Source organism: Corticibacter populi, from assembly GCF_004217315.1.
GTDB lineage: Bacteria > Pseudomonadota > Gammaproteobacteria > Burkholderiales > Burkholderiaceae_C > Lampropedia > Lampropedia populi.
Map to the genome: position 1 here is coordinate 1 of NZ_SGWR01000002.1, position 56,445 is coordinate 56,445.

Here is a 56,445-nt window from a genome sequence, read left to right on the forward strand (position 1 = left end):
GGCCGCCGTCAGCGTCGTCTTGCCATGGTCCACGTGACCGATCGTGCCCACGTTCACGTGCGGCTTCGTGCGCTCAAACTTTCCTTTTGCCATTTCAATTTCCTTCAGGTTAAAGAACAAGCCCGTGATTCCAGGTTTTAGGTCTGCATGCTGCTGCCGTTTTCACGCATCCCAGCCCACGGGCAAAGCTGGGGCGCAACATCGCAGACCGGCCCGAAGGCCAGGAATGCCTTGCGGATTACTTGGTGCGCGCGGCGACGATGGCATCCGCCACGTTCTTCGGCGCTTCCGAGTAATGCTTGAATTCCATCGTGTAGGTGGCACGGCCCTGCGTCATCGAACGCAGTTGCGTGGCGTAGCCGAACATTTCCGACAGCGGCACCTCGGCCTTGATGGCCTGGCCACCGCCGACCATGGCTTCCATGCCCTGCACCATGCCGCGACGCGACGACAGGTCACCCATCACGGTACCGGCGTAGTCATCGGGTGTTTCCACTTCGACGGCCATCATCGGCTCGAGAATCACCGGCTGGGCCTTGCGGGCACCTTCCTTGAAACCAAAGATGGCGGCCATCTTGAAGGCCTGTTCGGACGAGTCCACATCATGGTAGGAACCGAAGGTCAGGCGCACCTTGACGTCGACCACAGGATAACCAGCCAGCACACCGGAGGTCAGGGCCTCGACGACACCCTTCTCAACGGCGGGGATGTATTCGCGCGGCACCACGCCGCCCTTGATTTCGTCGACGAACTCGAAGCCCTTGCCCGGCTCCTGCGGCTCGATCGTGAAGACCACGTGACCGTACTGGCCCTTGCCACCGGACTGGCGCACGAACTTGCCATCGACGTCGGTGACAGTCTTGCGGATGGTTTCGCGGTAGGCCACCTGCGGCTTGCCGACGTTGGCTTCCACACCGAACTCGCGCTTCATGCGGTCGACAATGATGTCCAGGTGCAACTCGCCCATGCCGGCGATGATGGTCTGACCCGATTCCTCGTCGGTGCGCACGCGGAACGAAGGATCCTCGGCAGCCAGGCGCGAGAGGGCCAGGCCCATCTTTTCCTGGTCGGCCTTGGACTTGGGCTCGACGGCCTGGGCGATCACGGGCTCGGGGAACTCCATGCGCTCGAGGGTGATGATGGCGTTCGGATCGCACAGGGTTTCACCGGTGGTCACGTCCTTCAGGCCCACGCAGGCAGCGATGTCGCCCGCACGGATCTCCTCGATTTCCTGGCGGTCGTTGGCATGCATCTGCACGATCCGGCCGATGCGCTCCTTCTTGCCCTTGACCGAGTTGTAGACCGTGTCACCCTTGTTGAGCACACCGGAATACACGCGCACGAAGGTCAGCTGGCCGACATACGGGTCGGTCATCATCTTGAAGGCCAGGGCAGAGAACTTCTCGTCGTCGCTGGCGCGGCGCGAAGCAGGCTGCTCGTCATCGTCGAGGCCCTGCACCGGCGGGATATCCACCGGCGAAGGCAGCAGTTCGATCACGGCGTCGAGCATGCGCTGCACGCCCTTGTTCTTGAAGGCGGAGCCGCACAGCATCGGGTGGATCTCACCGGCCAGCGTACGGGCGCGCAGCCCCTGGATGATCTCGGCTTCGCTCAGCTCGCCTTCTTCCAGGTACTTGTTCATCAGGTCTTCGTTGGCCTCGGCGGCGCTCTCGACCATCTTCTCGCGCCACTCGTTGGCGGCATCGACCAGTTCGGCAGGGATGTCGACGTATTCGAACTTCATGCCCTGCGAGGCGTCATCCCACAGGATGCCCTTCATCTTGAGCAGGTCGACCACGCCCTTGAACTGGTCTTCGGCACCGATCGGGATCACGATCGGCACGGGGTTGGCCTTGAGGCGGTCCACCATCATCTGGCGCACGCGGAAGAAATTGGCGCCGATGCGGTCCATCTTGTTGACGAACGCGATCCGGGGCACCTTGTACTTGTTGGCCTGGCGCCACACGGTTTCGGACTGGGGCTGCACGCCGCCGACCGAGTCGTAGACCATCACGGCGCCATCGAGCACACGCATGGAGCGCTCCACCTCGATCGTGAAGTCCACGTGGCCCGGGGTGTCGATCACGTTGATGCGGTGCTCGGGGAAGGTACCGTCCATGCCCTTCCAGAAGGTTGTCACGGCAGCGGAGGTGATGGTGATGCCGCGTTCCTGCTCCTGCTCCATCCAGTCGGTGGTGGCAGCGCCGTCATGCACTTCACCCAGCTTATGGCTCAGGCCGGTGTAGAACAGGATACGTTCGGTGGTCGTGGTCTTGCCGGCATCGATGTGCGCGGAAATACCGATGTTGCGATAGCGCTCAATGGGGGTCTTGCGAGCCATAAGGTGTTACTCCATGAACAGCCAAGAGCCCGCCTGCATGCAATCGACAGGTCGGGCTCCGAGCCGCATTTTCAAAATTCGATCAGAAACGGAAGTGGCTGAAGGCCTTGTTGGCCTCGGCCATGCGATGCACCTCATCGCGCTTGCGCATCGCGCCGCCGCGGCCTTCGGTGGCCTCGATCAGCTCGTTGGCCAGGCGCTGGGCCATGGACTTCTCGCCGCGCTTGCGGGCGGCTTCCTTGATCCAGCGCATCGACAGGGCCAGGCGGCGCACCGGGCGCACTTCGACGGGCACCTGGTAGTTGGCACCACCGACGCGGCGGGACTTCACTTCCACGATGGGCTTGACGTTGTTGATGGCGGTGGTGAAGACTTCCAGAGGATCCTTGTCCTTCTGTTTCTCACCAATGATGTCCAGGGCACCATAGATGATGCGCTCTGCAACCGCCTTTTTGCCGCCTTCCATGATCACGTTCATGAATTTGGACAGCTCGACATTGCCGAACTTGGGATCCGGCAGGATTTCACGTTTGGGAACTTCGCGACGACGTGGCATTTTGAACCTCTAAAAACTTGCTTCAGTTGGCGCTGGATGCGCCATGCAGATCATCGGATCTGCACTTACTCGACCGATCGGACAGATGCCCTGACTGCGGTCACTACGCCTGAACTGCCTCGTCAAGCAGAAACAGACACCGTAAAACAAAACTGTGACAGAACGACGAAAAACAAACCGAAAAAGCAAAAACCGAAAGAATGGCCTCAGGCCTTCTTCGGACGCTTGGCACCGTACTTGGAGCGCGACTGCTTGCGATCCTTGACGCCTTGCAGGTCGAGCGAACCGCGCACGATGTGGTAACGCACACCCGGCAAGTCCTTGACCCGGCCGCCGCGCACCAGCACCACACTGTGCTCCTGCAGGTTATGGCCTTCACCGCCGATGTAGGAGATGACTTCGAAACCGTTGGTCAGACGCACCTTGGCGACCTTGCGCAAAGCCGAGTTCGGCTTCTTCGGCGTCGTGGTGTAGACACGGGTGCAGACGCCGCGGCGCTGGGGGCATTCCTCCATCGCGGGGCTCTTGGACTTGACAGTCTCAACCGTGCGTCCGCGACGCACTAGCTGGTTAATGGTTGGCATTGAATAGAGTTCCTCAAAACGTGAAATCGGATGGCAAGGACCACCCAGTGCAAAAACACTTTCCCCTTCGGCTTGCACCGAAAAGCCCGTCATTATGGCATGGCCGCTGGTTGCGGGCAAGCGCGTGCCGCGCCAGCAACATCAGTCGTCCGCCTGGTGTTGCTCCGATTGCGACAACGCCAGCGCCTGCTGGTAGAGGACATTGCGGGACAAGCCGGTGAAGTCGGCTACCACCCGCACGGCACTCTTGAGCGAGACGGATTCGGCCAGCAGCGCCTGCAGCAGCCGCTGCGCCGCAGCGCCCTCGCCCGCTTCGCCCGGACCAGCCTGCACGGCCGGGTGCAGCACCACCACGAACTCGCCACGCGTGCGCTGCGCATCGGCTGCCAGCCAGCCAGCCAGTTCCTGCGCCGGCAGGCTGTGGATTTGCTCGAACTGCTTGGTCAGCTCGCGTCCGATGGTGATCTGCCGGCACCCCAGCACGGCCAGTGCCCGCGCCAGTTCGGTGATGCGGTGCGGCGCTTCCAACAGCACCACGGCACGCGGCTCACGCGCCAGCGCAGCCACCGCGGCCTCGCGGGCACGTCCTTTGGCCGGCAGAAAGCCGGCGAACACATAAGCCGAGGCATCGGCCCCATCGAGCGCCGCCACGCTCAGCATGCTGGTGACGCTGCTCGCCCCCGGCAGCGGAATGGTGCGCAGACCAGCCTGCTGCACCACCTGCACCAGCAGCGCGCCGGGGTCGCTGACGCCGGGCGTGCCGGCATCGCTGACATAGGCCACGCGCTTTCCCGCCTGCAGCAATTGCAGCACCTGCTGCGCGGCCTCGCGCTCGTTGTGCTGGTGCAATGCCAGCAATTGCGCCGACTGCTTGTCGATGCCATAGGCCAGCAGCAGCTGGCGGGTGTGGCGCGTGTCCTCGCAGGCCACCACGTCGACCAGATCGAGCACATGCAGCGCGCGCAGGCTGATGTCGGCAAGGTTGCCGATGGGCGTGGCCACCATGTACAGTGCCGAGATCGGATGGTGCTGCGCCGCCGCCGCCTCGTGCGCGACCTGCAGGGCTTTGGAAAAGGATGGGGTCAATGGGCTTCCTTGCCAGATTCAGCAAAACGCCAGCGTCCGCCGCAGCGGCCGCTCCGGTGACGCGCCAGCAGCGCGGCCAGCAGGCCGAACAGCGTGCGCTGCAATGGTTGCGGGCAGCCGGGCTGCGCCTGCAGGAGCGCAATTATCGGACACCGGGCCGCGGTGGTGGCGAAATCGACCTGATCATGCGCGCGCCCGACGGCACGCTGGTGTTCGTCGAGGTGCGCCAGCGCAGCAGTGCCGGCCACGGCGGCGCCGGTGCCAGCATCGATGCGCGCAAGCAGCGGCGCATCATCCTCGCGGCCCGGCACTACCTGGCTGGCCTCTCGCACACACCGCCCTGCCGTTTTGACGTGGTGCTGCTCGACGGCAGCGACGCGCGCGTCACGCCCCAGTGGCTGCCGGCGGCCTTTTCAGCGGACTGAGCATCCGGCAGGGCCGGTCTCCGTCAGGCCAGCCTTGTGGCCGGCACCGGCATTCGGCCCCGGCATTCAATCGAGCCTGGCGCCCGCCTTGAACCAGTCGGCAATGAGCTGGCGCTCCTCGTCGGTCATCTCCGTGGCATTGGCCAGCGGCATGAGTCTTTGCATGACCACCTGCTGGTAGATCGCCAGTGCATGCGTCCTGACCTGGTCGTTCTGATCCAGGCGCACGCTTTTCTGTGCAATCGCCTCGCCGTGGCAGATCACGCAGCGCTGCTGCAGCACGGCATGCACCGCGGCGTAGCTGACTTCCGGCGCGGCCGGCACACCGGCAGTCGATACAGTCGGTGCGACAGGTGCTGGGCGCATCCAGACGATCAGGCCCAGCAACACGGCCACGCCGGCCAGCGCATACTTCCATGGATGCGCGTTGCGGCCCAGCTTGTGGCCATGGCGCAGCACGAAGAACTGGCGGATGGCAGCACCGGCGAGCATCATCAGAACCAGCACCAGCCAGTTCTGCGGATGGTTGTAGGTGAAGCTGTAATGGTTCGACAGCATGGCAAACAGCACCGGTAGCGTGAAGTAGGTGTTGTGCACGCTGCGCTGCTTGCCACGGATGCCGTGGATGGGGTCGACGCGCTGCCCGGTGCGGATGGCTTGCACCACCTTGCGCTGGCCGGGAATGATCCAGAAGAACACGTTGGCGCTCATGGCCGTGGCCAGCATGGCGCCCATCAGCAAGAAGGCGGCGCGGCCGGCGAACCAGTGGCAGGCCAGCCACGCCGCCGCGGCCACCAGCACCGCCACCAGCGCGCCAACGATGGCATCGCCATGCGGGCGCTGCCCGAAGACCCGGCAGATCAGGTCATAAAGCAGCCAGAACACCACCAGAAAGGCCAGCGCCGCGGTGATGGCGGCATGCGGGTGCCAGGCCATCTTGTGCGGATCGATCAGGTAGAAGCTCGCATTCCAGAGGTAGGACACCGTCAGCAGTGCGAAGCCGCTCAGCCATGTGGTGTAGCTCTCCCAGTAGAACCAGTGCAGGTGCGCCGGCAGTTTGGGCGGTGCCACCGCATACTTGACCGGGTGGTAGAAGCCGCCGCCGTGCACGGCCCAGAGCTCGCCGGTCGCCCCTTCCTCGCGCAGGCGTTGATCCTGCGGCGGCGTCAGGCTGCTGTCGAGAAAGACGAAATAGAACGAGGAGCCGACCCAGGCAATGGCGACGATGACGTGCAGCCAGCGCAGCAGCAGGTTGGCCCAGTCGAGCAGGTAAGTTTCCATCATGGCACTCTTTGGCTTGACCAGCCGGGCCGGCGCCGCACCATGGCGATGGTGCACGGCGCCGCGCCGCCCAGCCGGCGGGATACCCTGCTTGCCACTGCGGACGCTCCAAGCAGGTGATCCGGCCGCGCCCTCCGGCTGCTCAAGGCGCCGGGTGCCGCTGCGGCCTCTTCATCGAAACGGCGGCTCAGGAGCCGCGGTAGGTCGAATAGCTCCAGGGACTAGTCAGCAGCGGCACGTGGTAGTGCTGCGCCACCGGGTCGGCCATGCCGAAGTCCAGCGGCACCACATCCAGGAACGGCGGCTCGGGCAGTTCGATGCCGCGCGAACGGAAATAATCCGCCACGCCAAAGCACAGGCGGTAGGTGCCCGGCCGCAGCTCGTCACCTTCGAGCAGCGGGTCGTCGCTGCGGCCGTCGTGGTTCAATACCATTTCGCGCAGCAACTGCGCCTGACCGCCGCTGACGCGGTAGAACCAGACCTTCATGCCCACTGCCGGGCAACCATTCATCGTGTCGAGAACGTGCGTGCTCAGTCCCATGCCGCCTCCTGGTGTTTCATGCCGATGCGTCCAGGCGCCAGCGGCCGTCTTGTTCCAAGGCATGCACCTTCGGAAAGACCACGTTGGCCACCTGAACAGGGTTTGATTGAAAACCAAAAGTGTATACACTATTTGCCATCATGACCACACAAAAATCGAGTGGCGCCACCGCCAACACGCGCACCATCGTGGAGACCGTCACGCGCGCCATCGTGGAGCACCGGCTGCGTCCGGGCACCAAGCTGGCCGAGCAGAAACTGGCAGATCATTTCGGCGTCTCGCGCACGCTGGTGCGCCAGGCCCTCTACCAGATGGCGCAGAACCGGCTGGTGGTGCTCGAGCCCGCGCGCGGCGCCTTCGTGGCCACACCCTCGGTCGACGAGGCCCGGCAGGTGCTGGCCGTGCGCATGACGCTGGAGATCGACATGGTGCGCCAGTTCGCCAGGTCCGGCACCCCGGCGCGCATCGCCGGCCTGCGCCAGCACCTGGCGGCCGAGGCTGCCGCAGTGCGCAACGCCGATGTGCATGGCCGCACCGAGCTGCTGGCCGACTTCCACGTGCGCATGGCCGAGCTGCTGGACAACCAGGTGCTGGCCGACATCCTCGAAGACCTGACCTCGCGCTGGGCGCTGATCATGGCGATGTACCAGTCGGAGCTGGCCGCCAGCCATTCGCACGAGGAACACGTGACCATCGTCGATGCGCTCGAGGCCGGCGATGCGGCTGGGGCCGCGCGGCTGATGAAGGCCCACCTCGAACACGTCATGCACGACCTGAATTTCGATCGGCCGCCGGCCGCCAACGACCTGTCGCAGGCCCTCACCGGCCTGGACTGAACAGCCCGCTCGGCCCGCCCATTCCACCCACCATCCATTCCGACACACAGAAAGCCCTGCCATGCTCTACGACAGCACCGCCTCCTACCCGCGCGATCTGCGCGGCTATGGCCCCAGGCCACCCCATGCGCAATGGCCCGGCCAGGCCCGCATTGCCGTGCAGTTCGTGCTGAACTACGAGGAAGGCGGCGAGAACTGCGTGCTGCATGGCGACCCGGCCAGCGAGCAGTTCCTCTCGGAGATGTTCAACCCGGCCGCCTATCCGGGACGGCACATGAGCATGGAAGGCATTTATGAGTATGGCTCGCGCGTCGGCGTCTGGCGCATTCTGCGCGAGTTCGCCGAGCGCCAGCTGCCGCTCACCGTCTTCGGCGTGGCCAGCGCACTGCAGCGCTATCCGGAGGTCTGCGCGGCTTTCCAGGAAGCCGGCCACGAGATCGCCTGCCACGGCCTCAAGTGGATCCACTACCAGGACGTGCCCGAAGAGCGCGAGCGCACCGACATGCAGCAGGCCATGCAGATCATGCAGCAGCTCATGGGCGAACGTCCGCTGGGCTGGTACACCGGCCGCGACAGCCCCAACACGCACCGGCTGGTGGCCGACCACGGCGGCTTCCTCTACGACAGCGACTACTATGGCGACGACCTGCCGTTCTGGATGCTGGTGCAAAAGACCGACGGCAGCAAGGTGCCTCAGCTGATCGTGCCCTACACGCTGGACTGCAACGACATGCGCTTTGCGCTGCCGCAGGGCTACTCGCACGCCGCCCCCTTCTTCGAGTACATGCGCGACACCTTCGATGCCCTTTACGCCGAAGGCGACGAGGCGCCCAAGATGATGAGCATCGGCATGCACTGCCGGCTGCTCGGGCGGCCCGGGCGCATTGTCGCGCTGCAGCGCTTCCTGGACCACATCGCGCGCTTCGATCGCGTGTGGGTGACGCGTCGGGTCGACATCGCGCGCCACTGGCACCAGCACCACCCCTTCTCACCCGCTGCCGGAGCCCAGGCATGAACACCTCCGCCACCGTGACACTGGCTGCCCTCAACGCCGCCGCTCCCGAAGAAGCCGTCCGCATGCTCGACGGCATCTACGAACACTCGCCGTGGATCGCCCGGCAAGCCTTGGCCGGGAGCCCCTTCGGCAGCCTGGCCGCGCTCAAGCACGCCATGGTGCAGGCCGTGCGGGCAGCGCCCCGCCAGGCCAGGCTCGATCTCATCCTCGCCCACCCGGACCTGGCCGGCAAGGCGATGGAAGACGGCGCGCTGACCACCGAGTCGACCATCGAGCAGACCAAGGCGGGCCTGACGGCCTGCAGTCCCGAGGAACTGGCGCACATCCGCAGCCTCAACCGGGAGTACCGCCAGCGCTTCGGCTTCCCGTTCATCCTGGCGGTGCGCGGCCCGCGCGGCGACGGGCAGAGCAAGCAGGCCATTCTGGCGGCGTTCGAGCGGCGCCTGCACAACCACCCGGACTTCGAGTTCGAGGAAGCACTGCGCAACATCCACCGCATCGCTGAAATCCGCCTGAACGACCGCTTCGGCTACACACCCGAGGATGGCAATGCCGTCTGGGATTGGCAGGAGCGCCTGGCCGAGCACAGCGAGCCCGGTTATGCCGAGCAGGGCCAGCTCACCGTCACCTACCTGACCGATGCGCACCGCGCCGCGGCGCAGCGCATCGCGGACTGGATGCGCGAGAGCGGCTTCGACGATGTCGCCATCGATGCCGTGGGCAACGTGGTGGGCCGCTACCACGGCCAGCAGCCGGATGCCCCGTGGCTGCTCACCGGCTCGCACTACGATACCGTGCGCAACGGCGGCAAGTACGATGGCCGGCTGGGCATCTTCGTGCCGCTGGCGGCCGTGCGGCGCCTGCACCGCGCCGGTCGGCGCCTGCCCTTCGGCATCGAGCTGGTCGCCTTCGCCGAGGAAGAAGGCCAGCGCTACAACGCCACCTTCATCGGCTCCGGCGCACTGACCGGCAGTTTCGACGAGAACTGGCTGGAGCAACCCGATGCCGAAGGCATCACCATGCGCGAAGCCATGCAGCACGCCGGCCTTCCCATCGCCGACATCCCGAAGCTGCGGCGCGATCCGGCCGGCTACCTCGGCTACATCGAGGTCCACATCGAGCAGGGGCCGGTGCTCAGCGCACTGGACCTGCCACTGGGCGTGGTCACATCCATCAACGGCAGCCTGCGCTACCGCGGCGAGGTCATCGGCACCGCCAGCCACGCCGGCACCACGCCGATGGCCAGCCGCCACGATGCCGCCACCGCCGTGGCCGAGTGGATGCTGTTCGCCGAGCAACGGGCCCGCGCCGATGGCGACTCGGTCGCCACCGTCGGCATGCTGCAGGTGCCCAATGGCTCGGTCAACGTGATCCCTGGGCGCTGCCAGTTCAGCCTGGACGTGCGCGCCCCCAGCAATGCCCAGCGCGACGCGCTGGCAGCCGACCTGCTCGCCGAACTGCAGGCCATCGGCGCGCGGCGTGGCGTGCGCGCCGAGATCGCAGAGATCATGCGCGCCTCGGCCGCCCCCAGCGCGCCGCAATGGCAAGGCCGCTGGGAGCAGGCCGTGGCCAGCCTGGGCCTGCCCGTGCACCGCATGCCCAGTGGCGCCGGCCATGACGCCATGAAGCTGCACGAGATCATGCCCCAGGCCATGCTGTTCGTGCGCGGCGAGAACGCCGGCATCAGCCACAACCCGCTGGAGAGCTCCACCAGCGACGACATGCAGCTGGCCGTCGATGCCTTCAGCCATGTGCTGGAGGACCTGGCCGTCCATCCCCTGCCCACCGCCGATCGGCAAGAAAAACCATGACCGCCACCATCCCCACCGACCACAACGACCGCCAGGCCCTCTACCAGCAGCTCGATGCCTGGGTGGACCAGCATTTCGACGAACAAGTCGCCTTTCTGCAAGAACTGGTGCGCGTGCCCACCGACACGCCGCCGGGCAACAACGCTCCGCACGCACGGCGCACCGCCGAGCTGCTGCAGGCCTTCGGCTTCGAGGCCGAGCAGCACACCGTGCCCGAGGATGAGGTCAAGGCCTATGGCATGCAGTCCATCACCAACCTGATCGTGCGCCGCCGCTATGGCGATGGCACCGCGCCGGGCCAGTTGCCAGGCCAGCAACAGAGCCAGTCACAGGGCCCGACCATTGCCCTCAACGCCCACGGCGATGTGGTGCCGCCCGGCGAGGGCTGGAGCCACGACCCTTATGGCGCCGAGATCGAGGACGGCTTTCTGTACGGCCGCGCCGCCGCCGTCAGCAAGAGCGATTTTTCCACCTTCACCTTCGCCACCCGTGCGCTCGAGGCCGTGGCCCGGCCCGCGCACGGCGCGGTGGAGCTGCACTTCACCTACGACGAGGAGTTCGGCGGCGAGCTGGGCCCGGGCTGGTTGCTCAGGCAGGGCCTGACCCGCCCCGACCTGATGGTGGCCGCCGGCTTCTCGTACGAAGTGGTGACGGCCCACAACGGCTGCCTGCAAATGGAGGTGACGGTGCACGGCCGGATGGCCCACGCCGCCATTCCGAGCACCGGCGTCGATGCGCTGCAAGGCGCCGTGCACATCCTGGCCGCACTCTACCAGGAGAACACGCGCTACCAGGCCATCACCTCCGAGGTGCCCGGCATCAGCCACCCCTACCTGAACGTCGGCCGCATCGAGGGCGGCACCAACACCAACGTGGTGCCCGGTAAGGTGGTGTTCAAGCTTGACCGGCGCATGATCCCCGAGGAGAACCCGGCCGAGGTCGAGGCCCACATCCGCGCGCTCATCGCCGCTGCGGCGGCGCAGGTCCCAGGCATCCAGATCGAGATCCGCCGCCTGCTGCTGGCCAACGCCATGCGCCCCCTGCCCGGCAACGCGCCGCTGGTGGAGGCCATCCAGACCCATGGCGGTACCATCTTCGGCCAGGAAATTCCCGCCATGGGCACACCGCTCTACACCGATGTGCGCCTCTATGCCGAGCGCGGCATTCCCGGTGTGATCTACGGCGCCGGCCCGCGCACCGTGCTGGAATCGAACGCCAAGCGCGCCGACGAGCGCCTGCGCCTCGAAGACCTGCGCGGCGCCACCAAGGTCATGGCCCGCAGCCTGCTCGACTGGCTCTCGCCCGCGGCCTGAGAACCTGTTCATAGTCTCGGCATGAGCACCGTTGTGGTTGAAAAGTGGTGGCTGCAAGGCGCAAAACGTAGCCGGGCTGGTGGCCCGGCGAGGCTTTGCAACGCTGCAGACGCGATTTTTCAGCCGCAACCCGCAAGGCATGGCGTTGCCATGCGGTGCCGTGCAAAGACTATGAACGGGTTCTGAGAACCTGTTTGCGATCTTTTCGCAAACCGCCTCCAGGCAGTCGCCAACTCCCCAAGCCCTGTCGCCAGGGATTACCCTGAGATCGTCGCCGCATTTTTTGTATACAGTTTCTGGATGCAAAAAATGCGGAATGACGCTTGAAAGGAAAGGCCATGTCCTCCGAGTCCCCACGCGCCGTGGATGAGAAACTGCCCGCCCTGCGGCTGGGCGCCCTGGGCCTGCAGCACGTGCTGGTGATGTATGCCGGCGCAGTGGCCGTGCCGCTGATCGTCGGCCGAGCGCTGCAACTGGGCGCCGAGGAGATCGCCTTCCTGATCTCGGCCGATCTGTTCTGCTGCGGCCTCATCACCGTCATCCAGGCCCTGGGCGCGACGCGCTGGTTCGGCATCCGGCTGCCGGTCATGATGGGCGTGACCTTCGCCGCCGTCGCGCCGATGGTGACCATCGCGCAGAACCATCCCGGTCAGATCGGCGCGCAACTGCTGTTCGGCTCGGTGATCGGCGCGGGCATCGTCTCCATCCTGATTGCGCCGCTCGTCTCGAGGATGCTGCGCTTTTTCCCGCCGGTGGTCACTGGCACCATCATCGCGGTGATCGGCATCAGCCTGATGCGCGTGGGCATCAACTGGATCTTCGGCACGCCCTCGGGCCCGACCGCCCCGCTGGTGGTGGACCCGGCCCACGCCCAGTGGCTCGCGCAGATGCAGGTAGCCGGCACGCCCATTCCGCCCGGCCTGGCGCTCTCGCCGACCATGCCCAACCCGCGTTACGCGCACCTGGGCGCGGTCGGCATCGCATTTGCCGTGCTGCTGACGATCCTGCTGCTGGCGCGCTTCGGCAAGGGCTTCATCGCCAACATCTCGGTGCTGCTGGGCATCATCGTCGGCGGCATCATCGCCACCGCCACCGGCTACATGCACTTCGACAAGGTCGGTGCGGCGCGCTGGGTGGATATCGTCACGCCGTTCCACTTCGGCATGCCGGTCTTCGATCCGGTGCTGATCCTGACCATGTCGCTGATCATGGTGGTAGTGATGATCGAATCGACCGGCATGTTCCTGGCATTGGGGGAGATGACCGGCACCCGCATCTCCCAGCAGGACCTGGCGCGCGGGCTGCGCACCGACGGGCTGGGCACGCTGATCGGCGGCATCTTCAACACCTTTCCATACACCAGCTTCTCGCAGAATGTCGGTCTGGTGGCGATCACCGGCGTCAAGAGCCGCTTCGTCTGCGTCGCCGGCGGCATCATCCTGATCGTGCTGGGCCTGCTGCCGAAGATGGCGGCGCTGGTCGAGTCGCTGCCGGGCATGGTGCTGGGCGGCGCCGGCATCGTGATGTTCGGCATGGTGGCGGCCACCGGCATCCGCATCCTCGGCGGGGTGGACTTCAAGGGCAACCGCCACAATGCGATGATCGTGGCCGTCTCGATCGGCATCGGCATGGTGCCGCTGATCGCGCCGCGCTACCTGCAGTGGATGCCGCACGCCATCCACCCGCTGATCGAATCGGGCATCCTGCTCTCCTCGATCACCGCGGTCGTGCTCAACCTCTTCTTCAACGGCGCCAGGAACGACCTGGACGCGACCATCGCCGCAGCCAGGAACATGGACGCGGCGCATTGATATTCCTCTGACACCCCGCTGACAGCCGACTGGCACGCCGGCCGGCAGCCCCACCGGCACAAGGGCCGGCGCAACAGGGGCGGCGCGTTGCCGCTATCATCCCCCATCCCCACGCCGACGGCCGTGGGGATTTGTCCTTGCCCCGCACGCCGCGCGCCGCACAGCGCCCGGTCTGCCCTGGCACCCCCATCGTCCGCCAGTCGCCCACCCAGGTGCGTCTGCGCCCTTTTTGCCCGGAGCCCATCTTGCTGCGTTGGTTTGAACGTCTGCTGCCTCCCTTCCCCCCGGCCGAGCCGGCTACACCGCCCAAGGGCATGCTGCGCTTCGTCTGGGCCTGCACACGCGGCTCGCGCCGCTACATCGCGCTGCTGGCGGTGCTCAGCGCCACCGTATCCATCTATGAGGCCTGGCTGTTTGCCTTCCTCGGCCAGGTAGTCGATCTGCTGGCGCAATGGCAGAACGACCCGAATGCGCTGGCCGAGCACCGCACCGCGCTGTGGGGCATCGCCATCGTCATGCTGCTGAGCATCGTCGCGGTGACGCTGCGCACCACGCTGCAGCACCAGACGCTGGCCATCAACCTGCCACTGCGGCTGCGCTGGAACTTCCACCGCATGATGCTGCGCCAGAGCCTGTCGTTCTTCGCCGACGAATTTGCCGGGCGCGTGACCGCCAAGGTCATGCAGACCGCGCTGGCGGTGCGCGAGGTGCTGATGACCTTCAGCGAGATCGTGCTGGGCATCGGCGTGTACTTCATCACCATCGTGCTGCTGGCCGGCAGTTTCGATGTCCGGCTGATGCTGCCCTTCATCAGCTGGATCGTGCTGTTCGGCGCCACCATGGCCTACTTCGTGCCGCGCCTGGGCAAGGTCGGCCAGCAGCAGGCCGACGCGCGCTCCTCGATGACCGGGCGCATCACCGATGCCTATTCCAACATCACCACCGTCAAACTGTTCTCGCACACGCGGCGCGAAGCGCAGTTCGCGCGTGCGGCGATGGAGGATTTCAGGCTGACCGGCTACCGCCAGATGCGGCTGATCAGCGGCTTCGAGATCATCAACCAGGTGCTGGTGGTGGGCCTGACGCTGGGTGCGGGCGGCTATGCGCTGTGGCTGTGGCAAGGCGGCGCGGTCGGCGCCGGCGCGGTGGCCGCGGTGGTCGCCATGAGCCTGCGCGTCAACGGCATGTCGCACTGGATCATGTGGCAGATGGCCACGCTGTTCGAGAACATCGGCACCGTGCAGGACGGCATTGCCACGCTCACCCGCGCCCAGCAGGTCACGGACGCCCCCGGCGCCCGCGCGCTGGAGGTCACGCACGGCGAGGTGGTCTTCGATGGCGTGCATTTCGGCTACGACCCCGAGCACCCGATCATCGACGGCCTGAACCTGACGGTGCGCCCGGGCGAGAAGATCGGCCTGGTTGGCCGCTCGGGCGCGGGCAAGTCGACTCTGGTGAACCTGTTGCTGCGCTTCTACGATGTCGATGGCGGGCAGATCCGCATCGATGGCCAGAACATCGCCCAGGTCACGCAGGACAGCCTGCGCAGCGCCATCGGCATGGTCACGCAGGACACTTCGCTGCTGCACCGCTCGATCCACGACAACATCGCCTACGGCCGCCCCGACGCCAGCGAGGCCGAGGTCCGCGCAGCGGCCCGGCGCGCCCAGGCCGACGGCTTCATCGAGACGCTGCAGGACCCCAAGGGCCGCCACGGCTATGACACCATGGTCGGCGAGCGCGGCGTCAAGCTCTCGGGCGGGCAGCGCCAGCGCATTGCGATTGCCCGCGTGATGCTCAAGAACGCGCCCATCCTGCTGCTCGACGAGGCCACCAGCGCGCTCGATTCGGAGGTGGAGGCGGCCATTCAGGAAAGCCTCAACGCGATGATGGAGGGCAAGACCGTGATCGCCATCGCGCACCGCCTCTCCACCATCGCGGCGATGGATCGGCTCATCGTCATGGAGGCCGGCCGCATCGTCGAGCAGGGCAGCCACGCCGAATTGCTGGCCCGGGGCGGCATCTACGCCAAGCTCTGGCAGCACCAGAGCGGCGGCTTCCTCGGCAGCACGCGCGACGTCTGAGCGTGCTCAAAGTCTGGACGCGCTTGGCCGTTGTGCCTCAAGAATCGTCGCTGCAAGGCGCATCGCCTGGTGGGGCACGCATGATCCTCGAAAAGATCATGAACAGGTTCTGAGGCCGGCCCTCCTTCAGAGGCTCCGATTCAGTGGGCCCCGGCGCCGGCATCCGCGCCAGCCGTCCCGCGGGCTGGCGCATTGGCCAGCCATACCAGCGGCACCAGCAGCAGGAACAGCAGCGCCGAACCCAAAAACACGTCATTGGCGGCCAGCATGTAGGCCTGCTGGTTGACCATGCGCTCCATCTGCATGAGCGCCTGCTGCGCGCCCATGCCAGCGGCCTGCATGCCATGCAGGAACTGCCCCGCCACGCCATCGCCGGAGCCCAGTTGCTCGACCAGGCGTGCATGGTGCAGCGTGGCGCGGCGTTCCCACAACGTCGTGGCCACCGAGGTGCCCACGGCACCCGCGGTGATGCGCAGGAAATTCGACAGGCCGGAGGCCGCCGGCACGCGCTCGGGCGGCAGCTTGCCCATGGTGAGCGTGATCAGCGGAATGAAGAAGAAAGCCATGCCGACACCCTGGATCAGGGTCGGGACCATGATGATGCCGAAATTCACCTGGGTGCTGAAGTGCGAACGCATCCACAGCACCAGAGCGAACACCAGGAATGCGAAGGTGGCGTACCAGCGCGGATCGACGCGCTGGATCGTCTTACCTACCATCGGCGAGAGCACGATGGCCAGCAGCCCCACCGGCGCCATGGCCATGCCGGCCGAGGTGGCGGTGTAGCCCATGTACTGCTGCAGCCACAGCGGCATCAGCACCACATTGCCGAAGAACAGCCCATAGCCGACCGAGATCGCCAGCGTACCCGCCCAGAAGTTGCGCACCTTGAAGAGCGACAGATCCACCACCGGATGCGCCTCGCCAAGCTCCCAGACGAGGAAATAGATGAAACCGACCACCGCCACCGCAGCACAGGCCACCACCACCGGCGAGGCGAACCAGTCGTGCTCCTTGCCGATGTCCAGCATGATCTGCATGGCCGCCACCCAGATCACCAGCAGTGACAGGCCGATGGCATCGATGGGGAGCTTGCGCGTGGCCGTCTCGCGGTTCTTGAAGATGGCCCAGGTCGCCAGCGCCGAGGCGATGCCGATCGGCACGTTGATATAGAAGATCCAGGGCCAGGTCATGTTGTCGGTGATCCAACCGCCCAGCAAGGGCCCGGTCACCGGTGCCACCAGGGTGGTCATGGACCACATTGCCATCGCCAGCCCGGCCAGGGCCCTGGGATAGCTCGAGAGCAGCAGGGCCTGCGACAGCGGAATCATCGGCCCGGCGACGAAGCCCTGCAGCACGCGAAAGGCGATCAGCATGGTCATGTTGGGTGCCAGCCCGCACAGCCAGGAGGCCAGCACGAACAGCGCCACGCTGGCCACGAACAGCCGCACCTGGCCGAAGCGCTGCGACAGCCAGCCGGTCAGCGGCACGGCAATGGCGTTGGCGACGGCAAAGCTGGTGATGACCCAGGTGCCCTGGTTGGTGCTCACGCCCAGGTCTCCGGCGATGGCCGGCAGCGAGACGTTGGCGATCGAGCTGTCGAGCACGTTCATGAACACCGCCGCCGACAGCGCCAGCGTGCCCCAGTTGCGGGCCGCGCCGCTCAACGGCTCCAGCCGGGCCGGCTGCGGCGCGGCCGCCGGCGGTGTTGCGGGCGATGTTGCGGGCGGTGCGACCGGCGTGGCAACCGCGCCGGCAGAAGATGGGGAGGCCATGGTACTCATCCGGCGTGGCGTGGCATCGGCACATCAGGCCGCATTGCCGGCGGCAGCGGATGCGGGTGTGGATGCGGGCGCGGCCTGCCGGCCGAGATTCGCCGCGATCACGCGGGCGACGGCGGCCTCGGCGCCTTCGTCCTGCGCGGCATAGACCGAAGTCTGCAGGGTCGGCTGCGAACGTGGCGCATCCGCCAGCAGCTTGCCATCCTGCTGACGGATGTCGACCCGGACATCCATCGACAGCCCCACGCGCAGCGGGTGCTCGTCCAGTTCGGCGGCGTCGAGTGCGATGCGCACCGGCACGCGCTGCACCACCTTGATCCAGTTGCCGGAGGCATTCTGGGCCGGCAGCAGCGCAAACGCCGCACCGGTGCCGATGCCAAGGCCCTGCACCACGCCCTGGAAGCGCACATCCTTGCCGTAGAGATCGGCCACCAGCTCGACCGGCTGGCCCATGCGCAGGTTGCGCAACTGGTTTTCCTTGAAGTTCGCATCAACCCAGAGCTGGTGCAGCGGCACCACCGTCAGCAGCGCGGCGCCGGCGGCCACGCGCTGGCCAATCTGGACCGAACGCTTGGCCACATAGCCATCGACCGGCGCCAGCAAGGCGGTGCGCTGGCGCGCGAGGTAGGCCTCGCGCAGCCGGGCCGCGGCCACCTGCACCACCGGGTGCTGCTCCACTGCCACGCCGTCGGTCAGCGCACGGTTGCTGGTCAATTGCTCGCGCGCGGCCCTGACCCCAGCCTGTGCCGCGGACAGGGCCGCCTGCGCGGCGTCAAGCTGGCTCTGGGCATGGCTGAGTTCCTCGCCGGAGACGGCGCCATGGCCGGTGAGCGACTGGCGGCGCCGCAGGTCGGCACCAGCCCGCGCCACGTCGTTGCGCGCCCGCACCACCTCGGCCTCGCGCAGGCTGACCTGCGCGGCCAGCGAGTCGTTGTTGGCGTACAGCGTACGCACATCACGCACGGCCTTGGCCAGGCTGGCTTCGGCCTGGACGTAGGCCAGTTCGGCATCCGCCGGGTCGAACTGCACCAGCACCTGGCCGGCCCGCACGAAATCGGTCTCGTCCGCCAGGATGCTTTGCACCGTGCCGGCCATCTGCGGCGAGATCTGCACCAGATTGCCCTGCACGTAGGCGTTGTCGGTGCTCTCGTAACGGCCGGCCGCCAGCCATTCATAGACGGCCCAGGCGACGACGGCCAGCACCAGCAGGACCGTCAGGCGCACCAGCAGCCGACGCCGGCGCGCCGCCGGATGGGTGGCCTGCAGGGCTTCGGGGGAAATATCGGATGTACTCATGGCGAAATGGGGTGGAGATGGGGCTGGTGGCTTGCGACAGGCAATGACGGAGAAAGCGGGGCAGGAAATGGGGCGGGGAATGGCGTATCGGAAGGCTCATAGCCGCCGCCCAGCGCATGCGCCAATGCCACGCGCGCCTGCAGCGCGCGTGCCGCCAGGTCGACATGTTGCCGACGTTCGGCGAGCACTGCGGCCTCGGTCGTCAGAACGCTCAGGTAAGGGGTGAGGCCGGCTGCGTAGCGTGCACGGGCGATCTCGTAGGCGCTCTGCGCCACCTCGAGTGCCTGCTGCTGCTCGCGCTGCTGGCGGGCAATGGCCTCGATGGAGGCGAGCTGGTCGGCCGCCTCGTGCACCGCGGCAATGATGGCCTGGTTGTAGCCTTCGACGGCAGCGTCATGGTCGGCCGCGCGCGCGCCCAGGTTGGCGCGCAGCCGGCCACCTTCGAAGATCGGCAGGCTGATGGCAGGCCCGACGCCCCATTGCCGGCTGCCACCCTCGATCCAGCGGCCCAGGTCCAGGCTGGATAGCCCGAGAAAGGCCGTCAGGCTGACGTTCGGATAGAACGCGGCACGCGCCTCTTCGATGCCCTGCTGCGCCGCCTCGACACGCCAGCGCGCCGCCACCACGTCGGCGCGGCGGCCAAGCAGATCAGCCGGCAGGCTGCCCGGCAGTGCCGCCATGCGCAACGCAGGCAGGTCGGTGGCCACCAGTTCGGGGGCGCTCTGGGGCGTGCCGATCAGGGCCGCCAGGGCATTACGTGTCAGGGCAATCTGTTCGTGTATCTGCTCGATCTGCGCACGCGCCTGCGGCAGTCCGCCTTCGCTCTGGCGCAGTTCCAGCACCGCGTCCAGACCGGCATCGAAACGCTGCCGGACGATGTCCAGCGTTTCGCTGCGCTGCGCCAGCGTGCGCTCGGCCACGTCCAGCTGGGCCTGCCAGCGTGCCAGCTCCACGTAGGTCTGCACCACCTGGCTGGCCAGCAGCACCCGGGCGGCCTGGGCATCGGCGGCGGCGGCGCGGGCGCTGCCGATGGCCGCCTCCAGCGCCGCGCGGTTCTGCCCGAACCAATCCAGCTCCCAGCTCGCACCCAGCTGCGCCAACGCGTTGTTGGCGACCGAACCGGCCAACGGCGCGGGCACCATGCCATGCGCGGTGAAATGCTGGCGCGTCACGCTGGCCTCGCCAGCGAGCTGCGGCCAATCGTTGGCGCGCACGGCACCGGCCTGGGCCAGCGCCTTCTCCAGCCGGCTTTGGGCCAGACCAATGGCGGGATTGCCGGCCAGCGCCTGTTCCACCAGTGCGTCGAGCCGGGCATCCCCCAGCTGGCGCCACCAGTGCGCGTTGATGGCATCCACGGCATCCACCGTATCCGGAGCTGCCGTGTCTGATTCGGCGCGGGACCCGGAAGTGGCCTGCGGCACAGGCAGGCCCAGCGACGCCGCGCTGCGCAGCTCGGCTTGAGGGTCGATCCCAGAGAAATCGGCGCAGGCGGCCAGTGCGCTGGCCAGTACCGGCAGCCACAGCCATGCCAGCGGGTGCCGGTGCCCGCTCGCACTCGCAGAGGCGGGGACCGGCGCAGCGGTGCAACCACCGGCGCCATACCGTGAGGGGGTTTTCGTCATGATGGTGTCAGACTGTTTTTTCGTCCGCGCAAGCACTGCTTGCGCATGCCGGCTGCGGCCACCCGGCGTTCTCGATGGTGCTGAGAATGCGCTGCAGATAGCCCTTGAACTGCGCCACTTCCTGCTCGGAGAAACCCTGCATGGCCAACTGGTTGACCTCCCGCAGCAGCGCCGGCACGACCTCGACGGCCTGCCGCCCGTCCTCTGTCAGTTCGATGTGGATGACGCGCCGATCGTCGCGGGATCGCCTGCGCACAATGAGACCCTTGGCCTCCAGACGATCGAGCAGGCGCGTCATGCCCGCCGCGTTCTGCATGCAGCAGCGCGCCAGCTCGGCGGCGGTGCAGGCATCGCCGGTGTGGAGAAACAGCATGGGAGCCCATTGCGCGTCCGTCAGGCCCACGCCAACCATGCGGCGGTCGATCTCGGAGCGCATGCCTGTGAGGATGGCGCGCATCAGCCAGCCGACACTGTCACGGTGGCGGGCCGGTCTGGAACGACCAGGGCCGGCCTGGGCTTCCTTCGAAGTGGTGGGTGATGACATAGGGGCGCGATATTACTTGATCAGGCAATTATCTGCATGTCATCAATGCGACTGGGGGCATGCGATGCCATGTCCCTGAAAACAGGCCCAGCGCCCTCTGCCCCATGGAACCATGGAAAAAGGGCATGCCGGTCAGCGGCATGCCCTTGGAAAGATTGGCGGTATCGCGGCCCGGTCATGGACCGCGCCGTTGCACGACGGCGTCGAACCACGGCGCCGAACCACGGCGCCGAAGAGCTGCGCTCAGAGCGTGTTCAAAGTCTCGGCGCGCTTGCCGTTGTGCCTGGAAAATCGGGGCAGCGGCGTTGCAAATCCTCGCCGGGGCAACGTGGCCCGCGAAAAGATCGTGAACAGGCTCTCAGATCGGCAATGCCACCAGATCGTGACCGCGCGCCTCGACGATCTGCGCCCGCGTGAATTCACCCACTTTCAGCGTCTTGCTGGCCTTCTGCGGTGGCAAGAGGTGGACGATGCCATCGATCTCCGGCGCATCCGCGAAGCTGCGTCCGCGCCCGCCCTTGCGGCCCAGCGCGGGTGCATGGTCGATGAGCACCTGCATGGTCTGGCCCACGCGCCGCTGCAGTTTCTGCGTGGAGACACGCTCGGCCACGGCCATGAAGCGCGCCTGGCGTTCCTGGCGCAGTTCGATCGGCAGCATGCCGGGCAACGCGTTGGCAGCGGCACCATCGACGTCACTGTAGGCAAAGCAGCCGGCGCGGTCGATCTGGGCTTCCTCGACGAAGTCCAGCAGGTGCTGGAATTCCTCCTCCGTCTCGCCGGGGAAGCCGGCGATGAAGGTGCTGCGCACCACCAGTTCCGGGCAGGCCTGGCGCCAGCGCTGGATGCGCTCGAGGTTCTTCTCGCCACTGGCCGGCCGCTTCATGCGCTTGAGGACATCCGGGTGGCTGTGCTGGAAAGGCACATCCAGATAGGGCAGCACCTTGCCTTCGGCCATCAGCTCCACCACCGCATCGACGCTGGGATAGGGGTAGACGTAATGCAGCCGCACCCAGGCACCATGCTGCGCGGCCAGTTCGCCCAGCGCCTGCACCAGCTCGTGCAGGCGCGTCTTCACCGGCTTGCCGTCCCAGAAGCCGGTGCGGTATTTCACATCCACGCCATAGGCCGAGGTGTCCTGGCTGATCACCAGCAGTTCCTTGACGCCACCTTCGAACAGTGCGCGCGCTTCCTTGAGCACATCGCCGATCGGGCGGGAGACCAGATCGCCACGCATCGACGGAATGATGCAGAAGGTGCAGCGGTGGTTGCAGCCCTCGCTGATCTTCAGGTACGCGTAATGCTTGGGCGTGAGCTTGAGGCCGGCCTCGCCGAAGCCGCCGGGCACCAGATCGAGGAACGGATCGTGCGGCTTGGGCAGGTGCGTGTGCACCGCATCCATCACCTCCTGCGTGGCGTGCGGGCCGGTCACCGCCAGCACGCTCGGGTGCATCTGCTGCACCAGGTTGCCACCGCCCGCGCCAGCACGGGCCCCCAGGCAGCCGGTGACGATCACCTTGCCATTGCCGGCCAGCGCCTCGCCGATGGTGTCCAGGCTTTCCTTGACGGCATCATCGATGAAGCCGCAGGTGTTGACGATCACCAGATCGGCGCCCTCGAAGGTCTTGGCGGTCTGGTAGCCCTCGGCACTGAGCTGGGTGAGGATCAGTTCCGAATCGGTCAGGGCCTTGGGGCAGCCAAGGCTGACGAAGCCGACCTTGGGCGTGGCGGCTGGGGCATTCGCGGAGGCATTGTGGTTCATGGGGAGCGTGGGCAATGTCGTTGTTTCGTGCGGGAGCGGCCGGGCAGTACTCCCGGGCCGCCCCAGAACAGGAGGCGGCGGTCGGGTCGAATGGGCTCGGCATTTCCGCGAACCCGCTATTGTCGCTGTTTCGCCATATCCGGGTCTTTATCTTTGCCACAGGGCCCTACCGCCGCCGGCGGGCGACTCCGCACAAAACCATGGGACGATCGCGGTGACGGCCACAGCCATCACCGGCAGGCGTGCACTTTGCAGTTATGCTGCAACTCCCGGATCCAGCGGCCACGCCCGGGACCATATCCCTGACCGCCATTGCCAAGCAGATGCCCCAGCCTTCCATTCACGTCATCGTCATCGGCGCCGGTTTCGGTGGCCTGCAGGCCACCCGCGCGCTGCAGAAGATGCCGGGCGTGCAGATCACGCTGATCGACAAGACCAATCACCACCTGTTCCAGCCGCTGCTCTACCAGGTTGCCACGGCCGGCCTGGCCGCACCGTCAATCGCGGCGCCCGTGCGCTCGCTGATGCGCCGGCACCCGCAGGTGCGCACGCTGCAGGCCGAGGTCACGCGCATCGATGCCGCAGCGCGCCAGGTCACGCTCGCCGATGGACAGAGGCTGGACTACGACTGGCTGATCGTCGCAGCCGGTGCAACGCACAGCTATTTCGGCCATGACGAATGGAGCCCGCATGCGCCGGGCCTCAAGACACTGCGCGATGCCTTCGACATCCGCCGCCGCGTGGTGGAAGCCTTCGAGCGTGCCGAGCTCGAGCCCGATCCAACCCAGCGCGCCGCGCTCTTGAACTTCGCCGTCATCGGCGCCGGCCCCACGGGTGTCGAGATGGCCGGCACGCTGGCCGAGATCGCGCGCCATACGCTGCGCGGCGAGTTCCGCAGCATCGATCCGGCCCAGGCACGCATCTACCTGATCGAAGGTGGCCCTCGGGTGCTGCAGACCATGCCCGAGCACCTGAGCCAGCGCGCGCTCGAACAGTTGAACAAGCTGGGCGTGCAGGTGCTGCTGGGCGCGCGCGTGAGCCACATCGACGCGCACGGCCTCGAATACCTGACGGCCCCCGATGCACCGGCCACGCGCATCGAAAGCCGCTGCATCGTCTGGGCCGCGGGCGTGGCCGCATCGCCGCTGGGCCAGGCGGTGGCTTCGGCCACCGGCGCTGCGCTGGACCGCGCCGGCCGGGTGATCGTCCAGCCCGATCTGACGGTGGGTGCCGATGGGCGCATCTTCGTCATCGGCGACCTGGCCGCCGCGCAAAGCCATGTCCCGGGCCGCGCACCCGAGCCGGTGCCCGGCGTCTCGCCAGCGGCCAAGCAAATGGGCCAGTTGGCCGCGGCCAACATCGCCCGGCAGCGCCAGGGTCAGGCCACGCAGGCCTTTCGCTACACCAACTACGGCAACCTCGCCACCATCGGGCGCCACGCCGGGGTGGTGGACCTGCCCACGCCATGGGGCCGCAATCTGCGCTTCTCAGGCATGCTGGCCTGGCAGTTCTGGCTGTTTGCGCACGTCTACTTCCTGATCGGTTTTCGCAACCGGCTGGTGGTGCTGATGGACTGGGCCAGCGCCTACTGGACCTTCCGCCGTCATGCCCGCGTGGTGGCCAACCTGCCGCCCACGCGGCCGCCCGGGGATGCTGCGCCGCCGCCGGCGACCGATGCCTCCTGACTGCGCCGCCGCTCAGGCCACCTCGTGGAGACGCTGCCAGACCTCGGGAACGTAACCGACGGTCCACTGCGGCGCCTGCCCGGCGCGCGCCCAGCGCACCACCGGACGCTTGATCAGGCTCAGGTGTTCCAGCATCACCGCCTCGGCACTGGCGGCATCGACCACCGATGCCTGGGTGGCGGCATCGAGCTTGCGCCAGGTGGTGCCACGGCGGTTGAGCAGCGCTTCCCAGCCGAGCGCCCCTACCCATTGGCGCAGCGTGGCGGCATCGAGCCCCTGCTTCTTGAAATCATGGAACACAGGCTCCACGCCCTGCTCCACAAGCCATTGGCGGCTTTTCTTGACGGTGTCGCAGTTCGGGATGCCATAGACATGGACGGCGGCGGTGGAGGACGGTGCGGTGGACATGGATTCAGGTTCAGGTGCTTGCATGGAAGAAGTGATGGGCGACGGTGGCGCTGTGGGGCGTCAATCGTGCACGGCAATGTGGATGGCCACGCCATCGGGGCCAGTGTAGGCCTCGAAGTCGACGGTGAAGGCGCGTGCATAGGGCACATCGCCCTGGAAGTAGCCCCAGACCTGCGCCCAGGTCTGCACCAGTGTCTGCGGCATCGGTCCCTGGCCACGAAACACCAGGTAGCGTCCGGCCGGCACCGTCACCGCGTGCAGGCCGGCCGGGGCCTGCCACACGCGCACGCCGGCGGTGCAGGTGTAATGGCCCTGCGCATCGGATTCATAGTCGCTGTAGACGCCATATACGGTGGGATCACCGGTGCGGTGCAGTGTCTGCAGGCCCATGCCCTGGGCAAAGAAACCGGCCCACAGACCCGGCAAGCGCGCCGTCGCCGGATTGATCTCATCCTGGTACAGGGTGCGCGCCGACGGGCCCGCCACGGTGAAAGGGGCATCCAGTGTCGTCAATTCAGGGTTCATGGTGGTCCTCGGTAACGGATCAGGGGATCAGGGGATCAGGGGGTCGGGGCTTGCTCGAAGGCATGGCCGTCGGCTCAGACCACCACGGGTTCGGGCTCCAGCCGGATGCCATAGCGCTCGTAAACACTGGTCTGGATGGCCTTGGCCAGCGTCATCACCTCGCCGCCGGTGGCGCCCTGCTCGCCCTGGCCCAGGTTGACCAGCACCAGCGCCTGCTTTTCGTAGACACCGGCGTGGCCGACCATCTTGCCCTTCCAGCCACAGGCATCGATCAGCCAGCCAGCGGCCAGCTTGAAGCTGCCATCGGCCATCGGATAGTGCACGATGCGCGGCTCGCGCGCGATGATGTCCTGGCATTGCTCGGGCGTGACGGTCGGGTTCTTGAAGAAGCTGCCGGCATTGCCCAGCACGGCCGGGTCGGGCAGTTTGTGGCGGCGGATGTCCACCACCCAGTCGAACACCTGCCGTGGGCTCGGCCGCTGGATGCCGGTCTGCTCCATGCGCCGCTGCAGATCCAGGTAATCCAGCACCGGCTGCCAGGGCTTGGGCAACCACAGGCGCACGCGGGTGATGACCGCCCGGCCCGACAGACCCAGCCCGGCCGTGGCAGGGTCGATATCGCCCTCCTGCGGGCCCGGGCCTCCCGCCGGCCGGTGCTTGAACACCGAGTCCCGGTAGCCAAAGGCACATTGCGCCGCCGTCAGCGAAAACGGCCGCCCCGTCCAAAGATCCACCGCGTCGAGGCTGTGCAGGCGATCCTGCAGTTCCACGCCATAGGCGCCGATGTTCTGCACCGGCGCCGCACCCACCGTGCCGGGAATCAGCGCCATGTTCTCCAGGCCCGGCATGTCCTGCTCGATGGTCCAGCGCACCAGGTCGTGCCAGCGCTCGCCGGCACCGGCCTCGACCAGCCAGCCCGCCTCGTTTTCCTCCATCAGCCGCAGGCCCGGAATTTCCATCTTCAGCACCAGGCGCGGCACGTCACCGGTGAGCACGATGTTGCTGCCGCCGCCGAGCACCAGCGGCTCCAGATCGGGCGCCAGCCGCTTGCCCGGCGCCAGGCCCGCCTGCTGCTTCTGCTCCTGGATGATGCCTGCCAGCGAGAGCAGGTCCTGCGCCTGGCGGATGCGCACCAGCGCTCGCGCCTTGGCCACGATGCCAAAGGTGTTGTAGGACTGAAGGGGGACGTTTTTTTCAACTAACATCGCCCGTATTGTCCCATCGCTGCGGTCATGCGCTGTATAGTAACAATATGTTGACACTTTTTCACCCGAAAGTGACAACATGGGTTGGATCGCATCGGTGCTGATTCGCAGTGAACGCCAATATTCCTGTTCAAACCAAGATTCATCTGCAAAACCATGCCCTCATTCGATACCGTTCTCGAGGCCGACTTCGTCGAAGTCCGCAATGCCGTTGACAACGCCGCCAAGGAAATTGGCACGCGTTTCGACTTCAAGGGAACCTCGGCCGCCGTCGAGCTGAAAGACAAGGAGATCACGCTGTTTGGCGACTCCGACTTCCAGCTCAGTCAGGTCGAGGATATCCTGCGCAACAAGCTCACCAAGCGCAACGTGGATGTGCGCTTCCTCGACGTCGAGAAGGCCCAGAAGATCGGCGGCGACAAGCTCAAGCAGACCGTCAAGGTGCGCAACGGCATCGATGCCACGCTGGCCAAGCAGATCCAGAAGCACCTCAAGGACAGCAAGCTCAAGGTGCAGGCAGCCATCCAGGGCGACGCGGTGCGCGTCAGCGGCGCCAAGCGCGATGACCTGCAGGCCGCGATGGCGCTGATTCGCAAGGAGGTCGCCGACGTGCCTCTTTCATTCAACAACTTCCGGGACTGACCGCCGTCCCGGCCCTTTCTTCTACATGCCCTCAGCCCCAGCATCTGCCACCACACCGTCCTCCTGCCTGCCAGGCAGCAGGGTTCTTGCGCTGTGCGTGGCCTGCATGGCCTGCTTGCTGACCTGCTGGGGCAGTGCACTGGCACAGGACGTGCGGCTGGTCGGCACCGTCGGCGGACAGCGCGCCATCGTCGTCGTGGACCAAAGCGCGCCCAAGACATTGGCCGTCGGTGCCAGCCACCTCGGCGTCACGCTTCTGGAAGTGCGCCAGAACAGCGCCATCTTCGACGTGCAGGGCGAGCGGTTGCCGCTGACGGTGGGGCAGGCCCCCACGCGGGTGACCCCGCGGGGCACGGCCATGGCCATGACGCTGCAGGCCGGCCAGGGCGGACACTTCACCGCTGACGGCACCATCAACGGTGCCGCCGTGCAGTTTCTGGTGGACACCGGCGCATCGGTTGTCACCATGGATACCGGTACCGCCAGCCGTCTGGGCATACCCTTGGGGCAGGATCGCATCGGGGTGCGCACCGCCAACGGCCAGACCTCGGGCTGGAAGGTGCAACTGCGGCAAGTGCGCATTGGACAGATCGAGCGAGGCGGCGTGGAAGCCGTCGTCATTCCGGAACCCATGGGTTTCGTGCTGCTGGGCAACTCGTTTCTCCAGCATGTGCGCCTGACCCGCGAGGCCGGCACGATGGTGATCCAGCCCCGCTGAGGCCTGTTCGCACGTTCCTACCTGCCGAGACGCCTATGTCATATGCCTTGATCGACCTCGAAAACATCAATGAGCAAAGCTATGAGAACCTGCTGGCTCTCTGGGCAGACCTGGAAGCCGCGCTCAACAGCGCGCTGCAGCACCCCGACCGGGTTGGCGACTTTCCCACCAAGCTCGCCGAGCTGCGCCGCTGGCTGGAGGACATGATCCAGCAGGACAGCGACACCGCGCTCTACCTGATGTTCCAGCTGGCCTCGACCTCCATGGCCGGCTACAGCGCCTCGCACGCACTGGTGTGCGCCAGTCTCTGCCACATGGTGGCCCCGCCGCTGGGCCTGGGCCCGCATGAGCGCGTCACCCTGCTGCATGCGGCCATGAGCATGAATATCGGCATGACCGGCCTGCAGGACGAACTGGCCCTGCAGACCGAGCGGCCGACACTGTTGCAGGAGCAGGCCATCCAAGACCATCCGCAGGCCGGCGTGCAGCTGCTGCGCTCGCTGGGGGTCATCGACCCATTGTGGCTGGAAGTCATCGCCCACCACCACACACCGCCCGCCGAGCGCCTGCCGCTGCAATCGCTGAACACCACCCAGCGCCTGACCCGCGTGCTGGCCTCGATCGACCGCTATGCGGCGATGATCAGCCCACGCAAATCGCGGCCCGATCGCAGCGTCGGCGACTCGCTGCGCGCCATCATGGGGCAGCGCTTCGACCCGCGCGACGAGGTCGGCAAGGCGCTGGCCGCCACCGCCGGCCTCTACCCTCCCGGCACGCTGGTCAAGCTCGACACCCAGGAAATCGCCGTAGTGCTGCGCCGCACCCAGGAGCCCAAGTACCCGATGGTGGCCGGCATCATCGACAGCAAGGGCCGCCCCTATGAGCGCCCGCCGCTCTACCTCACGGCGAGCGGCAAGCCGCGCATCATCAACAGCCTGCCACTCTCGGCCATCAGCTTCTCGCTCGACCACCGCACCATGGTCAGCCTGGGGCTGTTCACCGCCCGCCAGGCCGCCGGCACACAGGGCTGACGCGGGGCCGGATCCTGTGCCGCGGCCAGCGCGTCAATGCCGCCGCTTGCGTTTGGCTCCCGCCGGGCGCGCACCTGGCGCGGCGGCAGTCTTCGACTGGCCGATGCGCGGCTCCTGGCCGGCGAGCAGCCGTGCCATGTTGGCACGATGCCGGTACAGCAGCAGCACCGCCATCACGCCAATGGCCAGCAAAACCATCCGGTCATAAGGCCAGGCCGCGCCGCCGCCGAGCAGGTAGTACACCGGCGCCAGCACCGCCGCAACCATCGAGGACAGCGACGACATGCGCGAGAGCGCCAACGCGATGACCCAGGTCAGCGCGACTGCCAGGCCCAGCCACGGGCTCAGGCCCAGCAGCACGCCCAACGCCGTTGCCACGCCCTTGCCACCCTTGAAGCGGATGAAGATCGGCCAGAGGTGCCCGGCAAATGCCGCCAGGCCCACCGCCGCCTGCGCGCCGTCCCACAGGCCCCAGCGACCGCCAAACCAGCCCACCAGCGCCACCGGCAGCCAGCCCTTGGCAGCATCGAGCAGCAAGGTCAGCGCCGCCGCCAACTTGCTGCCCGAGCGCAGCACATTGGTGGCGCCCGGATTGCCACTGCCAAAGCTGCGCGGATCACGCAGGCCCAGCAGCCGGCTCACCACCACGGCAAACGGCACCGAACCCAGCAAATAGGCCAGCAGCACCGCCACCAGCAGATACACGGTTTCCATCCACAACTCCAATGACACTTCGTCGAGCATTGCGGAGACGCTGATTGATTCAGCGTCTCCTTGACACGAACAGACAAACAAACGGCCGCCATTATGGCGCGCCAGCCGCCTCGCCAGCACGCAGGCCGGCCGCATACCGGTCAATAATAAAGGCTTGGAATCGTGCCCGCACCGCCCGCGCCACGACGCATATCGGTGGCGCCTCCAGGCACCATGGGCATCCTTTCTCTTCTTTCTGATTTCTGATCACCCCTCGCATGTCGATCCCGCCCCAGTCCACTCCGCACCCGCTCTCCATCGTCGTCCTGGCCGCCGGCAAGGGCACCCGCATGCAAAGCCAGACCCCGAAGGTGCTGCAGCCGCTGGGGGGACGGCCACTGCTCGCGCATGTGCTGGAGACCGCCGCGGCGCTGCAGCCGCAGCGGCTGATCACGGTCACCGGCCATGGTGCCGAGCAGGTCGATGCCTTTGTGCGCGGTCCCGCCGCCGAACTCACCGGCGCCGCGCAGATCGGCATTGCCGCGCAGGTGCCGCAGCATGGCACCGGTCATGCCGTGCAGCAGGCCGTGCCGCAACTGCCCGATGAACACATGGTGCTGGTGCTGCTGGGAGATGTGCCGCTGGTCACCGCCGACAGCCTGCGTACCGTGCTGGCGCTGTGCGACAACCGCCAGCTCGCACTGCTGACCGTGCAGATGGATGACCCCAGCGGCTACGGACGCATCGTGCGCGATGGCGACGGTCAGGTGCGCGCCATCGTCGAACACAAGGATGCCAGCGCAGCCCAGCGCGCCATCGGCGAGGTCAACAGCGGCATCATGGCCTTCCCCTCCCGCCTGCTCAAGCCCTGGTTGCAGCGGCTCGGCAACGACAACGCGCAGGGCGAGTATTACCTCACGGACCTGATCGCGATGGCCTGCGCCGACGGCGTGGCCGTGCAGGCGCACTGCCTGCCGGCCATGCAAGGCTGGCAGGTCGCGGGCGTCAACAGCCCGGCGCAGCTGGCCGCGCTGGAGCGCCGCTACCAGTGGCAGCAGGCCGAGCAGTTGATGGCCGCCGGCGTGCGGCTGGCCGATCCGTCCCGTTTCGAGCTGCGCGCCGCCACCGGCAGCGTGCACGCCGGCAGGCTCGAATGCGGTCAGGACGTGGAGATCGACATCGGCTGCATCTTCGGCGGGCAGGTGGTGCTGGGCCAGGGCTGCCGCATCGGCGCCTACAACCACATCGCCAATGCCCATATCGGCGCCGGCAGCATCGTCGCGCCCTACTCGCACATTGACGGCGAGCAAAGCGGCGTGCGCGTGGGTGCCGACGCGCGCATCGGCCCGTTCGCGCGGCTGCGGCCCGGCGCGACACTGGGCGACGAAGTGCACATCGGCAATTTCGTCGAAGTCAAGAACAGCACGCTGGCGCAGGGCGCCAAGGCCAACCACCTGGCCTACCTGGGCGACGCCAGCGTGGGCGCGCGCGTCAACTATGGCGCCGGCGCCATCACTGCCAATTACGACGGTGCCAACAAGCACCGCACCGTCATCGGTGCGGACGTGCACATCGGCAGCAACTCGGTGCTGGTGGCGCCGGTGACGATTGGCGCGGGCGGCACCGTGGGCGCCGGCTCCACAATCACCCGCGACACGCCCGCGAACAGCCTCACCGTCGCGCGGGCCAGGGCCGTCAGCGTCAGCGGCTGGCAGCGGCCGGGCAAGAAGAAAAGCTGAAGCGGAAAAGAGCCGAAGCGGTTGTTCAGAACCTGTTCTCAGGCAGCCAGGCTGGACACCGATGGAGCGACGGCGCCGGGTTCGATCCAGCCCGAGCCGCCCTCCTGGCTGGCCACCAGCAGTTCGACCGGCGCCTGCTGCACGGCATGGCGCATCCAGTGCAGCGCATGCTCGGGACGGTTGTTCTGCTGGCTCAGGTGGGCTGCCACCACATACTGCAGGTCATCGTGCAGCACCTGCTGCAACAGTTCGGCCGCCACCTCATTGGCCAGGTGCCCGAGCCGCCCGCTGATGCGGCGCTTGAGAAAGGCCGGATAGCGCGATTGCAAGAGCATCTCGCGGTCGTGGTTGAACTCCAGCAGCAGGGCATGGCAATGCGCCGCATGCTCGGCCACATGCCCGGTCACATGGCCCAGATCGGTGACGATGGCGATGTGCACATCCTGCTGGCTGATGCGCAGCTGCAGCGGTTCGCGCGCATCGTGCGGCACCGTGAAGGGCAGCGCCTCCATCTGTCCCCAGCGCAGAGGCTGGCCATCGCGGGCCAGCTGCCACATGCCGGCGGTGTCGGGCGCACCTGCGGCCAGCCAGGTGCCATGACTGGACCAGACCGGAATCTGCCACTGGCGCGCCACGTCGAAGGCCGCGCCAACATGGTCGGAATGCTCGTGGGTGACGAAGATGGCGTCGAGATCCGCCATCTGCAGGCCTTCGCCCTGCAGCCGCTGGCGCAGCTGCTTGGCATTCATGCCGCAATCGACCAGCACGCGAAACGGCGCGGGCGCAGCATCCGCGCCCGGCGCCTGCAGCCCCTCGATCAGCGTGGCGTTGCCGGCACTGCCGCTGGCCAGGCTGCGAAAGCGCAATCGGCTCACAGTGTGTCCACGCGCCCGATCAACGCAGGTCTTCGTGCAGCAGCCCGATGATGCTGTCGGCCTGCTCGGCGCTGACGGGCTGGCCCGTCTCGCTGAGCACTGTCACGTGCGAGAGCGCACCTTCGCTGCGCACCACGACGCGGTACTTGACCGGCGCCGGCACGGCCGCGCCACGGCCGAGCACACGGCCGAAGAAGCCCGGTTGCTCGCGGTCGGACTGCGGCACGTAGCGCACGAAGTAGATGCCTTGCGAGCGGTCGCGGTCCTCGACGGTGAAGCCGGTGCGGTCCAGCGCCGTGCCAACGCGGCGCCAGGCGCGGTCGAAGCCGTCCTGCAGTTCCAACGCGGGCGCACCCTGCACTTGCACGCGCGTGGCGCCGACGAAAGGCGCACCACCTTGCGCGCTTTCGGCGCCCGAGGCAACGATGGCGCGCGACTGTTCCTCGCTGGTGCCCAGTTGCACCAGCAGGCGGCGCAGGAATTCGGTCTCCAGCTCCGGGTCGGCCGGGCGCGGCACCCAGGTGGTGGTGTCCTTGGCCTGGTTGCTGAACTCCTCGATCATGCCGCGGTGCGTGATGTAGATGTCGGTGCCGCCATCGGCGCGACGCTCCAGGCGCGTGCGGAACTTGTCCCGCTCGCCGGTCGAATACAGCGAATCGAGCAGCCTGCCCAGCGTGTTGCGGATGAAGTCCTGCGGCAGCTTGGCGCGGTTCTCGGCCCAATCGGTCTCCATGATGCCCAGGTTGGGCTGGTCCATCGCCAGGGCGAAGCCATTGTCCATCCAGAACTGGCGCACCGGATCCCACAGCACGTCAGCCGAACGCGGCACGCTCAGCCAGCGCAGGCTGCCGTCGCGGAGCAGTTGCACGTCGGCCAACTGGTCGCGCGCCACGCCTTCGCCCTGGCCGCGCTGGATCTGGCTGGCCAGCATGGCGTTGGCCGAGACGGCGCCACCCGGCACGTTGTAGCGGCTCTCCTGCGGCAGCTGCGTCAGGTCCGGCGGCACTTCCAGCGAGGTGCCCTTGGAGGCGCTGCGGTAGTCGATCTTGTCTTCCTGCAGGGCGGAGCAGGCACTCAGGGCCACGGTCACGGTCAGCAGGCCGGCCTTGGAGGCAGCAGAGGAAAAATGCATGGCGAAGGTGCTTTTCATAGGGTTCGGTCGCACAAAATTCGGGTTTCTGGCTGCGGCGGCTCAGGCCAGTATGCCGACGGCACGCATGGCGTCTTCGAGCGGCTGGCGATACGGCTGGGCCAGTGGCGTCATCGGCAGGCGCAGGGTCGCGCCGCAGCGGCCAAGGCGGTGCAGGGCCCACTTGACGGGGATCGGGTTGGCCTCGGTGAACAAGGCCTTGTGCAGTGGCAGCAGACGCTGCTGGATGGCATTGGCCTCCTTGACATCGCCGGCCAGCGCGGCACGGCAGAGCTGGCTCATCAGGGCAGGCGCGACGTTGGCTGTGACGCTGACGTTGCCGTGGCCCCCGCAGAACATCAGCGCGATGGCGGTAGGGTCGTCCCCCGAATAAACCGCAAAGCCTTCGGGCACGTCGCGGATCAGCCATTGCGCACGGGCGATGTCGCCGGTGGCCTCCTTGATGCCGATAATGCTGGGAATCTCGGCGAGCCGCAGCACCGTGTCGTGGTGCAGATCGGCCACCGAGCGGCCCGGCACGTTGTAGAGGTACATCGGCAGGTCGGGCGTGGCCTCGGCGATGGCGCGGAAGTGCTGGTACTGGCCTTCCTGGGTCGGCTTGTTGTAGTAAGGCACCACCTGCAGCTGGCTGTCGGCGCCCACCTGCTTGGCAAACCTGGCCAGCGAGATCGCCTCGGCCGTGGAGTTGGCACCGCAGCCTGCCATGATGGGAATGCGGCCGCCCGCATGCTCGACGGCCACGCGAATGACCTCGTGGTGCTCTTCGAAGGTGATGGTGGGCGACTCCCCGGTCGTTCCCACCACGCTGACGCAGTCGGTGCCCTGCTCGATGTGCCAGTCGATCAGCCGCCGCAGACAATCGTAGTCGATGCTGCCGTCCTCGTTCAGGGGGGTCACCAGGGCAACGATGCTGCCCGTCAATGGAACCGGAGATGTCATAAGAAAAATCTGTTTTCCAAACCCAAAGCCGCCATTCTAGTGCGGGATGCATGCCCATCCTCGGACACGCATCCGCCGCCGCAGTTCCCGCCCCCCGGCCCCGTCGCCACAATCGGGGCGCATCACATGCAGGCCCAGAGCTGGTCGGCCAGGCGCACCACCAGTTCCGGGTTCCGGTAGAGCCCGAACACCACGGCCAGCAATGCCAGTGCCCCGACTGCCGCCAGGGCCAGCAGCACCGCCCTGCGGGATGGTTTGCGAAGAGTGGGCATGGAGTCCTTTCAAGCCGGTTGTGCCGCCCGTGTGCGCACCAGCGGACGCTCGTCGATGGGCAGGTTGACGAGCCCCGCAAAGACCCCCAGCGCGATGGCAATATACCAAGTCACATCGTAGCTGCCGGTGCGGTCGTAAAGCAGGCCGCCCAGCCATACACCCAGGAAACTGCCGATCTGGTGGCTGAAGAACACCACGCCGCCGAGCATCGAGAGGTGGCGCACGCCGAAGATCTGCGCCACGGTGGCATTGGTGGGCGGCACGGTCGACAGCCACAGCGCACCCATCACCGCCGAGAACACATAGACGCTCAGCGGCGACAATGGCACCAGCAGGAAGATGGAAATCACCACGGCGCGAGCGAAATAGATGAAGGCGAGGATCTTGCGGCGCGCGTACTTCTGCCCCAGCACGCCGGCCGCATAGGTGCCAAAGACGTTGAAGAGCCCGATCAGCGCCAGCGCATAGGTGGCCACGTGCGCGGGCAACTGGTGGTCCTTCAGGTAGCTGGGCATGTGCACGCCGATGAAGACGACCTGGAAGCCGCAGACGAAGTAGCCCGCCGTCAGCAGCAGAAAGCTGCGCTGCGCCAGCGCCTCGCGCAGCGCTTCGCGTATGCCCTGCCCGGCTGCCGCGCTGCGATTGGCCAGGCCCGCCGCCTGGCCGCGCGCGAATTGCGGCTCGCGCAGGCCCAGCGCCAATGGCACGATCAGTACCGCCAATGCCGCCAGCGCCACCAGTGCCGCCTGCCAGCCGAACGCGCCGATCAGCGAGCCCTCGACCGGCAGCATCAGGAACTGCCCGAAGGAGCCGGCCGCAGCCGTCACACCCATGGCCCAGGAACGCTTTTCCATCGGGATCTGCCGTCCGATCACGCCATAGACCACAGCGTAGGTGGTGCCGGCCTGCGCCAGCCCGACCAGCACGCCCGCCATCAGCGTGAACTGCATCGGGCTGGCCGCGTGCGCCATGCCCAGCAGACCCAGCGCGTAGCACAGGCCGCCGGCCATCAGCACGCGGGTGGCGCCGAAACGGTCGGCCACCATGCCGATGAAGATGCCGAAAAAGCCCCAGGCGATGTTCTGCACCGCAATCGCAAAGGAGAAGTCCTGGCGGCTCCAGCCCATCTCCTGCGTGATCGGCTGCAGCCACAGGCCGAAGCCGTGCCGAATGCCCATCGACAGCGTGACGACGGCCGCGCCACAGGCAAGCAACTGCGCCATGGACAAGGGCGCCGGGGCGCTTGCGCTGGTCGGGGATGGGGATGGCATGTGCGGCTCCACAGGAAAGGGATCGAAAGAGAAGCGTGATCTTACGGAGAATCCCCCCGGCGTGCTCGGCACCGTGCGACAGCGCTGCTCGGGGATTACCCCGCCTGTGCACTGGCCGGCGCCTTTGCTACATTGGTCAGCGCCATGTCCTGCGGCCCCACCCGGCCGCAGTCGCCTGGCAGCCTTCCATGATGCGCGGGCCACCCCCGTGCATTCTGGAACCTGTTGACGCTCTTTCCGTGGGTCACGCAGGCGGTCAAAAAATGCAGTGGGCAAGACGCCCGTCGCCGCCCGGTGCGTTTTTGACCTCTTGCCCTTCGGGTTGCCCCCGGAAAGAGCGTCAACAGGTTCTTATTCAAAGTGGACACAATCCACACAGGAGACAAGACCATGCACACGCCCTCCACCGCCGGAGGCCGCTCGTGCCTGTGGGTGCCCGAGCCATCGGCGCGCCCCGGCGAGCGAACCGACTTTTCCTACCTCAAGCTCTCGCCCGCCGGCGCCGTGCCGCGCCTGGCCCCCGATTGCCGCTATGAGGACACTGTCGCCCACAAGAACAGCCTGATCCGCGTGCTCGATGACGACGGCATCGCGCAGGGCGAATGGAACCCCGAGGCCGAGCCCGGACTGCTGCGGCGCGGCCTGCGCACCATGATGCTCACGCGCGCCTTCGACAACCGCATGGTGATCGCGCAGCGGCAGAAGAAGACCTCGTTCTACATCCAGAGCCTGGGCGAGGAGGCCATCGGCACCGCGCAGGCCATGGCGCTGAACCAGGACGACATGTGCTTCACCTCGTACCGCCAGCAAAGCATTCTGCTCGCGCGCGACTACCCGCTGGTGGCGATGATGAACCAGATCTACTCCAACACGGCCGACCCGCTCAAGGGCCGCCAGTTGCCGATCATGTATTCATCGCGCGAGTACGGCTTCTTCTCGATCTCCGGCAACCTGGGCACGCAGTATGTGCAGGCGGTGGGCTGGGCCATGGCCTCGGCGATCCGCTGCGACTCGCGCATCGCCACCGCCTGGATCGGCGACGGCGCCACGGCTGAAGCCGATTTCTACACCGCGCTGGTGTTCGCACAGGTCTACCACGCGCCGGTGATCCTCAATGTGGTCAACAACCAGTGGGCCATTTCCACCTTCCAGGCAATCGCCGGCGGCACCAGCGCCACCTTCGCGGCCCGCGGCACGGGCATGGGCATCGCATCGCTGCGGGTTGATGGCAACGACTTCCTGGCCGTGCTGGCGGCCTCGCAATGGGCGGCCGAGCGCACCCGCGGCGGCCATGGCCCGGCCTTCATCGAGTGGGTCACCTACCGCGCCGGCCCACACTCCACCTCGGACGACCCGAGCAAGTACCGCCCCGCCGATGACTGGCAGCGCTTTCCGCTGGGCGACCCGATCGAGCGCCTCAAGCGCCACCTGATCCAGCTCGGCGAATGGAGCACCGAGCAGCACGAGGCCGCCTGGCAGGAGGTCGAGGCCGAGGTGCTGGCCGCGCAGAAGGAGGGCGAGCAGAACGGCACGCTGCAAAGCCCCCACCCGCACAGCGCCGCCAACATGTTCGACGACGTCTACGAACACCAGCCCGCGCACCTGCGCGCGCAGCGCCAGCAACTGGGCATCTGAAAGGGACGGATCATGGCAAACATGACGATGATCCAGGCCCTGCGCTCGGCCATGGACGTAATGCTGGAGCGCGACGACAGCGTGGTGGTCTACGGCCAGGACGTGGGCTACTTCGGCGGTGTGTTCCGCTGCACCGAGGGCCTGCAGGCCAGGTATGGCAGGACGCGCGTGTTCGACGCGCCAATCAGCGAGAGCGGCATCGTCGGCACCGCCGTGGGCATGGCCGCCTACGGGCTGCGGCCGGTGGTGGAAGTGCAATTCGCCGACTATGTCTACCCGGCGCTCGACCAGATCATGTCCGAGGTGGCGCGGCTGCGCTACCGGTCGGCGGGCGACTTCAGCGCCGCGCTCACCATCCGCATGCCCTGCGGCGGCGGCATCTACGGCGGCCAGACGCACAGCCAGAGCCCCGAGGCGCTGTTCGTCCACACCTGCGGCCTGCGCACCGTGATGCCCAGCAACCCCTACGACGCCAAGGGCCTGCTGATCGCCAGCATCGAAAGCAACGACCCGGTGATCTTCCTCGAACCCAAGCGGCTCTACAACGGCCCGTTCGACGGCCACCACGACCGGCCGCTGGTGCCCTGGTCCAGGCATGCGCTCGGCGAAGTGCCCGAAGGCCATTACCGCGTGCCGCTGGAGAGCGCCAGCATCGTGCGCGCGGGCGGCGCCGTCACGGTGCTGGCCTACGGCACCATGGTCTTCGTGGCCGAGGCGGCCGTGCAGGAAACGGGGATCGACGCCGAAATCATCGACCTGCGCAGCCTCTGGCCGCTGGACCTGGAGACCATCGTGGCCTCGGTGGAGAAGACCGGCCGCTGCCTCATCGTGCACGAGGCCACGCGCACCAGCGGCTTCGGCGCCGAGCTGGCGGCGCTGGTGCAGGAGCACTGCTTCTGGCACCTCGAAGCCCCCATCGAGCGCGTCGCCGGCTGGGACACCCCCTACCCGCACGCGCAGGAGTGGTCGTACTTCCCCGGCCCGCAACGGGTTGGCGAAGCGCTCAAGAAAGTCATGGAGGGCTGAAGGCATGGGAATCCACATCATCAAGATGCCCGACATCGGCGAGGGCATTGCCGAGGTCGAACTGGTGGCCTGGCACGTGCAGGTCGGCGATACCGTCAAGGAAGACCAGGGCCTGGCCGACGTGATGACCGACAAGGCTGCCGTCGAGATTCCCTCGCCGGTGGCCGGCAAGGTGCTCGCGCTGGGCGGCGCACTCGGCGAAATGATGGCCGTCGGTTCGGAGCTGATTCGCCTGGAGGTCGAAGGCGCGGGCAATGCCGACAACGCCACCGCCACCGCAGGCGGGCACGACGACGATGCGGCTGCCAACCCGCGCGATCATGCCGCCAGCGCCACCGATGGCAAGCCCACAGCGCCAGCCCCATCAGTGGCACCACGGGCTCCACCGGCCGCGCCCCGCGCATCGACACCACCAGCATCTGGCGGCGCGCCAGTCGTCCACACCACGCCGCTTGCGCGCCAGCCTGGCGAAGCCCCGCTGGCCTCGCCCGCCGTGCGCCGCCGCGCCTGGGACCTGGGCATCGAGCTGCGCCACGTGCCTAGCAGCGGCCCGCATGGGCACATCCGCCATGAGGACCTGGACGCCTGGCTGCAGCAGGCCAGAAGCCAGGCGCACCGGCAGACGGCGGGCCAGGCCAGCGCGCCCCGCACCGGCACGCAGCAGCTGCCGGTGATCGGTCTGCGCCGCCGCATTGCCGAGAAGATGCAGGAGGCCAAGCGCCGCATTCCCCACTTCACCTATGTGGAAGAGCTCGACGTCACCGAACTGGAGGCGCTGCGCGGCCGGCTCAACGCCCTGCATGGCGCATCGCGGGGCAAGCTGACGCTGATTCCCTTCATTGCCCGTGCCATGGTGCTGGCGCTGCGCGCCTTTCCGCAGATCAACGCCCGCTACGACGACGAGGCCGGTGTGGTCACCCGCTACGAGGGTGTCCACCTGGGCATCGCCGCGCAGACCGACGCGGGCCTGGTCGTGCCGGTGCTGCGTCATGCCGAATCGCTGGACCTCTGGGGTTGCGCCGCCGAAGTTGCGCGCCTGGCCGAGGCTGCGCGCGGCGGCCAGGCCACGCGCGAGGAGCTCTCGGGCTCGACCATCACGCTCACCAGCCTGGGCGCGCTCGGCGGCATCGTCAGCACCCCGGTCATCAACCACCCGGAAGTGGCCATCGTCGGCGTCAACCGGCTGGTCGAGAAACCTGTTGCGCGGAGCGGGCAGATCCTCGTCCGCCAGACCATGAACCTCTCCTCCTCGTTCGACCACCGCGTGGTCGATGGCATGGACGCGGCGCGCTTCATCCAGCAGGTCAAGGGCCTGCTGGAGACGCCGGCGACGCTCTTCATCGACTGAGACAAGGAGCCAGCGACATGTCCACCCCACACATCCAGACCCGGCTGCTCATCATCGGTGCCGGCCCCGGCGGCTACGTCGCCGCCATCCGCGCCGCGCAACTGGGCATTGCCACCACGCTGGTCGAGGCCCGGGCGCCGGGCGGCACCTGCCTGAACATCGGCTGCATTCCCTCCAAGGCGCTGATCCATGCCGCCGGCGAATTCGCCAAGGCCCAGGCCTGTGCCGCAGGCGCCTCGCCGCTGGGCATCCACGCATCCGGGATCACGCTCGACATCGCGCAGACCATCGCCTGGAAGGACGGCATCGTGCAACGCCTGACGGGCGGCGTGGCGGCGCTGCTGAAGAAACACAAGGTGCAGCTCGTGCATGGATGGGCACACATCGTCGATGGCAAGACCGTCGAAGTGCGCGATGCCAGCGGCACGGCCACGCAACGCATCGGCTGCGAACACCTGCTGCTGGCCACCGGCTCGCAACCGATGGCGCTGCCCGCGCTGCCCTTCGATGGGCAGACCGTCATCTCCTCGACGGAGGCGCTCTCGCCCCGCCAGGTGCCCGATCGGCTGATCGTCGTCGGCGCCGGCTACATCGGCCTGGAGCTGGGCATCGCCTACCGCCAGCTCGGCGCCCAGGTCACCGTGGTGGAGGCGGCCGAACGCATCCTGCCCGCCTATGACGCCGAACTCACCCAGCCGGTGCAGCGGCGGCTGGAGCAACGGGGCATCCGGCTGTACCTGCAGCACCAGGTCATCGGCGCGGCGCCAGCCTCTTCGGCGGGCGGGGCCGCAGGGGTGGTCATCCGTCCGGCCGGCAACGCAACCGCCGAGGCCCTGACGCTGCAAGCCGACCAGGTGCTGGTGGCCGTGGGCCGCCAGCCACGCACCGCGGGCTACGGCCTCGAAGACCTGCCGATCGAACGCCATGGCCGCGCCGTGCGCGTGGACGACCAGTGCCGCACCAGCATGCGCCAGGTCTGGGCCATTGGCGACCTCACCGGCGAGCCCATGCTGGCGCACCGCGCCATGGCGCAGGGCGAGATGGTGGCCGAGATCATCGCCGGCCACCGGCGCCACTTCCAGCCGGCTGCCATGGCCGCCATCTGCTTTACCGAGCCGGAGTTGGTCAGCGCCGGCCTCTCGCCGGACCAGGCGCAGGCGGCCGGCCACGACGTGCTCAGCGCGCAGTTTCCCCTTGCCGCCAATGGCCGCGCCATGACGCTGGAAGGCACCGAAGGCTTCGTGCGCGTCGTCGCCCGCCGCAGCGACCACCGCATCCTCGGCTGGCAGGCGGTGGGCGGGCATGTCGCCGAACTGGCGGCGGCATTCGCGCAATCGCTGGAGATGGGCGCGCACCTCGAGGATGTGGCCCACACCATCCACGCCCATCCCACGCTGGGCGAGGCCATCCAGGAGGCGGCCCTGCGGGCGCTGGGACAGGCGCTGCATGTATAGGCTGCATGTAGAGAGCAGCGCAAATGGCGCAACGCCGACCCCGCAGGCAGCCTCGTCAGGCCCGCCAGCGCAGGTGGCGCATCATCCAATGCCCCCATCGCAGCCATCCGGCACGGTCAGGCGCGCCGGACGGACTGCCACTACCGGCCGCACTCGCCGTACCTGACGCACCTGACGCTCCGGATGCTCCCGATGCGGAGGTCTGCTGCACCTGGCTCGCAACCTCCGCGGCCAACTGCACCCACATGCTGGCCGGCGCCCGCCAGGCTTGCCGGACACCCAGCGACACGGTGTGGCCGAAGGCCGCCTCGCCGGCGGCATCAGAGGGCGAAATCACGCGCACGCAGCCCACGATGCAGCGCAGTTCATCGCCCGCGCGCAGAGGCAGCAACAAGTGGTCATCGCGAGCAATCCGCAAGGTCCGGGTGGTATGGATCACAGAGGGCATGGCAGGTCTTCCGGTTCGGTTCGGTGGTGTTTCCGTTGGCAGTGCGATGGACACACTGTAGAAAGCCACGCGCCTTGCAGGCAGTACAGGTCGATACGGCACAGTGCGGCTGGCCAGGCGCTGTATCTGCCCGCCAGCGCGCCGCTGTATCGCACCGGTATGGCGTTTTGCGCCATAGTGGCAATCTCTTGAGGCCAACCATCCACTCCCGCCATGCCAGCCAGGGATGACTATCTGTACCGGCGCATCGCCGGCCACTACCACTCCGCCATCCGCACCCGGCAATTGCTGCCGGGTCAGGCCCTGCCCTCGATTCGCGCCATCATGCAGGCACAGAACGTGAGCATGGCCACCGCCGTCAAATCGGTGCACCTGCTCGAAGCCCAGGGCCTGGTCGAGTGCCGCCCGCGCCACGGCTACTTCGTGCGCAAGCCGGTGGCCGCGCCAACGCTGGAGCCGGCCGCCATCGCCGGCCCGCTGTCCGTGCGCGGCGACTGCTATACGGGCATTGGCGAGCGCATCTCGACCCTGGTGGAAAAGGCCCGCCGGAGTCCCATCCGGGTCGATCTGGCCATCGCCACACCCCCGGCAGAGCTGTTCGATGCCCAGGGGATCCGGCGCCTGGCGATCCAGATACTCAAGGAACAGCCCGAACTGCTCGTCACGGGTCGCTCGGTGCAGCGCGACGAATCGGCGTTTCAGCATGCCGTGGCCGGCCATGCCGCGCGGCACGGCATGCACATCCCGCCCGAGCGGATCCTCTCGACCACCGGCAACTCCGAAGCCATCACGCTGGCACTGTCGGCAATCTGCACGCCCGGCGACTGGGTGGCGGTCGAATCGCCCACGTTCTATGGCCACCTGCAGATCATCGAGTCACTGCACCTGCGGGCACTCGAAATCCCCTGCGAGCCCGGCACCGGCATGTCCCTGCCGGCTCTGCAACTGGCGCTGGACACGCACCCGCAGATCAAGGCCGTGGTCGTCACGCCCAACATGCAGATGCCCACCGGCGCGACCATGCCCGCCGACAGGCGCCGCCAGCTGGCGCAGCTGGCGGCCACCCGCGGTCTGGCCATCGTCGAGGACGACTCCTATGGCCTGCTGGCCATGCCGGAACGCTATGTCGCCCCCATCCAGTCCTGGGACGAGCGCGGCCACGTGATCTACTGCGAGTCGTTCAACAAGCCGCTGCTGCCCGGCCTGCGCCAGGGCTGGCTGCACGGCGGCCAATGGCACAACCGCATTGCCATGTTCAAGACCGCGCAAAGCCGCTTCACCCAGCCTTTCGGCCAGGTGATGAGTTCGCGCTACCTGCTGGAGCAGCCCCGCCAGCGGCGCCATCTGGCGCGCCTGCGCGAAACCCTGCGCCAGCGCAGCGAAGCCATGGCCCGCCTGATCCGCCGCAGTTTCCCGGCCGGCACCGACTTCGTGCTCGGTGATGCCAGCCTGAGCCTGTGGCTGCGCCTGCCCGCTGCCGATCCGCAGGGGCGCCTGTTCGACCTGGCCCTCGCCAAAGGCATCCGCATCGCGCCGGGCAGCATGTTCTCGCACACCCAGCACTATGACCAGTACCTGCGCCTGAGCTGCGTGCAGCGCATCACACCCGAGATCGAATGGGCCTGCAGGGAGCTAGGCCGGCTGGTGGCCGCGCTGTGAGCGCCTGTTCAAAGACCCGATTCCTGCGCCCCGAAGCTTGCTCACTCCGCCATCGACGCCACGGCTTGCACCGCGTTGCGCAGCCGATGCGCTCCCTGTCCGCCAATGCGCACAAGCGTGTCCGCGATGATCGCTCCGCGCAGCTGCCGCTCCAGCAAGGCGAGCACCGGCTCGCGCACCTGCGGACCGTCGCGCTGCAGGCCGTCGGCCTGCCAGGGCAGGTCGTTCTCCAGCAACAGCGTCAGCGCATAGCGCCGGTGGCGATGGCGCGCGGCGGCGTAGAGGCTGGTGTCGCCAAACACCAGTTCGCTGTAGACGGCTGTCATCAGCGGCGGAGCGTCGCAGAACACCCAATGCAGGCCCTGCGCCTGAGCGCGCTGCCGGGCCGCGTCCTCCCGGGCAGCCTGGCTCTGCAGGATGTGCGCCTGCTCGTTTCGCGCCGGGGTGCGGCCGTGTGCGTCGCAGAACTCGCGCAGGTATTCGGGCACCCAGAGACCGCCGAAGTGCTCCGCCAGCTGCCACGCCAGCGTGGTCTTGCCGGTGCTCTCGGCCCCCACCAGCGCGACCAAGGCCGCCATCGGCGGCATTCCCGGCACGGAAGTGGCCATGCTCATGCCCCGGCCGGCCCTGCCGGCAGGGGCAGCTTGCGGCGCCATTGCCACCAGCCGACACAGGCCAGCGCCAGCAGAATGGCATAGAGCAGCGTGGTCAGCGGCAGGGCCTTGTGCCAGAACAGGCCGATGCTGGCGATGTTGACCACCACCCAGACCGGCCAGTTCTCGATGTACTTACGCGCCAGCAGCACGGCGCCGACGATGCTGCCGGCGGTGACGAAGCCATCCCACCAGGGCACGTCGCTGCCGGTGAGGCGCCCGAGCAGCAGCCCGCACAGCCCCCACAGCAGCAGCCAGGCCAGCGGCAGCGCCACGAGGCCGGCGCGCGGCACCGCCGCCACGCGCAGCGGTGCGGCGGCACCCGCCACCGCCACGACATCGGCCACTTCGGAGACGGCCCGGCGACGCCCGCGCAGCCATTGCCACCAGCCCCACAGCGCCAGCGCGGCAAAGAAGAGGTTGACGCCCGCCTCGCCATAGATGCCGCTGTGCACGAAGAACCAGGCATACAGGCCGCTGGCGGCGATGGAGAGCGGCCAGCCCCAGTGCACCTCGCACACATTGCAGCCGATGTTGGCCAGCGCCAGCGTGAAGGCGATCAGCTCCAGCCAGAGGACCGGCATGCCCAAGGCCACGAAAGCCGGCTCAAGCAAGCATTCCATGGCGCTCACCACTCGACGCGCAGCGACGCGCGCACGGTGCGCGGCGCCGACGGGAACAGGTAGGTGCCACCCCAGGCGGTGGTGGGCACCTCGCGCCAGTAGACGCGATCGGTCAGGTTCTCGGCCTGCAGCGACCATTGCCAGAGCTGCCGGCCCATCACATGCTCGTAGCGCAGCCCGGCATCGAGCTGCCAGGCGCGCGGCAGCACGGCGCGGCCATCGGCGGTGGCGCGCTTGCCATCCTGCAGCCAAGCCAGCGCATTGAGGGAAAGCCCCGGCGCGGCCGCCACCTTGTAGTCGGCAAACACCGAGGCGGCAAAGCGCGGCACGTTGGTGACGCGCTGGCCCTGCAGGTCGGGTTCATCGGCCGCGCGGGTATAGCGCGCATCCAGCCAGGCGGCGCTGGCCTGCAGCGACCACTGCGTGCCGAGCTGACCCGCGGCATTGAGTTCCAATCCCCGATGACGGGCCTTGCGGGCCCCTGCCACATAGCTGGGCTGGTTGTCGCCCGGCAGCGTCCGCTCGCCGGCCGTGGGCCGCTCGATCTGGAACACGGCGGCCGATAGCAGCAGGCGTGGCCGCGCCTGCCATTTGAGGCCCAGCTCGGTCTGCCGGCTCCGCAGCGCCGGCAGCACCTGACCGGCGTTGCGGTAGAGCAAGCGGCCCCCCGCCTGCAAGGTGCGCGGCGCGGCATCGAGCTCGACGCCCTGCCCCCAACTGGCATAGACCGTCCACCCGGCTGCGGGCTGGGCGCTCAGGCCCAGCCACGGCGTGGTAACGGTCTGCCGGTAATCGACGGCATCGCTGCCATCGCTTTGAGCGCTGCTGCGCGAAAGCCTTGTGACACGCAGGCCGGCATAGCTGGTCCAGACGGCATTCCATCGGCTTTGCACACTGGCGAAGGCCTCGGTGGCGTGCTGGTCGCTGTTGGTGTTGCGCACCGTCAGCGTGCCATCGGCGGGCAGCTCGACGGGCGCGTGGATGTTGCTGGTGCCCACCCAGTTGTAGGCCTGAAAATCCGCGTGGCGCTCGCGCGACTGGTAGCCCGAAACGCCCAGGCGCAGCCGGTGCGCGGCGCCGGCCCAGTGCGTCTCTCCCTCGAACTCGGCCTGCCAGCCGCTGAGCGCGCGGCGCACGCCATCGTCGCGGAAGTCATAGATGTCCACGCCACCATCGGCGCACAGGCCTGGATAGACATAGGTGGCCGCCCCCGAGCAGCCGTCCGGGAAAGCCACGCGGTCATTGAAGCGGGTGCGGCTGTGGTTGAGGCCCAGGCGCGCCTGCCAGCCACCGGCGAGGCGCTGCTCGAGCCGGACCTCGGCCTGCTGGCTCCAGGTCTGGTAGGGCAACGACCAGGGCTGGCTGTTGAGGTTCAGCCGTACGGGAATGACGCTCGGCAGCGATTCGCCCCGGCCATCCCCATCGAGATCGAGCAGGCCCAGCGCCGGCACCGAGGGCTGCGACTTGCGGTGGTATTCGAAGTCGGCGCTCAGGCGCGTGTCCGGCGTCAGGGGCGCATCGACGGCCAGGCTGATGAAGCGGCGCTGCCCATCGGCATCTTTGAAATGGCTGTGCAACTGCTCGGCCGCGGCATTGACTCGCAGCCCCACCGTGCCCCAGTGCCGGCTGGCGTCCCAATGGAGCTTGCTGCCGCCGCGCTGGTCGGCCTGCAGCGCCAGCGCGTTGAAGTCGTGCGCCGCGGGCCGCTTGGTGACGTAGTTGACCAGCCCGCCCGGCGCCGCCACGCCGGCCTGCAGCCCGGCCACTCCCTTGAGTACCTCGATGTCCTGCTTGTTCTCCAGCGCCTGCGGCGCAAAGCCCTGGATGCCCATGCCGTTGCGCTGGTAATTGCCCAGCGCCTGCAGCGTGAAGCCGCGCACGCTGATGCTGTCTGGGTAGCCAGTGGTGTTGTAGCTGTCGCTGAGCGCGGCATCGAGGCGCAGCGCCTGCGAGACGCTTTGCGTGGCGGTCGCCGAGAGCAGATCGGCGCCCAGCACGCTGATGCTTTGCGGCACCTCGGCCAGCGGCGCGGCAAAGCCGCCCACGGCGGCGCTGTCGGCATCGAGTACCGGTGCCGCCTTGTCGGTGACATTGACCTCCTCGAACTGCGCCACAGCAGCAGCCTGTGCCCAAGCAGGCCCGGCGCCCAGGCAGGCCAGCAAGGCGGCGGCCGGATAGCACAACGGCAGCGGTGGTCGCCCCGGCGAAACAGGTGGCGCGGCCTGGCCTGCGCCGGCGAAATCCGCAACAGCGGCGGATGGGATGGAATGGAATGCCATCGAAAACTCCTTGGTTCGACGGCAGGGTCTGGCAGTGAGGCCGCGCGGGCACGTTCGGGCCGCGCACATGCAGAGTGGCTGGCACTCGCGCATGCACGCACGGCAAGACGCGGTGATGAAGGACAACACGCCGTGCAGCCTCACAACGCTTCCCTGCGCAAGTATTACCTTGATCAAGTTCCAGGGTGTCATCTCAGCCGGCCGCGCGCGTCCTGCGACGCGCACAACCAGCACCCCTAGCGTTGCGGCGTTCCGCCGGCATCGGCCACCGGATCAATCGGTGCATCTGCCTGCAGAACAGGCGCGATTGTATGCGGCCTCTGGCAGCACTTCATGCTCGCTTCACCTTCTCTTCTCGGCCAGTGGCCAGACTCGCGGCCACGGCAAGCCCGTTCAAAGTCAACCAGCCAAATCGAGAGGAGAGCATGGCATGCAAGTCAAACTGGGGTTGAAGATGGCCATCATCGCCATGCTGGTGGTGATGCTGCAGATCGGCCTGTGGAGCATTCACGACCAGGTGCGCCAGCGCCAACGCCTGCAGCAGGAGGTGATCGCGGAGATTGCCGACTCGGCCGCGGCCGAGCAGACCCTGATCGGGCCGCTGCTGCTGCTCGAATACCCCGAGCGGGTGCAGGAGGCAAGCCAGGATGGGCAGCCACCGCGCGAACACACGGTGCTGCGCCGCCAGGTGTTCAGCCTGGATGCGCTCACCATCGACGGCAGCGTCAGCGTGGAGACGCGCCAGCGCAGCATCTACCGCACCAACCTGTTTCGCGCCACGCTGGCGCTGCAGGGCACGATGGCACTGCCGGCGCGACTCGGGCTGGATGACGCACAGGCCAGGCAGGCCCAGCTCGACAAGGCCCGCGCCTTCGTGCTGCTGGGCGTGAGCGATCTGCGCGGCATCGGCAACAGCCCGACGCTGCAGGTCAATGGCCGCAGCCTCGCCTTCCAGACCGGCCATCGCGGTGCGCTGGAGTCGCCCGCCATCCATGCCGAGCTGGGGCCGGTGGACCTGAACCGCGCGCAGGAATTCACGCTGCAGTTGCCGCTGGAGCTGCTGGGCTCGCAACGTCTGGCCATCGCCCCCACCGCCGACCTCACGCAGGTGGCGCTGCAATCGGCCTGGCCGCACCCTAGCTTCCAGGGGCGCTTTCTGCCCGCCCGGCGCGACATCGGCGCAGACGGCTTCTCGGCGCAATGGCAGGTCTCGCACCTGGCGCGCGACTTCGGGCAGACACTGCGGGCCGGCCTGAGCCGCTCGCACAACGAAACCCTGGAGGTGCAGTTCGCCAATCCGGTCAACATCTATTCGCTCTCGGAGCGGGCCATGAAGTACGGCATTCTCTTCATCGTGCTGAGCTTCGCGGCCTTCTTCCTGATCGAGACACTGCAAAGGCGCGCCATCCACCCCATGCAGTACCTGCTGGTGGGTCTGGCGCTGGCAATCTTCTTTCTGCTCCTGCTGGCGCTGTCCGAGCGCATCGCCTTCGGCGCGGCCTATGCCATCTCGGCGGCGGCCTGCGTGCTGCTGATCGGCAGCTACCTCGGCGCCATGCTTGGCAACCGCGGGCAAGGCTTCGGATTGGCCGGCGGCATCGCCAGCCTTTACGGGATCCTCTACGGCATTCTGCTCTCGGAAGACAACGCCCTGCTGATGGGCTCGCTGCTGCTGTTCGGCGCGCTGACGGCGCTGATGCTGGGCACTCGCCACATCGACTGGTATGCGCTGGGCGCTGCCCGGCCCGCCGCCAAGGAGAGCCGCCATGAGCAATGACCGTTTCCGGCCACCTACCCGGCTGCGCCAAGGCCTGTCGATGCTGTTGCGTGCGCTGGCGCTCATCGTCCTGCTCGCACTGGCCTGCCAGATCCACACGCCCAATCTTCTGCGCCTGCGGCATGTGGGCGTGCCCGCCCTGCTGCTGGTGGCGGCCACCGGCCTGGTGTGGCTGGGCTGGCGTGCCCGCCGCCAGCATGTGGCGGTAACGCCAGGCGCTCCCATGCGCCTGCGCCAGGCGGAAGCCTTGATGCTGGCTCTCGGCCTCGCCGCCATCATGGTCATCACGGGCCAGCAGGCCTGGCAGTGGCGGCAGGCCCGCACCCTGGTGCTGCAGGCCAGCGGCAACGAGATGGCGCTGGCCATGCTGGGGCGGCATTTCATCGTGGGCTACCGCGACTTCGAGGAGGCCGCGCAACTGGCCACGCGCGGCGCCATCGCCGGCATCTACCTGAGCCAGGCCAACGTCACCGGGCGCGACCCGCTGCACGTGCGCGCCGAGATCATGGCGCTGCAGTTGCTGCGCGAGCGCCACGGCCTGCCGCCGCTGATCGTGGCGGCCGATCAGGAGGGCGGCCATGTGCAGCACATGAGCCCGCCGCTACCCTCGCGTCCGGCCCTCTCGACCTTGCTGACCGCCGATGGCTTGCTGGCCGCCGAGGACGCTCCACCGCGCCTGGCCGCCGAGACCCTGCTGGCCGCCTACCAGCAAGGCCAGCAACAGGGTGCGGACCTGCAGGCGCTGGGCATCAACCTGAATCTCGGTCCGGTCGCCGACCTGCGCCCCGAGGCGGGCCGCACCGCCACCCGCGACCGCCATACCCGGCTGGACCTGCGCGCCATCTCGCACGACCCGCAGACCGTGGCAGAACTTAGCGGCGCCTATATGCGCGGCCTCGCCAGCCGCCAGGTGGGCGCCACGCTCAAGCACTTTCCCGGCCTGGCCGGCGTGGCCGGCGACACCCATTTGCACAGTGCCCGGCTGGACACGCCCAGCGCCGTGCTGGCCGAGCGCGACTGGCTGCCGTTTCGCCAGGGCATGACCGCCAGCGGCGCCATCATGCTCGCCCATGTGGTGCTGGGCGACGTCGATGCGCAGCAGCCGGCCTCGCTCTCGCCAGCGGTGGTGCGGCTGCTGCGCCAGGACTGGGGCTACCAGGGCCTGTTGATGACCGACGACCTGAACATGGGCGCCGTCTACCGGCCGTATGGCATCTGCGCGGCCGCGCTGCGGGCGCTCGGCGCCGGGGTGGACCTGCTGCTCGTCAGTTACGACCCCGAGCAGTTCTACCCGGCCATGGCCTGCGCACTGCAGGCGCTGCAGCGCGGCGAACTGCAGTTGCCGCACACGGCGCAAACCCACCAGAGGCTGGTGCGACTGCTCAATCCGGCTCCGGTGCGCGCCATGGCGCAACGTGTAGCCGCACACCAGGGCGATGCGCCCTGAGAACCCGAAGGGCGAGTGGACAAAACCGGCCGGCCCGGCGTTGCATGCCTTGCGCGTATCGACATACGCGCTGCGCTGTGCGCCTGGATTGGACCGATTTTGTCCGCTCGCGCGCCCCCTTGGTGATTCACGACACTAGCCCGGCCTGGACTGCCCGCGCCGCTGGGCAAACAGGCCGGCGCCGCGCGCGCCCTGCCGGGCAAACCGTTCGCGGCGCGCCACCTTCGGGTCGACCTTGAGGGGCCGGTAGCCCTCCAGCCGGTCCTGTGGCTGCAGCACATGACCGGGTGGCAGCACCCGCCCCCACACTCCCCAGCGCAGTTGATCCAGCGGCAGCGGCGATCTCGCCGCACCGGCTTCGTCAGCCCACTGCGCCGCCACCAGTGGCACCGCCTGCGCCAGCGTGGTGCCGGGCAGGCATGCCAGCACGCACTCCCACACTCCGCCACCAGCCAGGCTCACGGCCACCTCGATGCGCAGCATGGCGGCCTCGGCGCCAGCAGCGGCATCGGCCTTGGCCTCACTGCACGGGCTGGTACAGGTTTTCGGCACGCTGGACAAAGGCTTCCACCATCGAATTGGCGATCTTGTCGAACACCGGCCCCACCAGCATGCGCAGCGCCGCCGAATCGAAGTCGTAGCGCAGCACCAGGCTGACGCGGCAGGCCTGCGCGGTCTCGGCCGAACCGCCGGCCAGCGGCACGAAGCTCCACTCCCCTTCCAGCGTCGAGAACGGGCCGCGCACCAGCCGCATCAGCACCCGGTCCTGGCCGATGTGGGTATTGCGGGTGACGAAGGATTGGCGGATGCGCGCAAAGGCAATGCCCACCTCGGCCGTCATGCCCTCCGCATCCTGCTCCAGCACCCGGGCATGGTCGCACCAGGGCAGGAACTCTGGATAGCGGGCAACATCGGTGACCAGCGCAAACATCTGCGCCGGGCTGAACCATACGAGGGCGGATTTTTCGACTTGTTTCATACCGGGGACAAAACCTGACGGCTCACGTGCACGGAGCCGACGCCCCACTCATCACAGATCAGATGCGCACATGCGGGGGCCAAATGCATACAATGGTCGGCTTTCGCTGCAACCGATCACGCACGGGCGGGACGGAAGAATGCGAGCACCGACCATCGGCGGGAAACCGATTTTAACGCCCCGCCCAAACCGCACGCCCTCCGTGTGATTCCAAACCCATGGCCACCAAAGACAAGAAGCAACCCAGCCGCATCGCCGAGAACAAACGCGCCTTCTTCAACTACTTCATCGAAGAGCGTCACGAGGCGGGCATGGTGCTGTATGGCTGGGAGGTCAAGGCCTTGCGCAGCGGCAAGGCCCAGCTCACCGACGCCTATGTGGTGATCCGCGAGGGCGAGATCTTCCTCATCGGCGGCCAGATCAACCCGCTCAAGTCCGCGTCGACCCACGTCAGCCCCGAGCCCGACCGCACCAAGAAGCTGCTGCTGCACAAGGACGAGATCAAGCGGCTGATCGGCAAGGTCGAACAAAAAGGCTACACGTTGGTGCCGCTGGCGCTGTACTGGAAAAATGGCCGCGTCAAGTGCGAGATCGCGCTGGCCAAGGGCAAGGCCGAATACGACAAGCGCCACACCATCAAGGAGCGCGAGGGCAAGCGCGAGGTCGAGCGGGCGATGAAATCGCGCCTGAAGTAAGCACCTGTTCCTGGCCTGCGGGGCGCGTCAAGCCCCGGCGGTCGGGGGCTGGCGTCTGGCGGCGTCCACCGCGGCCGCAATGGCTGCCCGGGCCTGGGGACTGTTCTTCCAGCAACTCGAACCCGTGAGCGCGGCCCCCCGCCGCAGGATGTCCTGTACATCGGCGCGGCCCAGATGTGCCAGGGACTCGATGCCCATCTGCTCCAGGCGCGCCACCACGGCGGGGCCGACGCCCTTGACGGCGAGCAGCAACTGTCTTTCATGGGTCGGAAATGGCATCGGCAGGACTTCGCAACGGCGGCACAGGCCGCAACGGCAGGTAACGCGCATCATAGCAAGCCCTTGGCCGACAGCGCGCGGCCCATCGCCCATGCACAATGGCGACAGTTTGCCCGAATCGCCGCAGTCGCCGCCCCGCGCCATCCGTCCTGTCGCCAGGAGAGCCCCGCCATGCCACCGACCTCCATCCAGCCGCCACGCCTGACCCATCTGCTGTACCTGCACGGCTTTCGCTCCTCGCCCCAATCGGCCAAGGCGCAGTTGACACGCCGCTGGTTCGGCATCCGCCATCCGGAGGTGGTGCTGGAGTGCCCGCAGTTGCCGCCATCGCCACACGCGGCGGCCCAATGCATGCAGGCCATCGTCAACAACTGGCCGCAGCAGACCATGGCGGTGATGGGTTCGTCACTGGGCGGCTACTACGCCAGTTGGGTGGCGGCCCAATGCCGCTGCCCCTCCGTGCTGCTCAACCCGGCCGTCGACCCGGCCCGCGACCTGGCCGCACACATCGGCGAGAACACGGTCTGGCACGACCCCGCCGAGGCGTTCTACTTCAAGCCGGAGTACATGGACGAGCTGCGCGCGCTCGACAGCCGGGAGACGCCCGCCGCAGCCCCGCAACTGGCCATCATCGCCAAGGGGGACGAGGTGCTGGACTGGCGCGAGATGAGCCAGCGTTACCGCGACGCGCAGCAGATCGTGCTCGAAGGCGGCGACCACGCGCTCAGCGCCGACTACGAGCGGCTGCTGCCGCAGATCGGCGCCTTCCTGGTGTCGCTGGGTACGGTGGCGGCATAAGAACCTGTTCAAAGTCTTGGCATGAGAGCCGTTGTGGTTGAAAGGTTGTGGCTGCAAGGCGCAAAACGCAGCCGGGCTGGTGGCCCGGCGAGGCTTTGCAACGCCGCAGACGCAGCATTTCAGCCGCAACCCACAGGGCATGGCGTTGCCATGCGGATCCATGCAGAGACTTTGAACAGGTTCTAAGGAGCCTGCCCGCCTGACCGGCCGTCCGCGATGCCGAGCGCGGCAGCCCCCGACACACACCGAAACGGCCCGCCGCCGGGTTCTCCCCTAAAATGCCGAGTTGGGCCGGAGGCCGCCTGGCTCCCGCACCGCGCGGCAACCACTCCCCCATCGACCATTTCATTTCAGACGAACTTCAGACAAGGGACCGACATGACGATCAAGGTAGGCATCAACGGGTTTGGACGCATTGGGCGCAACGTACTGCGCGCAGCCGTGCAGAATTTCGAGGACATCGAGATCGTCGGCATCAACGACCTGCTGGCGCCCGACTACCTGGCCTACATGCTGCAATACGACAGCGTGCATGGCCGCTTCAAGGGCGAAGTCGCCGTCGAGGGCAACACCCTGATCGTCAATGGCAAGAAGATCCGCCTGACACAGGAGAAGGACCCCGCCAACCTGAAGTGGAACGAGGTCGGTGCCGAGGTGGTGATCGAATCCACCGGCCTCTTCCTGACCAAGGAAACCGCGCAGAAGCACATTGATGCCGGCGCCAGGAAAGTCATCATGTCGGCGCCTTCCAAGGACGACACGCCGATGTTCGTGCGCGGCGTCAACTGCGCCAGCTATGCCGGCGAGCCGATCGTCTCCAACGCCTCCTGCACCACCAACTGCCTGGCACCGCTGGCCAAGGTGCTGCACGACAAGTGGGGCATCAAGCGCGGCCTGATGACCACCGTGCACGCTGCCACCGCCACGCAAAAGACCGTCGATGGTCCCTCCGCCAAGGACTGGCGCGGCGGCCGAGGCATCCTGGAGAACATCATCCCGTCGTCGACCGGCGCCGCCAAGGCCGTGGGCGTGGTGATCCCCTCGCTGAACAAGAAGCTCACCGGCATGTCCTTCCGCGTGCCAACCTCGGACGTCTCGGTGGTCGACCTGACCGCCGAGCTGGAAAAGCCCGCCAGCTACGAAGAGATCAAGGCCGAGATGAAGGCCCAGAGCGAAGGCGCGCTCAAGGGCATCCTGGGCTACACGGAAGATGCCGTGGTGGCCACCGATTTCCGCGGCGACGCCCGCACCTCGATCTTCGACGCCGCGGCCGGCATCCAGCTCGATTCGACCTTCGTCAAGCTGGTGTCCTGGTACGACAACGAATGGGGCTACTCCAACAAGTGCCTGGAGATGGTGCGCGTGGTCGCCGGCAAGTGATTCGTCCGCATGCTGGATGAAGGGGCGGGTGTGATCACCCGCCCTTTTTCATGCTCCGGCCGGCTCCCCGGGAGAGTCCCCCGCTACGCCTCGCTGTGCGGCCGGGATCGATGGCCGCGCAGTTGCTGCCACAGCAGCGCCAGCACGAAGCCGGCGGTGAACAGCAGCACGATGGTCGGACCCGGCGCACTGTCGAGGAAGAAGCTCAGATACACCCCGGCGAGCGCCGCCACCACCGCGATGAGCACGGCCAGCAGCAGCATCCAGCCAAAGCTGCGCGTCAGCAAAAAGGCGATGGCCCCCGGCGCGATCAGCAGCGCAATGGCCAGCACCAGGCCGACAGCCTTGAGCGCCCCCACCACCGCCAGCGAAACCGCGGCCAGCAAGCCGTAGTGCAGCACGGCAACAGGCAGGCCCGTGGTGCGCGCCTGCATCGGATCGAAGGTGTAGAGCAGCAGATCACGCCACTTGAGCGCGATCCACAACCCGATGGCCACGGCAATGGCGCCGCTCTCGGCCAGGTCGCGGACATCCACGCCCAACATGTCGCCGAACAGGATATGGTCCAGGTGCACATCGCTGCGGATCCACACATACAGCAGCAGGCCGAGCGCGAACATGCCGGAGAACACGATGCCCATGATGGTGTCCTCCTTGACGCGGCTGTTGACCTGCAGGTAGCCGATGGCCAGCGCGCAGGCCATGCCGGCGGCGAAGGCGCCGAGCAGGTACGGCAGTCCCAGCAGGTAGGCCAGCACCACGCCGGGGAAGATCGCATGCGAGATCGCGTCCCCCAGCAGCGCCCAGCCCTTGAGCACTAGGTAGCATGAAAGCAGCGCCGTGGGCACGGCCACGATGGCCGCGATCAGGAACGCCGAGTGCATGAAGTCGAACTGCAATGGCAGCAGCAGCGTGTCAAGGAGCGCATCGAGGTTCATGCGGCATCCTCCACCGCCGTGTGCGTGGTGGCCGGCTGCCGCAGGGCCCGCCGGCTGCGCCGCCGCGCCGCCAGCAGGCCATGCCTGGGCGCGAGGAAGAAAGCCGCCAGGAACAGCAGCGTCTGCAGCAGCACGATGACGGCACCGGTGGCCCCGTCGATGAAATAGCTGGCATAGGCCCCAACGAAGCTGGTGACGGTGCCGATCAGCACGGCAATGCCGATGAGGTGCGAGAAGCGATCGCTCAGCAGGTAGGCGGTGGCGCCGGGCGTGACGATCAGCGCGATCACCAGGAAGGCGCCGACGGTCTGCATAGCTGCCACGGCGCTGGCCGAGAGCATGGCGAAGAACAGCACCTTGAGCCGGTTCACCGGCAGGCCGCAGGCACGCGCCTGCGTCTCGTCAAAGAACACCAGCAGCAGATCCTTCCACTTGAGCAGCAGCACCGCCAGCGTCGCGCCGCCGATGAGCAGCAACTGGCGCGTGTCGCCCGGCGTGATGGCCAGGATGTTGCCCAGCACGATGGTCTGGATGTTCACGCTGGTCGGCGAGAGCGAGATCATGAAGAGGCCCAGCCCGAAGAAGGAAGTGAAGATCAGGCCGATGATGGCGTCCTCCTTGAGCCGCGTTCGCTGGTTGAGGAACACCATCGCGGCCGCGGCCAGTCCGCCAGCGAAGAAGGCACCGGCCGAGAACGGCAAGCCCAGCATGTAGGCGCCGGCCACCCCCGGCACGATGGAGTGCGAGAGTGCATCGCCGATCAGCGACCAGCCCTTGAGCATCAGAAAGCAGGAGAGAAACGCGCAGACGCCGCCGATCAGCGCCGCCACCCACATGGCGTTGACCATGTAGGCGTAGCCGAACGGTTCGACCAGGGCCTGCCACCAGGCATCGCCGCTCATGGTGCCCCCTCCCCGCCGGCAGCGGGCGCCTGGCCGGCCGCCGGCGCATCGCGCTCGCCGCGCACCGACGAGCGGCCATCGAGCAGCACGAGCGGGCGCTCGTCGTCGCTCATGATGCCGACCACGGCACTGCCTGCGCCATGATGCTGCGGCAGGTCGAAGTGGCGCAGCACGCCGCCGAAGGCCCGCTCAAGATTGGCATGGGTGAAGATTTCCGCCGTGGGCCCATAGGCCAGCACGGTGTTCCTGACCAGCACGGTGCGGTCGCAGAACTCGGGGACGCTG

At 67.4% G+C, this 56,445-nt stretch carries 53 protein-coding genes and 1 riboswitch (1 of these 54 only partly in view); of the genes, 22 read left to right on the plus strand and 31 right to left on the minus strand.

Annotation, left to right across the window (positions count from 1 at the left end; genetic code table 11):
* From EV687_RS06215 to rsmI, 5 genes are all read right to left on the minus strand, one after another.
* A partial coding sequence (locus tag EV687_RS06215; RefSeq protein WP_005434227.1) for a GTP-binding protein occupies positions 1-93 on the minus strand: 93 nt, incomplete at its 3' end.
* 145 nt (positions 94-238) lie between these two features.
* Positions 239-2,341 carry an elongation factor G gene (gene fusA / locus EV687_RS06220; RefSeq protein ID WP_122231959.1) on the minus strand — a complete coding sequence of 701 codons (2,103 nt, stop codon included), beginning with the start codon at positions 2,339-2,341 and terminating at the stop codon, positions 239-241.
* Positions 2,342-2,423: 82 nt separating this feature from the next.
* On the minus strand, positions 2,424-2,897 hold the full coding sequence (gene rpsG, locus EV687_RS06225) for a 30S ribosomal protein S7 (protein ID WP_122231958.1): 474 nt from the start codon (positions 2,895-2,897) through the stop codon (positions 2,424-2,426).
* Between the two features lie 206 nt (positions 2,898-3,103).
* Positions 3,104-3,481 (minus strand): 30S ribosomal protein S12, encoded by a 378-nt coding sequence (gene rpsL, locus EV687_RS06230; RefSeq protein WP_122231957.1) that lies wholly within the window; start codon positions 3,479-3,481, stop codon positions 3,104-3,106.
* Positions 3,482-3,622: 141 nt separating this feature from the next.
* A complete protein-coding gene (gene rsmI / locus EV687_RS06235; RefSeq protein WP_122231956.1) occupies positions 3,623-4,567 on the minus strand; it encodes a 16S rRNA (cytidine(1402)-2'-O)-methyltransferase in 945 nt (314 codons plus the stop codon).
* On the opposite strand from rsmI, the gene EV687_RS06240 reads away from it, so the two are divergent.
* Complete coding sequence (locus EV687_RS06240; protein WP_122231955.1) at positions 4,567-4,992, plus strand: YraN family protein; 426 nt, start codon at positions 4,567-4,569, stop codon at positions 4,990-4,992. The two genes, rsmI and EV687_RS06240, sit on opposite strands and share 1 nt — an antisense overlap.
* A 66-nt stretch (positions 4,993-5,058) precedes the next feature.
* Here EV687_RS06240 and EV687_RS06245 read toward each other — a convergent pair whose 3' ends face one another.
* Complete coding sequence (locus EV687_RS06245) at positions 5,059-6,273, minus strand: urate hydroxylase PuuD (protein WP_122231977.1); 1,215 nt, start codon at positions 6,271-6,273, stop codon at positions 5,059-5,061.
* A gap of 187 nt (positions 6,274-6,460) precedes the next feature.
* On the minus strand, positions 6,461-6,814 hold the full coding sequence (gene uraH / locus EV687_RS06250; protein WP_122231954.1) for a hydroxyisourate hydrolase: 354 nt from the start codon (positions 6,812-6,814) through the stop codon (positions 6,461-6,463).
* A gap of 140 nt (positions 6,815-6,954) precedes the next feature.
* On the opposite strand from uraH, the gene EV687_RS06255 reads away from it, so the two are divergent.
* From EV687_RS06255 to EV687_RS06280, 6 genes are all read left to right on the plus strand, one after another.
* Positions 6,955-7,650 carry a GntR family transcriptional regulator gene (locus tag EV687_RS06255; RefSeq protein WP_122231953.1) on the plus strand — a complete coding sequence of 232 codons (696 nt, stop codon included), beginning with the start codon at positions 6,955-6,957 and terminating at the stop codon, positions 7,648-7,650.
* A gap of 61 nt (positions 7,651-7,711) precedes the next feature.
* On the plus strand, positions 7,712-8,665 hold the full coding sequence (gene puuE, locus EV687_RS06260; protein ID WP_122231952.1) for an allantoinase PuuE: 954 nt from the start codon (positions 7,712-7,714) through the stop codon (positions 8,663-8,665).
* Positions 8,662-10,476, plus strand: a complete 1,815-nt coding sequence (gene uraD / locus EV687_RS06265; RefSeq protein WP_122231951.1) for a 2-oxo-4-hydroxy-4-carboxy-5-ureidoimidazoline decarboxylase — start codon at positions 8,662-8,664, stop codon at positions 10,474-10,476. Before puuE ends, uraD begins: the two co-directional genes overlap by 4 nt.
* On the plus strand, positions 10,473-11,789 hold the full coding sequence (locus EV687_RS06270) for a M20 family metallopeptidase (RefSeq protein WP_122231950.1): 1,317 nt from the start codon (positions 10,473-10,475) through the stop codon (positions 11,787-11,789). The genes uraD and EV687_RS06270 overlap by 4 nt, the downstream gene beginning before the upstream one ends.
* Positions 11,790-12,127: 338 nt before the next feature.
* Complete coding sequence (locus EV687_RS06275; RefSeq protein ID WP_122231949.1) at positions 12,128-13,600, plus strand: nucleobase:cation symporter-2 family protein; 1,473 nt, start codon at positions 12,128-12,130, stop codon at positions 13,598-13,600.
* 245 nt (positions 13,601-13,845) lie between these two features.
* Positions 13,846-15,684, plus strand: coding sequence for an ABC transporter ATP-binding protein (locus tag EV687_RS06280; RefSeq protein ID WP_122231976.1), 1,839 nt, complete (start codon positions 13,846-13,848; stop codon positions 15,682-15,684).
* 140 nt (positions 15,685-15,824) lie between these two features.
* Here the strand turns inward: EV687_RS06280 and EV687_RS06285 are convergent, their stop codons facing one another.
* From EV687_RS06285 to rimO, 5 genes are all read right to left on the minus strand, one after another.
* The gene (locus EV687_RS06285) at positions 15,825-17,468 is read right to left on the minus strand and encodes a DHA2 family efflux MFS transporter permease subunit (RefSeq protein ID WP_122231948.1); all 1,644 of its coding nucleotides are present in this window, start codon (positions 17,466-17,468) and stop codon (positions 15,825-15,827) included.
* Positions 17,469-17,492: 24 nt separating this feature from the next.
* Positions 17,493-18,761: an HlyD/EmrA/EmrK family protein gene (locus EV687_RS06290; RefSeq protein WP_122231947.1), complete on the minus strand. Its 1,269-nt coding sequence runs from the start codon at positions 18,759-18,761 to the stop codon at positions 17,493-17,495.
* Positions 18,758-20,383 (minus strand): efflux transporter outer membrane subunit, encoded by a 1,626-nt coding sequence (locus EV687_RS06295; protein WP_122231946.1) that lies wholly within the window; start codon positions 20,381-20,383, stop codon positions 18,758-18,760. The genes EV687_RS06290 and EV687_RS06295 overlap by 4 nt, the downstream gene beginning before the upstream one ends.
* Before the next feature lie 7 nt (positions 20,384-20,390).
* Entirely contained in the window at positions 20,391-20,927 is a 537-nt protein-coding gene (locus tag EV687_RS06300; RefSeq protein WP_122231945.1) for a MarR family winged helix-turn-helix transcriptional regulator, read from the minus strand.
* Between the two features lie 358 nt (positions 20,928-21,285).
* Positions 21,286-22,686, minus strand: a complete 1,401-nt coding sequence (gene rimO / locus EV687_RS06305; protein ID WP_122231944.1) for a 30S ribosomal protein S12 methylthiotransferase RimO — start codon at positions 22,684-22,686, stop codon at positions 21,286-21,288.
* 323 nt (positions 22,687-23,009) lie between these two features.
* On the opposite strand from rimO, the gene EV687_RS06310 reads away from it, so the two are divergent.
* Complete coding sequence (locus tag EV687_RS06310; RefSeq protein WP_122231975.1) at positions 23,010-24,371, plus strand: NAD(P)/FAD-dependent oxidoreductase; 1,362 nt, start codon at positions 23,010-23,012, stop codon at positions 24,369-24,371.
* A gap of 12 nt (positions 24,372-24,383) precedes the next feature.
* Here the strand turns inward: EV687_RS06310 and EV687_RS06315 are convergent, their stop codons facing one another.
* The 3 genes from EV687_RS06315 to murB all read right to left on the minus strand — a co-directional run bounded on the left by EV687_RS06315 (position 24,384) and on the right by murB (position 26,509).
* The gene (locus EV687_RS06315; protein WP_122231943.1) at positions 24,384-24,779 is read right to left on the minus strand and encodes an ArsC family reductase; all 396 of its coding nucleotides are present in this window, start codon (positions 24,777-24,779) and stop codon (positions 24,384-24,386) included.
* 60 nt (positions 24,780-24,839) lie between these two features.
* Entirely contained in the window at positions 24,840-25,304 is a 465-nt protein-coding gene (locus tag EV687_RS06320) for a GyrI-like domain-containing protein (RefSeq protein ID WP_122231942.1), read from the minus strand.
* Positions 25,305-25,378: 74 nt separating this feature from the next.
* The gene (murB, locus tag EV687_RS06325; RefSeq protein ID WP_122231941.1) at positions 25,379-26,509 is read right to left on the minus strand and encodes a UDP-N-acetylmuramate dehydrogenase; all 1,131 of its coding nucleotides are present in this window, start codon (positions 26,507-26,509) and stop codon (positions 25,379-25,381) included.
* A gap of 156 nt (positions 26,510-26,665) precedes the next feature.
* Between murB and EV687_RS06330 the strand changes: the two genes are divergently transcribed.
* The 3 genes from EV687_RS06330 (at position 26,666) to EV687_RS06340 (ending at position 28,900) form a co-directional block, all read left to right on the plus strand.
* Positions 26,666-27,151: a YajQ family cyclic di-GMP-binding protein gene (locus tag EV687_RS06330; RefSeq protein ID WP_122231940.1), complete on the plus strand. Its 486-nt coding sequence runs from the start codon at positions 26,666-26,668 to the stop codon at positions 27,149-27,151.
* A 115-nt stretch (positions 27,152-27,266) separates the two neighbouring features.
* On the plus strand, positions 27,267-27,869 hold the full coding sequence (locus EV687_RS06335) for a retropepsin-like aspartic protease family protein (protein ID WP_162846688.1): 603 nt from the start codon (positions 27,267-27,269) through the stop codon (positions 27,867-27,869).
* A gap of 35 nt (positions 27,870-27,904) precedes the next feature.
* Positions 27,905-28,900 (plus strand): HD-GYP domain-containing protein, encoded by a 996-nt coding sequence (locus tag EV687_RS06340; protein ID WP_122231938.1) that lies wholly within the window; start codon positions 27,905-27,907, stop codon positions 28,898-28,900.
* A gap of 33 nt (positions 28,901-28,933) precedes the next feature.
* Here the strand turns inward: EV687_RS06340 and plsY are convergent, their stop codons facing one another.
* Positions 28,934-29,614 (minus strand): glycerol-3-phosphate 1-O-acyltransferase PlsY, encoded by a 681-nt coding sequence (gene plsY / locus EV687_RS06345; protein ID WP_122231974.1) that lies wholly within the window; start codon positions 29,612-29,614, stop codon positions 28,934-28,936.
* A 257-nt stretch (positions 29,615-29,871) separates the two neighbouring features.
* Between plsY and glmU the strand changes: the two genes are divergently transcribed.
* Positions 29,872-31,332 (plus strand): bifunctional UDP-N-acetylglucosamine diphosphorylase/glucosamine-1-phosphate N-acetyltransferase GlmU, encoded by a 1,461-nt coding sequence (glmU, locus tag EV687_RS06350; RefSeq protein ID WP_122231937.1) that lies wholly within the window; start codon positions 29,872-29,874, stop codon positions 31,330-31,332.
* A gap of 38 nt (positions 31,333-31,370) precedes the next feature.
* Here glmU and EV687_RS06355 read toward each other — a convergent pair whose 3' ends face one another.
* The 5 genes from EV687_RS06355 to EV687_RS06370 all read right to left on the minus strand — a co-directional run bounded on the left by EV687_RS06355 (position 31,371) and on the right by EV687_RS06370 (position 35,840).
* Positions 31,371-32,207: an MBL fold metallo-hydrolase gene (locus EV687_RS06355; protein ID WP_242612521.1), complete on the minus strand. Its 837-nt coding sequence runs from the start codon at positions 32,205-32,207 to the stop codon at positions 31,371-31,373.
* A gap of 19 nt (positions 32,208-32,226) precedes the next feature.
* Positions 32,227-33,339, minus strand: a complete 1,113-nt coding sequence (bamC, locus tag EV687_RS06360) for an outer membrane protein assembly factor BamC (RefSeq protein WP_122231973.1) — start codon at positions 33,337-33,339, stop codon at positions 32,227-32,229.
* Between the two features lie 60 nt (positions 33,340-33,399).
* Positions 33,400-34,296, minus strand: a complete 897-nt coding sequence (gene dapA, locus EV687_RS06365) for a 4-hydroxy-tetrahydrodipicolinate synthase (protein ID WP_122231935.1) — start codon at positions 34,294-34,296, stop codon at positions 33,400-33,402.
* Positions 34,297-34,418: 122 nt separating this feature from the next.
* Complete coding sequence (locus EV687_RS18915; protein WP_162846687.1) at positions 34,419-34,568, minus strand: hypothetical protein; 150 nt, start codon at positions 34,566-34,568, stop codon at positions 34,419-34,421.
* 9 nt (positions 34,569-34,577) lie between these two features.
* A complete protein-coding gene (locus EV687_RS06370) occupies positions 34,578-35,840 on the minus strand; it encodes an MFS transporter (protein ID WP_207226402.1) in 1,263 nt (420 codons plus the stop codon).
* A 390-nt stretch (positions 35,841-36,230) separates the two neighbouring features.
* Between EV687_RS06370 and EV687_RS06375 the strand changes: the two genes are divergently transcribed.
* The 4 genes from EV687_RS06375 to lpdA are packed head-to-tail and all read left to right on the plus strand — an operon-like array spanning position 36,231 to position 41,303.
* Positions 36,231-37,475, plus strand: a complete 1,245-nt coding sequence (locus EV687_RS06375; RefSeq protein ID WP_122231933.1) for a thiamine pyrophosphate-dependent enzyme — start codon at positions 36,231-36,233, stop codon at positions 37,473-37,475.
* Positions 37,476-37,487: 12 nt separating this feature from the next.
* A complete protein-coding gene (locus EV687_RS06380; protein WP_162846686.1) occupies positions 37,488-38,501 on the plus strand; it encodes an alpha-ketoacid dehydrogenase subunit beta in 1,014 nt (337 codons plus the stop codon).
* A gap of 4 nt (positions 38,502-38,505) precedes the next feature.
* Complete coding sequence (locus EV687_RS06385; protein ID WP_122231931.1) at positions 38,506-39,849, plus strand: dihydrolipoamide acetyltransferase family protein; 1,344 nt, start codon at positions 38,506-38,508, stop codon at positions 39,847-39,849.
* 17 nt (positions 39,850-39,866) lie between these two features.
* Positions 39,867-41,303, plus strand: a complete 1,437-nt coding sequence (lpdA, locus tag EV687_RS06390) for a dihydrolipoyl dehydrogenase (RefSeq protein ID WP_122231930.1) — start codon at positions 39,867-39,869, stop codon at positions 41,301-41,303.
* A 55-nt stretch (positions 41,304-41,358) separates the two neighbouring features.
* Here the strand turns inward: lpdA and EV687_RS06395 are convergent, their stop codons facing one another.
* On the minus strand, positions 41,359-41,751 hold the full coding sequence (locus EV687_RS06395) for a hypothetical protein (protein ID WP_130466464.1): 393 nt from the start codon (positions 41,749-41,751) through the stop codon (positions 41,359-41,361).
* Positions 41,752-41,964: 213 nt separating this feature from the next.
* On the opposite strand from EV687_RS06395, the gene EV687_RS06400 reads away from it, so the two are divergent.
* A complete protein-coding gene (locus tag EV687_RS06400) occupies positions 41,965-43,410 on the plus strand; it encodes an aminotransferase-like domain-containing protein (protein WP_122231928.1) in 1,446 nt (481 codons plus the stop codon).
* A gap of 41 nt (positions 43,411-43,451) precedes the next feature.
* Here EV687_RS06400 and EV687_RS06405 read toward each other — a convergent pair whose 3' ends face one another.
* Genes EV687_RS06405 through EV687_RS06415 form a run of 3 tightly spaced genes read right to left on the minus strand, consistent with a single transcriptional unit; the run spans position 43,452 to position 46,965 of the window.
* Entirely contained in the window at positions 43,452-44,024 is a 573-nt protein-coding gene (locus tag EV687_RS06405; protein WP_162846685.1) for an AAA family ATPase, read from the minus strand.
* Positions 44,021-44,686: a nicotinamide riboside transporter PnuC gene (pnuC, locus tag EV687_RS06410; RefSeq protein ID WP_122231926.1), complete on the minus strand. Its 666-nt coding sequence runs from the start codon at positions 44,684-44,686 to the stop codon at positions 44,021-44,023. Before pnuC ends, EV687_RS06405 begins: the two co-directional genes overlap by 4 nt.
* Before the next feature lie 5 nt (positions 44,687-44,691).
* Positions 44,692-46,965 carry a TonB-dependent siderophore receptor gene (locus tag EV687_RS06415; protein WP_162846684.1) on the minus strand — a complete coding sequence of 758 codons (2,274 nt, stop codon included), beginning with the start codon at positions 46,963-46,965 and terminating at the stop codon, positions 44,692-44,694.
* A 133-nt stretch (positions 46,966-47,098) separates the two neighbouring features.
* A riboswitch (TPP riboswitch) is annotated at positions 47,099-47,213 on the minus strand.
* 182 nt (positions 47,214-47,395) lie between these two features.
* Between EV687_RS06415 and creD the strand changes: the two genes are divergently transcribed.
* Positions 47,396-48,742, plus strand: a complete 1,347-nt coding sequence (creD, locus tag EV687_RS06420) for a cell envelope integrity protein CreD (protein WP_122231924.1) — start codon at positions 47,396-47,398, stop codon at positions 48,740-48,742.
* Positions 48,732-50,189, plus strand: coding sequence for a glycoside hydrolase family 3 N-terminal domain-containing protein (locus EV687_RS06425; protein ID WP_162846683.1), 1,458 nt, complete (start codon positions 48,732-48,734; stop codon positions 50,187-50,189). The genes creD and EV687_RS06425 overlap by 11 nt, the downstream gene beginning before the upstream one ends.
* A gap of 135 nt (positions 50,190-50,324) precedes the next feature.
* Here the strand turns inward: EV687_RS06425 and EV687_RS06430 are convergent, their stop codons facing one another.
* A complete protein-coding gene (locus EV687_RS06430; RefSeq protein ID WP_242612522.1) occupies positions 50,325-50,741 on the minus strand; it encodes an RnfH family protein in 417 nt (138 codons plus the stop codon).
* Positions 50,710-51,168 (minus strand): type II toxin-antitoxin system RatA family toxin, encoded by a 459-nt coding sequence (locus EV687_RS06435; RefSeq protein WP_122231921.1) that lies wholly within the window; start codon positions 51,166-51,168, stop codon positions 50,710-50,712. Before EV687_RS06435 ends, EV687_RS06430 begins: the two co-directional genes overlap by 32 nt.
* A 218-nt stretch (positions 51,169-51,386) precedes the next feature.
* Here EV687_RS06435 and smpB point away from each other — a divergent pair, with 218 nt between their 5' ends.
* The gene (smpB, locus tag EV687_RS06440; protein ID WP_122231920.1) at positions 51,387-51,863 is read left to right on the plus strand and encodes an SsrA-binding protein SmpB; all 477 of its coding nucleotides are present in this window, start codon (positions 51,387-51,389) and stop codon (positions 51,861-51,863) included.
* A 27-nt stretch (positions 51,864-51,890) separates the two neighbouring features.
* On the opposite strand, the gene EV687_RS06445 is transcribed toward smpB, so the two are convergent.
* Positions 51,891-52,142: a helix-hairpin-helix domain-containing protein gene (locus EV687_RS06445; RefSeq protein ID WP_122231972.1), complete on the minus strand. Its 252-nt coding sequence runs from the start codon at positions 52,140-52,142 to the stop codon at positions 51,891-51,893.
* 171 nt (positions 52,143-52,313) lie between these two features.
* Between EV687_RS06445 and EV687_RS06450 the strand changes: the two genes are divergently transcribed.
* Together EV687_RS06450 and gap are read left to right on the plus strand one after the other, a co-directional pair.
* The gene (locus EV687_RS06450; RefSeq protein ID WP_122231919.1) at positions 52,314-52,940 is read left to right on the plus strand and encodes a YqiA/YcfP family alpha/beta fold hydrolase; all 627 of its coding nucleotides are present in this window, start codon (positions 52,314-52,316) and stop codon (positions 52,938-52,940) included.
* Between the two features lie 378 nt (positions 52,941-53,318).
* A complete protein-coding gene (gap, locus tag EV687_RS06455) occupies positions 53,319-54,320 on the plus strand; it encodes a type I glyceraldehyde-3-phosphate dehydrogenase (RefSeq protein ID WP_122231918.1) in 1,002 nt (333 codons plus the stop codon).
* 83 nt (positions 54,321-54,403) lie between these two features.
* Here gap and EV687_RS06460 read toward each other — a convergent pair whose 3' ends face one another.
* The 3 genes in view from EV687_RS06460 to EV687_RS06470 are tightly spaced (each overlapping or abutting the next) and all read right to left on the minus strand, a layout consistent with a single transcriptional unit that may run on beyond the window.
* On the minus strand, positions 54,404-55,258 hold the full coding sequence (locus EV687_RS06460) for a metal ABC transporter permease (protein ID WP_122231917.1): 855 nt from the start codon (positions 55,256-55,258) through the stop codon (positions 54,404-54,406).
* Positions 55,255-56,160, minus strand: a complete 906-nt coding sequence (locus EV687_RS06465) for a metal ABC transporter permease (RefSeq protein ID WP_122231916.1) — start codon at positions 56,158-56,160, stop codon at positions 55,255-55,257. The genes EV687_RS06460 and EV687_RS06465 overlap by 4 nt, the downstream gene beginning before the upstream one ends.
* A protein-coding gene (locus EV687_RS06470) for a manganese/iron ABC transporter ATP-binding protein (RefSeq protein WP_122231915.1) crosses the window boundary here: on the minus strand, positions 56,157-56,445 show its 3' end. It continues 716 nt past the right edge of the window; 289 of the gene's 1,005 nt are visible here — the last part of the coding sequence; its start codon lies beyond the right edge, outside the window — the gene reads right to left on this strand; its stop codon occupies positions 56,157-56,159. Before EV687_RS06470 ends, EV687_RS06465 begins: the two co-directional genes overlap by 4 nt.

Coding starts and splice junctions, on each gene's coding strand:
- fusA (WP_122231959.1), bottom strand. CDS start 2,341: ATGGCTCGCAAGACCCCCATTGAGCGCTATCGCAACATCGGTATTTCC.
- rpsG (WP_122231958.1), bottom strand. CDS start 2,897: ATGCCACGTCGTCGCGAAGTTCCCAAACGTGAAATCCTGCCGGATCCC.
- rpsL (WP_122231957.1), bottom strand. CDS start 3,481: ATGCCAACCATTAACCAGCTAGTGCGTCGCGGACGCACGGTTGAGACT.
- EV687_RS06240 (WP_122231955.1), top strand. CDS start 4,567: ATGGGCTTCCTTGCCAGATTCAGCAAAACGCCAGCGTCCGCCGCAGCG.
- EV687_RS06245 (WP_122231977.1), bottom strand. CDS start 6,273: ATGGAAACTTACCTGCTCGACTGGGCCAACCTGCTGCTGCGCTGGCTG.
- uraH (WP_122231954.1), bottom strand. CDS start 6,814: ATGGGACTGAGCACGCACGTTCTCGACACGATGAATGGTTGCCCGGCA.
- EV687_RS06255 (WP_122231953.1), top strand. CDS start 6,955: ATGACCACACAAAAATCGAGTGGCGCCACCGCCAACACGCGCACCATC.
- puuE (WP_122231952.1), top strand. CDS start 7,712: ATGCTCTACGACAGCACCGCCTCCTACCCGCGCGATCTGCGCGGCTAT.
- uraD (WP_122231951.1), top strand. CDS start 8,662: ATGAACACCTCCGCCACCGTGACACTGGCTGCCCTCAACGCCGCCGCT.
- EV687_RS06270 (WP_122231950.1), top strand. CDS start 10,473: ATGACCGCCACCATCCCCACCGACCACAACGACCGCCAGGCCCTCTAC.
- EV687_RS06275 (WP_122231949.1), top strand. CDS start 12,128: ATGTCCTCCGAGTCCCCACGCGCCGTGGATGAGAAACTGCCCGCCCTG.
- EV687_RS06285 (WP_122231948.1), bottom strand. CDS start 17,468: ATGAGTACCATGGCCTCCCCATCTTCTGCCGGCGCGGTTGCCACGCCG.
- EV687_RS06290 (WP_122231947.1), bottom strand. CDS start 18,761: ATGAGTACATCCGATATTTCCCCCGAAGCCCTGCAGGCCACCCATCCG.
- EV687_RS06295 (WP_122231946.1), bottom strand. CDS start 20,383: ATGACGAAAACCCCCTCACGGTATGGCGCCGGTGGTTGCACCGCTGCG.
- EV687_RS06300 (WP_122231945.1), bottom strand. CDS start 20,927: ATGTCATCACCCACCACTTCGAAGGAAGCCCAGGCCGGCCCTGGTCGT.
- rimO (WP_122231944.1), bottom strand. CDS start 22,686: ATGAACCACAATGCCTCCGCGAATGCCCCAGCCGCCACGCCCAAGGTC.
- EV687_RS06310 (WP_122231975.1), top strand. CDS start 23,010: ATGCCCCAGCCTTCCATTCACGTCATCGTCATCGGCGCCGGTTTCGGT.
- EV687_RS06315 (WP_122231943.1), bottom strand. CDS start 24,779: ATGTCCACCGCACCGTCCTCCACCGCCGCCGTCCATGTCTATGGCATC.
- EV687_RS06320 (WP_122231942.1), bottom strand. CDS start 25,304: ATGAACCCTGAATTGACGACACTGGATGCCCCTTTCACCGTGGCGGGC.
- murB (WP_122231941.1), bottom strand. CDS start 26,509: ATGTTAGTTGAAAAAAACGTCCCCCTTCAGTCCTACAACACCTTTGGC.
- EV687_RS06330 (WP_122231940.1), top strand. CDS start 26,666: ATGCCCTCATTCGATACCGTTCTCGAGGCCGACTTCGTCGAAGTCCGC.
- EV687_RS06340 (WP_122231938.1), top strand. CDS start 27,905: ATGTCATATGCCTTGATCGACCTCGAAAACATCAATGAGCAAAGCTAT.
- plsY (WP_122231974.1), bottom strand. CDS start 29,614: ATGGAAACCGTGTATCTGCTGGTGGCGGTGCTGCTGGCCTATTTGCTG.
- glmU (WP_122231937.1), top strand. CDS start 29,872: ATGTCGATCCCGCCCCAGTCCACTCCGCACCCGCTCTCCATCGTCGTC.
- bamC (WP_122231973.1), bottom strand. CDS start 33,339: ATGCATTTTTCCTCTGCTGCCTCCAAGGCCGGCCTGCTGACCGTGACC.
- dapA (WP_122231935.1), bottom strand. CDS start 34,296: ATGACATCTCCGGTTCCATTGACGGGCAGCATCGTTGCCCTGGTGACC.
- EV687_RS18915 (WP_162846687.1), bottom strand. CDS start 34,568: ATGCCCACTCTTCGCAAACCATCCCGCAGGGCGGTGCTGCTGGCCCTG.
- EV687_RS06370 (WP_207226402.1), bottom strand. CDS start 35,840: ATGCCATCCCCATCCCCGACCAGCGCAAGCGCCCCGGCGCCCTTGTCC.
- EV687_RS06375 (WP_122231933.1), top strand. CDS start 36,231: ATGCACACGCCCTCCACCGCCGGAGGCCGCTCGTGCCTGTGGGTGCCC.
- EV687_RS06380 (WP_162846686.1), top strand. CDS start 37,488: ATGGCAAACATGACGATGATCCAGGCCCTGCGCTCGGCCATGGACGTA.
- EV687_RS06385 (WP_122231931.1), top strand. CDS start 38,506: ATGGGAATCCACATCATCAAGATGCCCGACATCGGCGAGGGCATTGCC.
- lpdA (WP_122231930.1), top strand. CDS start 39,867: ATGTCCACCCCACACATCCAGACCCGGCTGCTCATCATCGGTGCCGGC.
- EV687_RS06395 (WP_130466464.1), bottom strand. CDS start 41,751: ATGCCCTCTGTGATCCATACCACCCGGACCTTGCGGATTGCTCGCGAT.
- EV687_RS06400 (WP_122231928.1), top strand. CDS start 41,965: ATGCCAGCCAGGGATGACTATCTGTACCGGCGCATCGCCGGCCACTAC.
- EV687_RS06405 (WP_162846685.1), bottom strand. CDS start 44,024: ATGAGCATGGCCACTTCCGTGCCGGGAATGCCGCCGATGGCGGCCTTG.
- pnuC (WP_122231926.1), bottom strand. CDS start 44,686: ATGGAATGCTTGCTTGAGCCGGCTTTCGTGGCCTTGGGCATGCCGGTC.
- EV687_RS06415 (WP_162846684.1), bottom strand. CDS start 46,965: ATGGCATTCCATTCCATCCCATCCGCCGCTGTTGCGGATTTCGCCGGC.
- creD (WP_122231924.1), top strand. CDS start 47,396: ATGCAAGTCAAACTGGGGTTGAAGATGGCCATCATCGCCATGCTGGTG.
- EV687_RS06425 (WP_162846683.1), top strand. CDS start 48,732: ATGAGCAATGACCGTTTCCGGCCACCTACCCGGCTGCGCCAAGGCCTG.
- EV687_RS06435 (WP_122231921.1), bottom strand. CDS start 51,168: ATGAAACAAGTCGAAAAATCCGCCCTCGTATGGTTCAGCCCGGCGCAG.
- smpB (WP_122231920.1), top strand. CDS start 51,387: ATGGCCACCAAAGACAAGAAGCAACCCAGCCGCATCGCCGAGAACAAA.
- EV687_RS06445 (WP_122231972.1), bottom strand. CDS start 52,142: ATGCCATTTCCGACCCATGAAAGACAGTTGCTGCTCGCCGTCAAGGGC.
- EV687_RS06450 (WP_122231919.1), top strand. CDS start 52,314: ATGCCACCGACCTCCATCCAGCCGCCACGCCTGACCCATCTGCTGTAC.
- gap (WP_122231918.1), top strand. CDS start 53,319: ATGACGATCAAGGTAGGCATCAACGGGTTTGGACGCATTGGGCGCAAC.
- EV687_RS06460 (WP_122231917.1), bottom strand. CDS start 55,258: ATGAACCTCGATGCGCTCCTTGACACGCTGCTGCTGCCATTGCAGTTC.
- EV687_RS06465 (WP_122231916.1), bottom strand. CDS start 56,160: ATGAGCGGCGATGCCTGGTGGCAGGCCCTGGTCGAACCGTTCGGCTAC.